At 38.7% G+C, this 42487-nt stretch carries 21 protein-coding genes; 3 read left to right on the forward strand and 18 right to left on the reverse strand.

The genetic code is table 11. The annotated features are described in order from the left end of the window. Positions 1–131: 131 nt before the first annotated feature. From BU038_RS04740 to BU038_RS04765, 6 genes are all read right to left on the reverse strand, one after another. Positions 132–3005, reverse strand: coding sequence for a DUF3427 domain-containing protein (locus BU038_RS04740; RefSeq protein ID WP_199219686.1), 2874 nt, complete (start codon positions 3003–3005; stop codon positions 132–134). A 5-nt stretch (positions 3006–3010) separates the two neighbouring features. Then, entirely contained in the window at positions 3011–3403 is a 393-nt protein-coding gene (locus tag BU038_RS04745) for a (deoxy)nucleoside triphosphate pyrophosphohydrolase (protein WP_107605056.1), read from the reverse strand. Between the two features lie 140 nt (positions 3404–3543). Beyond that, a complete protein-coding gene (locus tag BU038_RS04750; RefSeq protein WP_107605057.1) occupies positions 3544–3798 on the reverse strand; it encodes a hypothetical protein in 255 nt (84 codons plus the stop codon). A 36-nt stretch (positions 3799–3834) separates the two neighbouring features. Beyond that, positions 3835–4407 carry a DUF488 family protein gene (locus BU038_RS04755; protein WP_107605058.1) on the reverse strand — a complete coding sequence of 191 codons (573 nt, stop codon included), beginning with the start codon at positions 4405–4407 and terminating at the stop codon, positions 3835–3837. Between the two features lie 87 nt (positions 4408–4494). Beyond that, entirely contained in the window at positions 4495–6669 is a 2175-nt protein-coding gene (locus BU038_RS04760; protein ID WP_107605059.1) for a bifunctional glycosyltransferase/CDP-glycerol:glycerophosphate glycerophosphotransferase, read from the reverse strand. 165 nt (positions 6670–6834) lie between these two features. Continuing rightward, positions 6835–8334, reverse strand: coding sequence for a glycosyltransferase (locus BU038_RS04765; RefSeq protein WP_241963148.1), 1500 nt, complete (start codon positions 8332–8334; stop codon positions 6835–6837). A 234-nt stretch (positions 8335–8568) separates the two neighbouring features. Between BU038_RS04765 and BU038_RS04770 the strand changes: the two genes are divergently transcribed. Continuing rightward, positions 8569–9141: a TetR/AcrR family transcriptional regulator gene (locus BU038_RS04770; RefSeq protein WP_107605061.1), complete on the forward strand. Its 573-nt coding sequence runs from the start codon at positions 8569–8571 to the stop codon at positions 9139–9141. An 80-nt stretch (positions 9142–9221) separates the two neighbouring features. Here the strand turns inward: BU038_RS04770 and BU038_RS04775 are convergent, their stop codons facing one another. Continuing rightward, positions 9222–10745, reverse strand: coding sequence for a DUF6056 family protein (locus BU038_RS04775; RefSeq protein ID WP_107605062.1), 1524 nt, complete (start codon positions 10743–10745; stop codon positions 9222–9224). A gap of 229 nt (positions 10746–10974) precedes the next feature. On the opposite strand from BU038_RS04775, the gene BU038_RS04780 reads away from it, so the two are divergent. Continuing rightward, positions 10975–11703 carry a hypothetical protein gene (locus BU038_RS04780; protein WP_107605063.1) on the forward strand — a complete coding sequence of 243 codons (729 nt, stop codon included), beginning with the start codon at positions 10975–10977 and terminating at the stop codon, positions 11701–11703. A gap of 80 nt (positions 11704–11783) precedes the next feature. Here BU038_RS04780 and BU038_RS04785 read toward each other — a convergent pair whose 3' ends face one another. From BU038_RS04785 to betB, 10 genes are all read right to left on the reverse strand, one after another. Then, positions 11784–13313: an oligosaccharide flippase family protein gene (locus tag BU038_RS04785; RefSeq protein ID WP_107605064.1), complete on the reverse strand. Its 1530-nt coding sequence runs from the start codon at positions 13311–13313 to the stop codon at positions 11784–11786. Between the two features lie 2 nt (positions 13314–13315). Continuing rightward, positions 13316–14773 carry an O-antigen polysaccharide polymerase Wzy family protein gene (locus tag BU038_RS04790; RefSeq protein WP_107605065.1) on the reverse strand — a complete coding sequence of 486 codons (1458 nt, stop codon included), beginning with the start codon at positions 14771–14773 and terminating at the stop codon, positions 13316–13318. 105 nt (positions 14774–14878) lie between these two features. Next, positions 14879–16135 (reverse strand): glycosyltransferase, encoded by a 1257-nt coding sequence (locus tag BU038_RS04795; RefSeq protein ID WP_107605066.1) that lies wholly within the window; start codon positions 16133–16135, stop codon positions 14879–14881. Positions 16136–16151: 16 nt separating this feature from the next. Next, positions 16152–16742, reverse strand: coding sequence for a sugar transferase (locus BU038_RS04800; protein ID WP_107605067.1), 591 nt, complete (start codon positions 16740–16742; stop codon positions 16152–16154). Further along, a complete protein-coding gene (locus tag BU038_RS04805) occupies positions 16720–17625 on the reverse strand; it encodes an NAD-dependent epimerase/dehydratase family protein (RefSeq protein ID WP_107605068.1) in 906 nt (301 codons plus the stop codon). Before BU038_RS04805 ends, BU038_RS04800 begins: the two co-directional genes overlap by 23 nt. Continuing rightward, positions 17626–18735 carry an ATP-grasp domain-containing protein gene (locus BU038_RS04810; protein WP_107605069.1) on the reverse strand — a complete coding sequence of 370 codons (1110 nt, stop codon included), beginning with the start codon at positions 18733–18735 and terminating at the stop codon, positions 17626–17628. Beyond that, entirely contained in the window at positions 18732–19937 is a 1206-nt protein-coding gene (locus BU038_RS04815; protein ID WP_107605070.1) for a DegT/DnrJ/EryC1/StrS family aminotransferase, read from the reverse strand. Before BU038_RS04815 ends, BU038_RS04810 begins: the two co-directional genes overlap by 4 nt. 427 nt (positions 19938–20364) lie before the next feature. Then, positions 20365–36108 carry a G5 domain-containing protein gene (locus BU038_RS04820; protein ID WP_107605071.1) on the reverse strand — a complete coding sequence of 5248 codons (15744 nt, stop codon included), beginning with the start codon at positions 36106–36108 and terminating at the stop codon, positions 20365–20367. Between the two features lie 336 nt (positions 36109–36444). Continuing rightward, a complete protein-coding gene (gene betA / locus BU038_RS04825) occupies positions 36445–38133 on the reverse strand; it encodes a choline dehydrogenase (protein WP_107605072.1) in 1689 nt (562 codons plus the stop codon). Positions 38134–38252: 119 nt separating this feature from the next. Continuing rightward, positions 38253–39743, reverse strand: a complete 1491-nt coding sequence (gene betB, locus BU038_RS04830; RefSeq protein ID WP_107605073.1) for a betaine-aldehyde dehydrogenase — start codon at positions 39741–39743, stop codon at positions 38253–38255. Between the two features lie 224 nt (positions 39744–39967). On the opposite strand from betB, the gene cudC reads away from it, so the two are divergent. Next, positions 39968–40522, forward strand: coding sequence for a choline uptake/conversion transcriptional regulator CudC (gene cudC / locus BU038_RS04835; RefSeq protein ID WP_107605074.1), 555 nt, complete (start codon positions 39968–39970; stop codon positions 40520–40522). A gap of 122 nt (positions 40523–40644) precedes the next feature. Here cudC and BU038_RS04840 read toward each other — a convergent pair whose 3' ends face one another. Continuing rightward, positions 40645–42261: a BCCT family transporter gene (locus BU038_RS04840; protein ID WP_107605075.1), complete on the reverse strand. Its 1617-nt coding sequence runs from the start codon at positions 42259–42261 to the stop codon at positions 40645–40647. Positions 42262–42487: the final 226 nt, after the last annotated feature.

Genomic DNA, 42487 nt, shown 5'->3' on the forward strand with positions numbered 1-42487 from the left:
CTCTAATTATACGTGAGGGCTTTATTTTTTTGAAATAATATGAGTATTTTATATAAAAAGCCGAGGAAAATCATTAAAGATTCTCCTCGGCTTTTATTTGAGACTGGATTTATGTCCCAGCCCCAATCCATTTACTTTTCAACTAAATAACGATAAATATCATCGCGTACAGGTGTATCTAAAGCGAGATGCATCGTAACCACATCTTTGCCATCTGGCATTTTTGTTTGTGCTTCAGTACCAGGCATAAAACGTGCTTGACCTAAATAATAGAAGTCCGTTCCTTCACCATCTTCTTTCTTCACAAAGAGATACATCGGAGTATCTAATTCTTGATGTCGCATGACTTTTTGAACTTCATCAGAACTTAACTTTCTTGGTGAACGTGTGAACCATTTCAATTCATTTTGATTAATAAATTGATCTTCATACGCTGTATTGTCACTGATATCTTCACTTTTGTGATACGTTATGAAAATTGGCAATGTGTTATGCTTTTGTTTATAGCCATTAATCACTGCGGATTCATCTTTATCCCAATTCATGACTTTCACAAAGTCTTTTCTGGAATAACGTTCATACAGCAAGAAGTCGTTTTGATTACGATAAACATGCTTATGTTTATATTGAGCTAATTCGATTAAATCGTTAATGTGATGACGGAAGACTTCATTGCTTAAATTCGTTTTAAACTGCTCTGTAAGTCCAATAAGATTGTGTTCTTTATCCCATTCAATCATCGGGGTACCATATCTTTTATCTATATTCTTACTGAAGAAAGTTTCGTCTAATATTTTCAGACTGGTATGTACATCCGCGGTTTTGATTTCACTATCTTTTTGTTGAAGTTTTTCAACTAAACTTTTAAAGCTTTCGTCTTGGCTCATCAATAACTCTAATGCTAAATAATCGGTATTCTTCAAACCTTTCGCTAATTCTTGAGAGATGAACGTCAAGTTCTTAGAAGCATTTTCAGAGATTCTTGTAATAATATTTGTTTTCTCAACTAGAAATTGTTCATAATTTCCATACTTTGAAAGAATTACTTCCGGATCAATCGAATGTTGATGAATGAAATCCATTAAAGTCGGTGTACGACCAATGCGTGCTTTGACTTCATTGAATGCTTGTAAAATCATAGCTTTCTTATTTAAAGTCGCAGATTGAATCGAATCAAAGATTCTCTTTTGGGCTACTTCTTCAAAATTAATCGTTGAAACACCTTTTAATGGCGCATAGTCCGAAATAAATTTTCGATAACTGTCTTTATTATGAGAGTGGTCACCTGACAATGCGATTGGAATCATATAGTTATTCTTATAATTCCCAATGAAATCAATGACTGTCACATAATCTTTGTTCGCACTCTTACGTAATCCGCGTCCGAGTTGTTGTACAAAGATAATACTTGATTGCGTACTCCTTAACATTACCACTTGATTGATTTCAGGAATATCAATCCCCTCGTTAAACAAATCTACCGTAATTATATAATTCAAGCTGCCGTCTTTTAATTGTTGTATCACTTCATTACGCTGCTTTTGTGAATCTGCACCTGTTAAAGGTTTTGTCGGAATGCCTTTGTCATTTAATTTTTGCGCTAAAGCTTGTGCCTCTTTTTTACGACTGACAAAAATCAATCCCTTTAATTCATCACCAGAATAACCGTAATAATGCGTCTTCTCTAAAATATATTTCACACGGTCATCAGATGCTAAGAGTTTTAAGTCTTGAGTATTATCATCCACAACTTGTCCTTCTTGAATATAATCTGAGACACCGAAATAATGGAAAGGACATAAAATATCGCTTTCTAACGCTTTTTGAAGGCGAATTTCATAAGCGACATTATGATTAAATTGCGCAAAGACACTTAAATCATCACTTCGTTCAGGTGTTGCGGTCATTCCTAACATGAATTTCGGTTGAAAGTAATGGAAGATATTTTGATAACTTTGTGCCGCTGAACGATGCGCTTCATCAAAGACAATGTAATCAAAAGCTGCTGGGTCAAACTGTTGATAAATGTCAGGCTTCGACATTGTTTGTACAGTCGCGAATAAATACTTCGCATCCAAATTCTTTTCAGTTCCTGTCAATTTCGCAAAGTCCGCTTCATTCTCATCTGCCAATACTTTACGATAAGCTGCCAATGCATCATTTAAGATAGTTTCACTATGCACGACAAATAAGAAACGCTTAGGTTTAAACGCACGGACATCTAACGCGGACATAATCGTTTTACCTGTCCCCGTCGCAGAAATAATCAGTGCCTTTTCTTCTCCTCGAGCACGCATCTTCGCTAAACCTTTCAAGGCTTCTACCTGCATTAAGTTCGGTTCAATTTTAATCGCTTCATGAATTTTATTTTCTAACAACGTTTGTTTCTGACTTTCTTCAAACAACCGTTGTGTCATTTGCGGTTGATACACCTCACGATACGCCTCAATCCAAGCTTCTGTTAAAGGTGTACTGTCTTCCCATAATCCATTGAATTGGTCTTTTACTTTATAAACTAAATCACCATTTCGATGAGAAGATAATAAAATATTATGTTCATAATTAACTTTCAAAGCATTGGAAGTTAAGTTTGAACTCCCAACGACTAACGTAGAATAAGCATCATGATCAAAAATATAACCTTTCGCATGAAAGCCTGAAACATCTGTCACACGTACTTCCACATTGTCTAACTTCATCAACTCTTCATACACTTTTGGTGAATTGAAACCTAAATAATTGGAAGTTAATATTTTACCTTTAACACCACGTTGTGACATATCATATAAATGCGACTTCAGACTTTGGAGGCCGCTCGGTGTAATAAAAGCGACTGATATCATAAATGACTGACACTTTTCTAGTTCATCGATAAGCGTTGCAAGCACATTTTCTTTTTGATTATTCAGCAATAACTTCGGCACATGGTGTCCTTGATGCACAATAGAACGATCGATAAAGCCTTTATGGAGCGACTGGGTTAAATCCTCAATTAAATGTTCCATAAGCATTACCCTTGTTCAACAAGCAAGTCTACTGCCGGAATGTCTGCCGGTGCCCACTCTAATTGGTGTAACGCTTTAGGAGCCAACCATTTAATTTGGCTATGTTCAGTTAATGTCGGCATCGTTTGTTGTAGGGTACAACGATACGTTGTCAGTTCAATAATCGCAAAATCATATTCATGTGTGGTAGTCGTAACTTTCTCGCCAACTGCTAAATCACATTTCATTTCTTCTTGGATTTCACGTTTTAACGCTTCAATATCTGTTTCACCTTGTTCAATTTTACCGCCCGGAAATTCCCATAATAACGGTAGACTCATTTGTTCACTGCGTTGTGCACATAAAATGTTACCTTGGTGTTCAATCACTGCACCTACGACTCTGATTAACTTTTTCATATGTATCCTCCGCTCACTTCAATATTTCATTACTTATAAGCAGGATCTCATTTTTTATAAAAGATTGCCACACAATTGCAGCAATTTTTTATTTTTTTCATAAAAAATAGACAGGCGCGGCCTGTCTGTTCATCATTTGGTTATCTTTCAATCAAACCGTGAATAATATCTCCATGTCGTTCTAATGTTCTGTCTGCTAATGAAATAATCATAGAATCTCTTTTTAATTCGCTGTCATCTTTAACAATTGAATACGTATCATGCATTTTCACAAAATTTAAAGTTGAACCTTCTTCAAGTTTTAAATCATTTAATACTTCTGGCGGAATTTCTACAAAATAACGTGTTCCGTTTCTTCTGACATGTTGTTGATTCAATATGTTGTTCTGATTCATACAGAAACACTCCATTCATTTTTATATATAAAAATGTCAATCTGTTTTTTTCGGATATACTACCTCTCCATCATCTTCAATAATCGGCATCGCACCCCATTGTCCTAACTTATGTGGCTGCGCAATAATATCACCTTTATTATTTTGCATAATATGATACACGTCCCAACCATGCGCAGCTAAATAATTACTGACAATCAGACGATGACAACGTGCTGGATGATGTTCTGAACACATATAAGCTGTCGTTTGGTTTTGTGCTGTTTCTGTTAATCTTTTAATACCTTCTTTGAAATCGTCTGTTAATGTATAGTCGGCATAGTTATGGAAAGATTCATTTTGCCAACCACTATTCAAGCTGCGTCCCACTGTTTCACTGGGTTGTCTGCGTCCACCTAGAAATTGGTCCGTTTGATACTCAATCCCCGCTTCTTTTAACCATGTCTTCATATTGTCATCTTTAAATTGCGGATGCTTACGGCTCTTCGTAAAGGCTCTGATGTCCATTAAGACTTCAACATCATATTGTTTCAACATTTCAAGAAATGTTTCCTTATCATGATCAGAATGACCGATGGTATAAATCACCTTTTCTTTGGTTTGTCCCATATTGTTCACCTCTCTCTTACTATAGCCTGTTAAAAGAAAAACACGCAAAAACAGTCTCTTTAAAGACTACTTTTGCGTGTCGACGTGTTATTCTTTTTCTTCAATACCTTGGTGAATCAATTCACCGATATATTGTGACGCTTTTCCATTTTCGATACTGCAGAAACGATTGTAGAATGCATCAATCTTATCTTGATATTCTGCTTGTACTTTCGGTAAATCTTTTAAACTTTCAGCGAGTTTATGCGCATCTGTGAAAATTGGTCCTGGTAAATCATTATGGTAATCCATATAGAAGCCGCGTAAACCTTTACCGTATTTCTCAATATCATACGCAAAGAAGAACTGTGGACGTTTTAAAATACCATAATCGAACATCACAGATGAATAATCGGTAATCAACGCATCTGAAATCAAGAAGATTTCTGAAACATCGTCATAATCAGATACATCAATCGCAAAGTTCTCATATCCAGATAAGTCTAAGGCGTTCGCAATCAGATAATGCATACGTAATAAGATGACATAGTCATCACCTAATTGTTTATATAAATTATCTAAGTCGATTTTAAGGTTGAATAAGTATTGTCCTTTTTTAATAAACTCATCATCACGCCATGTCGGTGCATAAGTAATAACTTTTTTATCTTTAGGAATATTAAGCTTCTCACGAATATCTTTAAGATACTCCGTATCATGTTGACGATTGACGAGGACATCATTTCTTGGGTAACCAATTTCTAAGACACGGTCTCTATCCATCCAAAAGGCTGATTCAAAAATTTCAGTAGAGTAACGGTTGGGGGATACTAAGTAATCCCAACGTTCTGTTTCTTCTCTGAAATTACGTTTATATGCGGGCGTTGTTGTGCCTGGCATACGAACCACCTTCATATCATTGGCCAAACGTTTCAACGGCGTACCATGCCATGTTTGAATATACGTTTGATTCTCTTTCTTGTTGATATAAAGCGGTGTACGTGCATTCGTAACCCAATAATGTGCTTTTGAATAAGCTTCGTAATAAGCTTTAGAACCTTTTTTCACTTTAGTCGCATTACCTGGGACATAAGTTTTAGCAGGGTTCTTCAATACCCATATATAGTTATAATACGGATAATACTTCTGCATATATTCATAAATGTATTTTGGACTATCACTATAGTTTTTACCGCCAAATGTTTCAAAGACAATTGTTTTGTTAGAAACATTTTCAGGTGCATCTGTTAACTGATACATAGAACGGTTTTTATTTTTATTACGCATCACAATATTCTTCACATGACGTAACATGCCTCTGTATTTGTTGATCGCAATTGCGGCATTAGGTTGGTTAAACATTAACGCCAACATTTCTACTTTAAATAATGAACCGCCATCTGTTTCTTCTAAGAGATGCCACTTCAATTTTTGAGCTAATTGAATAAGTGTGTCTTGATGTTGTGCATAATGATAAGCATTTTGTTTATTCGCCGGGTCGAATCCTCTACGAATCATACTCGCCATTTTATGTGTCATAAATTGACGGACTTTTTTATTTTTTACTTTTTGAATCGTATGCAGATAAGCATCTGCGTAATCTTCAAATAATTGGTCGAACGCTTGTTGTGTCAGTTGTTCTGTTTCAAAAGGGTCATAGACCTCTCCTCTGAAATAGAATGGGAAACCTAAAATACGCACAAAGCGTTCTGCATATGTCAGATAATCCACTACGAAAGAATTGTCGACATACGTCTTCAAGCCTTCATCAAATTGAAGCTGATGTGCTTGTACGATTGCTGTTTTAAATAAAATGTTACAAGCCGTATTTTTTCTTAAGAATGAATTAGGGTTTGTCTCAGCGTTCATATATTCCAATCTGATTTTATTCTGATCGATGTATTGCGGTTGATTGAGTGTAAATTTATTAATCGGTGCGATTAACGCATCTAAACCATTCACTGTTTTTAAATAGAATTGAATCGCATAAGAAGCCAATTCATCATCCGCATCTAAAAACATAAAGTATGGTGTTTCTACATGCGACATTGCGACGTTACGCGCATGTGCATGCCCTTGGTTTTGTTCAAAGTTAATCACTTCAACCTTTTTATCATAGTCTTTCAAGGTGTCTTCTAAAAGTGCTTGAGAACCATCTGTTGATCCATCGTTGACTATAATCACATTAAAATCTTGGTTGCGTTGTTGTTTCAAGCTCTCGATACAAGCTTGAATATAATCTTCTGAGTTGTAGTATGTGATAATTACTGTTAATTCATTCATGATTGTGAACTCCTTACTTTTTATATCTCTGTTTTCCACATTTTCTTATTTTACTGCTATTTTCTCAGCAAACCAAATAAGAAACCGTAACAAGTATATACGAAATTTACTTTTTTATCATCATCTGACTAATTTAAAAAATTAATAAAAGGTACGTCATTCTATTTATATTAACGTTTTAAATAGCTGTTCGAAATGATGTTGTGCTGCTTGTGGTGTCAAAGGTTGGCGCGTTTGTACATGTTGAAGCGGGTGATTGATAATACGCTCCATCGCCTGCGCTAAAGCCTCTATATCACCTGTAGGTATTAAATACCCATTCTCACCCTCTTCAATGATTTCATTTGGGCCATAACGAATGTCATACGCTAATACCGGACAGCCTTCATTAATACTTTCCATCATAGATAATCCGAATCCTTCATATGTACTCGTTAAAATTGAAGCACGCGATTCACGAAACACCTCTTTTGGATGATTAGTAAATGGTTCGATTTCCACCACTTCTGCCAACTTCTCTTTGGATATTAAATTTTTAATTTCTTCTTGTTCTGGTCCAGAGACACCGCCATATAATTTCAATTTCGTATCGTAACTTTTAGCTTTAAATAGCTTAAATGCCTTTACAATATGATCAATGCGTTTCTCTTTTGAAAATCTGCCTAAATACACAAATTGATTTTTTCGTTCTTGTTCAGGTCGTGTACTCGGTTCAATAAAATGCGGAATGACTTGTATTTTGTGTTCAGGAACATCCGATTGTGCTAGGATATCTTGTTTTTGTTGTGTTGTCAGCACGATGTATTTTGCTACATTTTCGTGGTGATCTATTGCGTAACGATAAGAACCTTTAATATTGTCACCGGTTAAATGTGAACTATGAAAGACGAGTACAGGTTTAATCGCGTGTTGATTGTCAATTAACGGTTCATCTAATAAACGCGCATCATTAAACACAATATCTCCATCTTTAAACATCTCGTTATAAAAATACGCAAACAATGCTTTATCGTTTGTAAAACTTCTGATTACACGACCTTCGCGATATATCAAAATAGAAGTCGCTTCTGGTTTACCATGTTTATTCTCATCAAACCACTTCTGACAATACACATTCCCGTCTAAATCATACATCATTTCACTTATTTTCATATTTTTGCGTGCTGCATAGTAAGTCTTCTTATGCAGATAGCCATAGGTATTATATTCATAGCGGATAACTTTATGTTTCACACCAGGTGTCATTACATCTTCAAAATGAACCACTTCTGAATCCTCATAAAACTTACGATATAGTATGTAAGTTTCATCATTTTTATCGTAATAACGTACGATATCCCCTTTTTTATTCGTACGTGTTGTGTAGTTTGAGAGTGCCACAGATTGTGTTTTATATTTCTTTTCTTTCTTAAAAGTAGTTTTAGGAATATTAAATAAATTGTAGCCAGACAGCCAATCATAGAGATTAATGACTTGCGTATCTTTGTTTAAGATACCCTTTTCCCTAAATTCAGCTAATACCTCTGGATACTCAATATTGTAGTTGGTCGTTAAAATGGTTTGTTTAATACCTAATGTGTCGTGAATAAATTGGATTCGCTTCAACAATGCTTTCGTTCTTCCTCCGTGATTCGGAGGTAAAGTTGATGTAACAGTATAAATCAACCCCAAACCCCATTTCATAAAATTTGTTAGAAAAAATTATATCATCTCTATATTTACACTTTAACTAATAAGTAAAACGAAATATTTAAATTTATCCTTTTTCAAGTTAAAATATTTGCCTCTCCATCAAACATACAGTATAGTTTAATCTACACAGTAGCTTATTTATACTGATAGCCTATATTGAAATCGAGTTGTTATCATTTATATTTAACAAAAGGAGAGTTGCCAAACATGAATCCCAATGATTTACGTGTTATTAAAACAAAACGCGCTTTATCAGAGTCCTTATTCAACTTGTTAAGCGAAAAATTATTTTCTACAATTACAGTCAATATGATATGTGATAAAGCATTAGTTCACCGTACGACATTCTATAAACACTTTTACGATAAATATGACTTATTATCTTATTTAATTACGAATCTGACTAAAGATTATTTCGAAAAAGATATTCGAGAGCGTATTGAAGCACCATTTAAATCTTTAAGTTCTTTCTTCGATAAACCGATTGAAAAAATTGATATCAAACAACGCCATGACCAACAATTTATGGAGACTGTGACTGCTATTTTCATTCAAAAGTTGCGTCAAGATATCATAGACAATGCTGATATTATAGAGGTCCCTGGCAATCCTCCGATTAAAGTGGTTGCGCGTGTCTTCGAATCTACGATTACCGCTATCGGTGATTGGACTTATGATGAACACAAACTGTGTTCCGACTATTCAAATGCGATTGATAATCCTGATTCATTGGATAAGATGTTCAATCAATTACTCAACATTAAAGTTAAGTCAGAATAGCCGTAAAAAATACTTTGTTTAAACTAAAAAATCAGAACAGCTTCATGATTAGAAGTTGTTCTGATTTTTTATGATTTTATTTACTTTTTCTTCTGTTCTTTTTGTTGTAAATACTTTTGACCGTAAGGTACAAATTTTAATTGCGCTTCTTGAGGTATGCCAAAGTATTGTTTAAATACTCTTTGTGTTCTGATTGACCATGGTGATGAGTGTTGCGTATACACATCAAACGGCAACATTTCGACAATAATAACATCATCTTTAGACGCATGTGCCGCTTCTTCTTTTAATTTGACGATACGTTGTGTATTCGCATAAGTCATAAATGAAAATGTACTCATAAACACAATTACTGCGACTAAGGCGATACTGCCTGCGATAAGACTGGTACGTCTTTCAGGCAAAGGCAACTGTTTAAGGACGACTAATAAAATAATCAACCATAATACATACATGAAATAGAAGTTTCTTGGTCCAACTGGTGCGACAACTAATAAAGGTGTCGTCGCTATCACAATCGAAGCCAAACTAAAGTAGGTCGTAAATAAAGACTTCTTAGATAAACCAATAAAATAGAGTCCTACTGCGACTGCACAGAAATAGATCAAACACGCTAAGAAATTGAGTCCTGCAATCCATGGAATGTGTTTCATCGCATCTAAATCGAAAGGTTCATAGATAAAGTATTTATAAACTGTAAAGAACGCCAAAGCTGCCGTTATCACCACTTTATACACTAACGCTAAACTTAAAAATTTCGGACTGCGATATAAAACGATGATTAAAATAACAGCTAAAACACTTAAAAATATGGCGCATTGGAAGTAACCATAGTACGGAATGATTTTTAATAACGTTTGAATGACTTTATCATACATCGAGGTATTAGAACCTACTTGTTGATAAGAGCTATTACCCGCTAAAATATTTAAGTAGTTAGGATTGGTAAACATGATAATTGCGCCAACCCATGTTAAACAAAACCCTATCAATAATTTCAAATTGATCTTGCGATAGATTACCAAGTATACAAGTAGTCCTAAACCAGTAATCGCAATATTATAAAGCGTCACATTCTCCATAAACAACTGGCCAGCAGCACATGCGATAAAAAAGCATATCACTTCAATACGGTATGACCACTTTGTTTTTTCTTCTTGATTATGCAAGGTCTTCAAAATAAATCCTAATACGACTAGTGCGCATAAAGCACTTGTGACGTAGTTATTAAACCCTGCATACCATGCATAAGTTTGTTTGAAGATTGAAGCAGGCATCAACAGTAACATTAGAAAAGTAATTAAGATATAAGCTGTACTTTTAGTTTTATCTACAAACTTCAATATCATCCATAGTATTGAGAAAGAAACCAGCGCATATACTACCATGCGCAATAATAGACTTCTCACGACTAAAATTTCTAAAATATTACCGAAATATCGACCATTCAGTTTTTCAAAATGCTCATTGAACCATTGGTTGTATCCATATACATACCAACTCCAATCATCTTGCGCAAGCGGAACAATCGCCGCAAAAACAAAATAAAAAATCACTAATAATCCATATACAAAACAATATGGGTGTTCCTTAATAATCTTCATGATGTTGTTCTCCTTGTTGTGTTAAACATATAATACACTTTAATTATATGATTGTCATCTTAATCTATAATTAGAAATCATGTCTTTTAATCCCTGTTAAACATGCATCATTTAATAAAATTCACACTCACTTCAATTTTTTACTGACAATTTCTATCTTCAATAGTAAAATTATTAATTATCAATACACCGTGATTTATCACCTTTAAGAAGGAGAACACTTATCATCATGATTCAAATCATCTTGTACTTAACAATCGGACTATTGTTTACCATATTAGATTTAATATTCATCCGACGTAATCGCCGTATTCTTGTTTGGCTCAGTACGTTTGTTTTTTATACGTTATTTATCAATGGTCTCATCATTGGCTTATTATTACTATTTCTAGGAAAACCAAACGCTTTAAAAACGAATATGTATCACACATTTTTCGCAGTTGAATATGGTGTGCTCGCATCTATTATAGGAATCGCTTTATTAATCGTTCACGCTATTTTGATGCATCGTTTAACATTTACTGCTGTGCCAGGTCGTCGTGCTTGGCTTACTACTTTGAATGCTTGTGTATTATTATTACTCGTGTTCACCGGCAGCTTTTTAATCAAATTTACAGATTGGTGGTTTGATTTATTCGGAGAAATGAAAGCAAAAGCTTTTATCTCTAAAATTCAAAGTGTTATACATTTATCAGACCGTATGATACTGCCTGGTTTAATTCAAATGGTACTAGTATCCTCTATCTTTTATACGTTGATTGTACTGCTCGTGATTTATTTCAACCGCTTCAACTTTGTTTGGAATACTAAAAACAAATCAATCATCATTATGAAACGTGCATGGATTCAAACTGCACTCTTCGCTGTAACATTGGCTGTCTTTATTTCCGGTCTGATTTACAGTGTGTATCATCTGCATTTAATAGACGTATGCCTCACTTTGCTTCATCATAAGTAAACAAAGACGCTGTTCAGATTATCGTGACTGATCAGCGTCTTTAGTTATATTTATTCTTTTTATTGTTTTCAAAGTTATATTTAAGCACGTTTAAAGCGCTGTATCACCTGCATACCCATTTGTCGTTCGCTCTGATTCATAATAACTGTCCATAACACAACAGAATATAAGATAACGTAAACGATGATATTCAAGCCTAATACTACTAACCCTTTACCTAAGACTTGTGTTATCCACTGATAAATATAATAGTAAATGACTGTAGAGATAATCATCGGCAACCATATTTTACTCATCTCAAGCCAGAAACGATACATATTTAAACCGATTTTACGATGATAGTATACATTCATAATCAGTGTATAGCCGATAAAACTAAACGCTGCGATAGAAAGCGAAACACCATAACCGCTATATTTCGGTGCTAAAATGACCGCACTGATCATGGCTAACACTAAGGTAATCGCTAAAGCGATAAAACGAAACGTTTGTCGGTTATGCGCTTGAATAATACTGACTGCCGGCAATTGTGAAAGTTGGAAAGTAATCGTAAACATTAAAATCACTGTCATAAGATATGCAGGTCTGAAATCTTGCCCTGCCCAAATCACAATAAAGTTCTCACCAAAAATCACAAAACCAGATAAGATAAATGATAATACAATTAATTGAATACGACTGATACGTACCATTTGTTGAAGCAGACGCTCATTACTCGCACCTTCTACCACTAACATCGAAAATCCTGGGAAGGTCACATTATTAATAGAAGTCGCAAACTGTTGGAAAATCTTTACAAACTGTACCGCAATGACATATATCGCAACCGCAACCGTTCCGTTAATCGCACCTAAAATCATTTGACCAGAATTTAACGTCAATTGTTCGATTGCAATAGAAAACAAGACTAAACCTAAATACACGTTCAATTGTTTCTGTTGTTTTAAGTGACTAAAAGATAATGCACCTTTCCAATCAAAGCGTATCGATACATGACGTCGACATAAAATCATACCTAGGAACAAACAGGCAAAATTGACGATCAATGTAATCAAAATAATTGTGACTGCGCCAAATCCCATCAACAAGAAGGGTGTCGCAATAATCGAAGGCATAATCACTCGAATCAGCAACATACTCTTCGCAATCACAAAGTATTCATACGCTTGTAAGATTCCGTTAAAAATGCCCGGGTAAAATGAAATCATGATATTAATAATGATAAAAATCAACATCAGTTTCAGTTCTGATAGTTGTTGAGGTGCTAATGCATTGCCAAACACTGCCTCAGCATTCAAATACAAAACTAAGCCCATCAAACCAACTAGTAACGAACACAAAAAGTAAATATTTAAGATATTACCTAAGATACGTGCCTCTTGTGCTTTTGAACCTTTGACTCTGTTTTGTGATAAGTATTTGGCGATGGTATTACCGAACGCTAAATCCATAATGTTCAAATAAACTAAAAAGGATAAAACCAAATTATACAACCCATATTCAGAAGTGCCGAGCGTTCTGATGAAGAACGGTGTATATAAAACCGCCACTAAAATATTACCGAATATGGATATGTAGGATAAGATGGCGCCAGCTCTTCTTTGATTCATACTCATAACTCCTGTTTATGTTGGTTGCGCTTGCGTGCAAAGTAAGAACGTAAGACACGTTCTAAACCGAAAATCACAAGCACTGTAAAAATATTCGCTGGTGAAAATGTATCAATAATAAACGCAATCGTACTCGCACGTGGAATAAATAACATCATACGTGCCATAATCAACGCTGCCGCAATGACTAGAATATGTTTTGCGGTCAACATTCTCGTAAATAAAGCGATTAATAAACCGATGACAATACTGCCGAACATCATGCCGACATAACCGAAATCATGATACGTTTCTGCGACGAAACTTGAACCATAACCTACACCTTTAAGATACAAATCTTTCATAATGACATAGGACATAGTATGTGAATATTGATAACCTTCTAAAGCACGTTCAACCGATTGGCCAGACCATCCGCCTTGACCTCCAGTTAAATTGCCCCAGATATTGTATACCGCATACTCTGTTAAAGGTCCGATTGAATAGATTTTATCTGGAATCTCTTTCGCTTTCTCGATAGTATAACCAATGACATTGACACTGATACCTTGTGAGAAGAAAAATGATAACAATGCATCAAAGAAACCACCGTCAGTCTTCTCCCCGCCTCGGTTATTACCGACAAAATTCATCAGTGCTAATAAAATCGGTGCTGAAATAATTCCCGCAATGATGGTCTTTTTGCCAAACCATGCCTGTGTCCCAGTCTGTTTCGCTAAAATATTGCGGTAACAGAAGTAAATAAACAAGATGAGCACATCTAACATAAAGTCAGAACGAGATCCTGTTAATACAGAGAGACCATCTACAAATAAATAGGCCAGTATCGGCAGCCACGCTTTCTTTTGTGCAGGCAATGTCGCCAGGTATACAAAGAAAGCTACTGGGAACATTCGACTGACCAACACAAACACGCCTGGTAAACTCGATTTGAAACTAGCGAAATAGGCATAATATCCTTGTGATTGTGACGCTTGAACCGCTTCTGCCAAATACATCAACTTAAACACAATCGCAATCGTAAAGACACCTAAACTGATGATTCGGATATTTTGTTTATACGTTGACTCAACAGGTTGAAACTGTTTAAAACCTTGTTGAACCGTACGGTCTAACATCGCGAAACCTAAAAAGAGACAAAATAAACTTAAACTCAACAAGATTAAGATATTAAATATTGTGGCTTGATCTGTAAAATACGTTCCCAGCAATTTAAAGTCCTTTTCATGATAATGGAACAGTTTGCTGACAACCATTCTGCCCATTAAAAAGACAAAGAACGTCACATTGAACATAAAGAAGATGACCCGCTGGTTGAACGCTTCTAGTCCATATATGAGATTGTTCAGAAAAAATAATAAGAGTGCACTAAATAACAACGTAATATTCGAAAAGATAATGCCGATTGTAAGCAATATTACCGCAAGCATCAGCACACTCCATCTTAATAACTTGGTCAAACTTCCACCTACTTACTCATTCGTTACTTATTTGTCGTTTCTTGCGTTTTAAACGCTTTCGTCTGGTTGTGTCATAGGTGTCTAGCAATATACCGATTTTACATTCTACGGTTGTGCAAGTTCATGCGCAAATTCAGTATAAAGACTTTCAGAATCACAGAGCGTCTGCCAAGTTTGGTAAGCACCTTTCGCATAGCCTTGATAAGCTTCATCTGAAAGATTTATGAAATATTCAATCGCACGTGCTGCTTCTTCTGGCTTAAGTGCATCACTGATTAAAGTACCATTCACATCTGTTTGTACAATTTCAGCTGTCCCTCCGACATCAGAAGCTACGACAGGAATCGCATTCGCCATTGCTTCCATGACAGAGACGGGTACACCTTCTGATTCAGAAGTATTTAAAAATAACGTCGGGTTATGCTCATGATACCATTTTCTGACCTCTTTGTTCGGCAAACGTCCAATCAATTCATATTGAGAAGGTTTCAATTTCTCTTTCGCTAATGCTTCTATCTTTTGCGCATCCGGACCATCACCGATATGTACCCACTTAAAGTCATAACCTTGTTCATTTAATTGTGCCAAGGCATCAATAATGACATCTAAACGCTTTAATTTACGAATCGTTGAACAGCTGACAAATAAAGGCGGCTGACGTAATGACACTTGATAATTGCCTTCTCCGACACCAAGACGTCTAGTTTCAATTTTATCTGCGTACTTCGGAAACTTGTTGCTTAAATAATTCGAACTCGTATCAGAAACCGGATATAACGCATCCACATGTTTCAACATAGCGTGACGCATCGGCAAGAAACTAAACGGTTTAATATAATCATTCACATCATAACCATGCCCTCTAGAAATAAATGGAATAGAGGCATCACCATAATAATCATATTTTAATTTTCTGCCGAGGTTCGCAGTGATATAAAACCAATAACTGTATATATAAAGCTGCGTATACCCATCATTTTCCGGCAATAAATGTGAACGTACTAAGTCTTGATAAATCGCGTCCGTTCTCGCTTCAAAATACAGATTGTACATCCACTTATAAGGATTTAATGACCCCGCATTTTCACCGATACTGCGTACACGCGGTTGGCTGAATAAAATATTTGGTCCTGTCTTTAAGAAGTTGATAGCTTTATCTTTTAACCCTTGCGGGAAAGGCAAATCGATAACAGTTGCTACGTTAGGCACTTCTCTTGTCACCTTCATCTTCTGACTGACCATCGTTGGAATAATCACGATATGATCAAAGGCTTCTGCCAAATATTTGATTTCCTCTTCTAAATATTCCTCTCCTTTGTAGTAAGGAAAGTAATTCGTCAACAAAATCAGTTCTTTCTTCATAAGTGCTATTCCTCTCTTACTTCTGATTAATATTTTTTCGTAATAACACCGTTGAAATCGTCTTATAAATCACAAATGCATCCATTTTAAAGCTGACGTTCGCCGCATAAAAGGCATCTAAGCGCATGCGTTCTTCCATTGAAGCACTGTTACGCAACAAAGCTTGCGTTAAACCCGTAATACCAGGTTTCACATGAAACTTTGTTTTATAGTAATCTGGATAACGATGTGTATTGCCAAGCGGACTTGGACGCGGTCCGACAAAGCTCATGTCACCTTTCAACACATTCAGTAACTGTGGTAACTCATCAATACTTGTTTGACGTAACACTCGACCGATTTTTGTCACACGTGGATCTTGATCACTATTGAACGTACTGCCATCCGCATTACGAATATCTTGCGCATTTTCTTTCATTGTACGAAACTTATGCATTTCAAAAGGCAACATACCGACACCTAAACGTCGGCCGTTATATAAGATACTGCCTTTATCTTCTCGTTTAATCATCACACTGACAGGCAAAGCGACAATTAATAACACCGGCAATAATACCACAAACAACAACACATCTAACCAACGCTTAATATTTTTCCGGTAATTCATCACGCAGCCCCTCCATTTCTTGATAAATTTCTTGTAATGCATCTATAAATTGATAATGAGGGACAAAATCAAGTTCTGTTTGCGCTCGTGTACCATTCATATAAGAAGGCTCAAAATAATCCGGCACATCTTCATCTTGACGTTGAATATCCGTCGGATTGCCGAACACTTGATTGATGTGTTGAGCAACTTCTAAATTCGTCAATGTTTCACTGCCTTTAATATTTTGAATTAATTGGGCGTTTGGATGTTTGGACACTTGCCAAATCGCTGAAGCTGCATCTTTCGCATATAAAAACTCTCGCGACACATCACTCTCACCCATTACCGTTAAAGGTTTGCCTAACAAAGCTAAGCGCATAAAGTAATTAATCATATAGTTATTTTTCTCATGTGCGCCAAATAAATGCGAGAAGCGTAAACATACAATATCCAGTTGAAAATGTTTACGGTAATACGCAGCAAGTTGTTCAATATAACGTTTATTCAAACCATATAAAGACTTCGGAACTTGATTCACGGCGTCTTCTTCTTGCCAAGGTAATGAAGATGTGTCGTCATATACTGAAATAGAAGAAGCTACAATCACTTGTTTACATTTTCGTTCAAGCGCCGCTTCAAATACATGTTGTGCCATCTGTAATTCTTCTGTATAACTGCTGATGTCTTTTCTTGGTCCTCTATTACCTGCCAAATGCACAATTACGTCATCTTCTTGAAAGATCATCTCCAAAGAAGCCTCACTGTAATCGGTTTGGACTTGATGTGCATCTTCTGTATTTTGTCTGCGTGATAGAACAGTATAATCTATCTTTTTATCTTCTAATAAAGCAGTCAGATAGCGGCCAAGCAATCCTGTACCGCCTGTAATTCTAAAGGCCATTTAGTCTTCCTCCTTCATCAGCGGATAAATATAAAAGCCTACTTTGTCATACACGCCGTTGACTGGTCTGATGAATTCTCCTTGTTGATAGTAACGATAACTTTCTAAGGTATGATCTGGGACTTTGAATTGATAATAATCAATCGGTTGTTTCGGTGTCTCGCACATAAATTCTAAGACTACTGGTTGAGTCGTTGTCGCATCTGTAAAAGTAGGTGCTTGTTCTTCTAATAAATGCTTAAATGTTTTTTCTAACAAGTCATCATGATTATAATATTGAATCAGTTTATGCATATGACAACCGTCAAAGCGTGGTGTGATTTCAATAATAAAGGCTTCATGATTCATCACTTTTACTTGCGCATACACAGGGCCATTTTGAATATTTAAAGTCTTTAAGTGTGCTGCAATCGCTGCTTCTATAGACGCCATCGGATAATCATAGTCAGGGTCAATAATATGTTTATGAATTAAACCTGGATGTTCTGGCCACGTTTCACGCATCGACACTAAGGTGAATTGGAGTTTGCCATCTACAACATAGCCATTCACTGAAATTTCATAGCCTTCGATATAACGTTCAATAATTGCTGCACCTTCTCTTGATTGTTCCACCGCATGCGCAATTGCTTTAGGTAAGTCATCAGCTTGTGTTACCAATGTAATGCCACGTTGACCTTGACCATCTGTTGGTTTCACAAAAACTGGATAATCTATTTCTGTTTGATGATGAATATCTTTTGTAATTTCAAAAGGCACAGAACCTGTAATGCCTTTCGTTTGTGCACGCATCACATCTTTGTGGTTACATGCATACGCTGTGTCATAACTGACAAAATGCGGTAAATCTAAAGCTTCAGAGATTTTATTCGCAACTGGCATAGCTAAATCTGAGCCTACTGAATAAACTGCATCAATATGGTGTTGTTTGATATAAGCGATAACCGCTGCTTCATCTATAATGTTAATCTCTTCAAAATAATCTGCGCTATCAGCACCAGGACCGTCTTTCTTCATGGCTAACGCATGTGTTTCGTAACCCATATCTTTTAACTTCTCAATAGCTTCAGCTTGTACAGGTGCGACACCTAGAATTAATACCTTCTTCATACCAGCACCCCGCCGACTGCTTCATTGACTTGTTTGATAATGTATTCTACTTGTTCATCTGTTAACTGCGGATAAAGCGGTAACGTCAATTCATTCACATAATGTGCATGTGCATTCGGGAAATCTTTAATATCAAAACCATAAGCTTGATACGCTGAAAACATCGGTAACGGTTTATAATGTACATTTGTCGCAATACCTTCATCAGCTAAATGTTCAATAATCGCATTACGTTGTTCCTCTGTCGCACCTTTAATCCATGTAATATATAAGTGACAGCTAGACTCTTTTTCATTATCAAAGTGCTTTAATGTCTTGATAACGTCTGAGTTCAAGTTTTCATCATATAAACGCACGACTTCTTTACGGCGGGCTAAGTTCTCATCATAATGATTGAGTTGATCAAGGCCAATGGCCGCATTGATATCAGTCATATTGAATTTATAACCTAACTCTGAGATGTCATATTCCCAGTTACCTTTCTGCATTTTAGATAACGCATCTTTACTTTGACCGTGCAAAATAGAAGTTTTGTATAATTTTTGTAAATCAAAGCCGTGTGCTTCGTAATCTTTCGTCCATGTGACTGCACCACCTTCAGCAGTCGTTAAGTTCTTTACCGCATGGAAAGAGAATGTGGTAAAGTCAGCGAAACTGCCGCTCTTGGCTTCCCCTTTTGTCGCGCCGAATGAATGTGCGCCGTCATTAATAATCGCAATACGATTTAATACAGCATGCACAGGGTTTTCTGTGTGGAAAAGTGCTTGTTTACAACGCGCAATTTCAAATAATTTATCGTAATCGCATAATTGACCAGCGATATCCACTGGAATAATGGCTTTTGTGTTTTCGGTGATTTTATCTTCAAGTTGTGTGTAATCCATTTCTAAGGAGTCTTTTTGTGTGTCTACTAATACAATTTTAGCGCCGACGTGGGCGATGACTGAGGCTGAAGCGGTGTATGTATAAGCAGAAGTGATGACTTCGTCCCCTTCGCCAATACCTAGTAAACGTAATGTCATTTCTAAAGCAGCCGTTGCTGAGTTCATTGCGACTGTACCTTCTGTCCCCATATAGTCAGTTAATGCTTCCTCGAATGCTTTCGTTTTAGGCCCCGTCGTAATCCAACCACATCTCAAAGTTTCCACAACACTCTCAATGGCCTCTTCAGAAATTTTAGGCGGGCTAAATGGTATTTGCATAGCTATCTTCTCCTTTATCTTTAACGATTATCTCTCACTATGATGCTAAGAAATAATACTTTAGAATATCTGCCAAATATCCAAATGTTTCTTCATTTATCGCATCCATCAAAAAAGATTTCTGCCATTTCATCACACATCGCAAATATTCTAATTAGATATTATGTTCCAATTTAGTAACAGTATAATCCACTAAGTAAAAAGTATTCAATCAATATTCGTAATTAAAATTATTATTTAACAATCCTAATTTTAGAATTACATATCATTAATAAACTAATTATAGAATCAACACTCACTTAACATTCTTTACATACAATTAACACAAATCCACCTTCCTCATTTCTCAATAAAAAGCATATAAAAAGACGCCCCTTGAATATTCAAAGGACGTCTCATCTTACTTATCCAGTTTTAAATTTAAACCTTATTTCTCTTCATTATCTTTCTTACGACGTTTACCAAAGAGTAACCAAGCACCTAAACCTGCGAACAATGTACCGAATAATGTTTTCTTCACATCATCTTGACCTGTATCAGGCAAGTCTTTATCTTTAGCAGTTTGTGTCTTATCTGCTTTCGTTGGTTGTTTAGCTTCAGCATCTGACTTAGCTGGTACCTCTTGTTCACTTTCAGTCGTTACTGTTGTTCCATCACTATCTTCATGTACAGATGGTACGTTAGGTTGTGTTACTCCATCTTTATCTTCAGATGGTACTGTAACTTCTGGTTGTGTCGGTTGTGATGGTGTTGTTGGTTGTTCTGGCGTCTCTGGTGTACTTGGCGTTGTTGGTTGTTCTGGTTGAGTTGGTTCGTTTGGCACCTCTGTTCCAGGTACTTCTGGTGTGCCTGGCTGAGTTGGATTCTCAGGCTGCTCTGGTGTTTCAGGTGTCTCTGGAACTTCAGGTGTTGGTTTCTCTGGATTTTCAGGTTCTTGTGGAACTTCTGGGTCCGGTGTGCCTGGGTCTTCAGGTTGTTCTGGTTCCTCTGGTGTTGTACCTGGATCCTCAGGGTCCACTGGTACTGTGCCAGTTCCTCTTTCAACAATTCTATCTACTTTTTCAGTCAGCGTGATTGTTGTTGTATCTGGGTTAATGAGTTCACCTGTTTTCGGATCTACGCCGTAAACTGTTGTCGTTTGTGTTTGACCTGTTTTACCTGGCTGCACTTCGTATTCTGTTCCAGCTGGTAAGTTCGGGTTATCTTGATAGATTGTGTCAAATGGGATATCTGTCGTTGTGACCACTTTTGTGCCGACACTGATAACTCTGTCTTTCGGCAGGTTATTCGGGTCATTCGGATCTCCTGGTGTACCTTCCTCAATCACTTGTGTCTCGCCGACTGGCAAGTCAGGATTTGGACGGTACGTTGTAGATGGTGCGACAGGTCCATATTCAATAATTCGGTCAACTGGCGGCGTTGTGACAGATTCTGTGGTTGTTGGATTCAATAATGCGCCTGTTGTTTTGTCCACTTCGTACGTTGTCGTCGTTGTTGTGATACCGTTTTGACCTTCTTGTGCAACGTGGTTGACTGTACCGATTGGTAAATCAGGATTATATCTGATAATTGTTTCATAAGGTATTGGTGTAGTTGTTTGTTCAACGTTATTCACACCTACCACTTCATTGACCGGTGGTGTTGTAATTTCTGATGTCGCAGGTTGTCCTGGCACTTTCGTTGTTGTTTCAATACCTGGTTGTCCTTCTGTTATCACTGTCTGTGTACCAATAGGTTGTGATGGGTTCGGATTCGCTTCGTATGAAGTTGACGGTGGGATTTCTGTTGTTGTCGTTGCGGTTGTACCGACTCCGATTTCAATTACTCTATTTTGTACTGGTGTCACAGTTGTTGTGATAGTAGATGGATTTTCAAGTGCACCTGTTTCTGGGTTGATAGTATACGTCGTTGTTGTTTCAGTTTGACCCGTGATACCAGCTTGTACTTCATTTTGAGTGCCTTGCGGTAAATTAGGATTTTCTTGATAAATCGTCTCGAATGGTACGTCATTCGTTGTCGTTTGTGTTGTACCTTTTGCGATAATTTGTGGTGTCGGTGCTGTCGTATCAGTTGTCGTTGTCGGATTAATTAATGCACCTGTCGTTGGATCCACTTCGTACGTTGTTGTCGTAGTCGTCGTTCCATTTTGACCCGGTGTTACGACACTTTCATAACCGATAGGCTCATCTGAACTGATATATTGCGTATCATATGGAACTGATGTTGAATCAGTAGCCACATTACCTACATAAACCACTGTGTTTGTCGGTGGATTATCTGAGTCATTCGGGTCGCCCGGCTGACCTTCCACTGTTCTTGTTTCACCTGCTGGTAATGTCGGATCCGGCTGGTAAACCACTTGACCTTCAGCTGGTCCATATTCCACAATGCGTTGAACTGGGTTGGTTGTTTCAGTTGTCGTTGTTGGATTAATCAACGTTCCTGTTTGTGTGTCAACTTCATATGTTGTTGTCGTTGTTGTTGTACCGTTTTGTCCTACTTGTGCAACATGGTCTGTTGTGCCGACTGGCAGATTCGGATTGTATCTGACAATCGTATCATACGGAATCGTTTCTGTTGTTTCTTCTACGTTGTTGACACCGATAACCTCATTCACTGCTGGTGTTGTTACTTCTGTTACCGCTTCTTGCCCCGGCTCTTTCGTTGTTGTAGATTCACCTGGTTGTCCTTCTGTAATCACTGTTTGTGTACCGATTGGTTGTGATACATCTGGATTGGCTTCATACGAAGTTTGCGGCGCAATCGGTGTTGTCGTAGATGTTGTTGTACCACTGCCGACTTCAATAATTCGGTCTTGTTTCGCAATATCAGTAGTTGTCACTTCTGTTGGGTTTTCCAACGCACCTGTTTGTGGGTTCAACGTATACGTCACAGTCGTTGTCGTTTGACCTGTAACACCTGCTTGCAACTCATTTTGTGTACCTTGAGGCAAGTTAGGGTTCTCGATATACACTGTTTCGTATGGTACATCGTTCGTTGATGTTTGTGTTGTACCTTTTTCCACAATTTGTGTAACAGGCGGTGTCTTGATTGATGTCACTTCTGGATTAATCAATGTACCTGTTGATGGGTCTACTTGATAAATCGTTGTTGTTGTCACTATACCGTCTTGACCTGGTGTCGTGATATTTTCATAACCTACCGGTTGAGATGTCGGTACATATTGCGTGTCATACGCAACTGGTGTTGTATCTGTTGTCATGTTACCGACTTTTACAACTGTCTCTGTTGGTGGATTATTTGGATCATTCGGGTCACCCGGTGTACCTGTAACAGTTACTGTTTCACCATATGGCACGCTTGAATCTGGTTGGTAAACCACGCCGCCTTCTACTGGTCCATATTCAACAATACGTTGTACTGGATTTGTCGTTTGTGTTTCAGTCTGAGGATTCATTAACGCACCTGTTTGACTGTCTACCTCATACGTTGTTGTCGTTGTTGTCATACCCTCTTGACCTTCTTGCGCAACATAATCTGTTGTGCCGACTGGTAAATCTGGGTTGTAACGGATAATTGTTTCATACGGAATCGTTTGCGTTGTTGTATCTACATTGTCTACACCAATAACTTCATTAACCGCTGGTGTCGTGATTTCTGTTACCGCTTCTTGTCCAGGCGCTTTCGTTGTCGTTGACTCGCCTGGCACGCCTGGTGTTACCACTTGTGTATCCCCTGTACCTGCATCTGGGTCAGGATTTGCGACGTACGTAGTCTCTGCCGGAATTTCTGTTGTTGTCGTTGATGTTGTGCCAACACCCACTTCAATAATCAAATCTTGTTTCTCTACTAACACTTGATCTGTTGATAATGGATTTTCTAACTCGCCTGTTTGCGGATTAACCGTATACGTTACTGTCGTTTGCGTTTGTCCTGCGATACCTTCTTGAAGTACATTTTCTGTACCTTGAGGTAGATTAGGATTTTCTTGGTAAACCAAATTATAAGGAACATCAGCTGTTGTGACTTGCGTCGTACCTTTTTCAATCACTTCATCAACCGCCGGTGTTGATGTCGTTGTGATTTGCGGATTACTTAAAGCACCTGTTGAAGGATTGACGCTATACGTTGTTGTTGTCGTTTCTGTACCTGTTTGACCCGGTGTTTGTACATTCGTATAAGTCGTTGGTGCATCTACACCTACATATTTCGTTTCATACGGTACTTGCGTTGTTTCAGTTGTTGTATTGCCGACTTTCACAACTGTATCTGTTGGTAGATTATCTGGGTCGTTTGGATCTCCAGGTGTTCCTGGTGTTGTAGATGTTTGACCTGCAGGCAACGTTGTATCTGGTTGGTAAATGATACCGCCTTCCACCGGTCCATATTCTACAATGCGATTCACCGCATCCACCGTTGTCGTTTGTGTTTGTGGATTCGTTAATGCACCTGTTTGATTGTCTACCTCATACGTTGTTGTAGTAGTCGTTGTACCGTTTGTACCTTCTTGAGCAACATAATTTGTAGTACCTACAGGAAGACTTGGGTTATAACGTACGATTGTTTCGTACGGGATTGTTGTTTCTGTACGTTCTACGTTATTGACACCAATAATTTCATTCACTGCAGGAATAGTTGTTTCCGTAACCGCTTCTTGACCTGGCGCTTTCGTTGTCGTTGACTCGCCTGCTTGTCCAGGTACTGTCACAGTTTGTGTTCCGACAGGTTGTGTATAATCTGGATTAGCTTCGTATGACGTTGTCGGCGCAATCGGTGTCGTCGTTGTTGTCGTTACCCCTGTACCAACTTCAATAATACGATTCATTGCTTCTTGTGTTGTCACTGTTGTTGAAACCGGGTTTTCCAAAGCACCTGTTTCAGCATTGAGTGAATAAACTGTCGTTGTTTGTGTTTGACCAACTGAACCTTCTTGTAGCACATTTTGTGCACCTTCAGGTAAATTAGGATTTTCTACATAAACTGTTTCATATGGGACATCGCTTGTTGTGACTTGTGTCGTACCTTTTTCAACAACTTGTGTTACAGCTGGTGTCGTATTCGTCGTCACTGCTGGATTACTTAATGCACCTGTCGTTGGATCGACATCATACACAGTTGTCGTTGTAGATGTACCATCTTGACCTGCGACCTTCACATTTTCATAGCCTACTGGTTCTGTTGTTGGAATGTATTGTGTCTCGTATGGCAATGCATCCGTTGTTGTAACTTGATTACCGACTTTCACTACCGTTTCTGTAGGCAAGTTGTTCATATCATTCGGATCACCTGGTGTACCTGGAATAGTTTCTGTTTCACCATATGGCAGATTCGCATCTGGTTGATACACAATCGTTCCTTCAACTGGACCATATTCTACAATTTTATTGACAGGTGCTGTTGTATTTTCCGTTACTTGTGGATTAGACAATGTACCTGTTGTACTGTCTACATCATATGTCGTTGTCGTGGTTGTCGTACCGTCTTGACCTTCTTGTACCACTTGGTTCACTGTGCCGACTGGCAAATCTGGATTATAGCGGATGATGGTTTCGTACGGAATTGTTTGTGTTGTCGTATCCACATTATCGACACCAATGACTTCATCAACAGCTGGTGTTGTAGTTTCAGTCACAGGATCTTGACCTGGCGCTTTCGTCGTTGTCGATTCTCCTGGCTCGCCTGGTGTGATGACTGTTTGATCACCTGTACCTGGGTCTGCATCTGGATTTGCGACATAATTCGTCTTAGGTTCAATCACATCCGTTGTTGTCACAGTTGTGCCGACACCTACTTCAATAATGCGCGTTTGTGCACCAGACAGAATCGTTGTTTCTGACGTTGGATTTTCTAACGCACCTGTTTGACCGTTCACTTGATATGTCGTTGTTGTTTGTGACGTTCCGATAATACCTGCTTGAATTTCATTTTGTGTACCTTCAGGTAAATCTGGGTTTTCTCTATAAACAGTGTCATAAGGAATATCTGTATTCACAACTTGTACTGTGCCTTTTTCAATTACTTCTGTTGTAGAAGGTGTTGTCGTTGTTGTGGTTACTGGACTTTCAAGTGCACCCGTTTCTGGGTTCACAGTATACGTTGTCGTCGTTGTTTCAGTCCCATTTTGACCTGCTGTTTGAACATTAGTATACGTTGTCGGTTCACTTACACCTACATATTGCGTGTTATAAGGAACTGGGCTTGTTTCTGTTGTCACATTACCTACTTTTACCACAGTATCCGTCGGCAGATTATTTGGATCGTTCGGATCTCCTGTTTGACCTGGTACTGTACTTGTTTGACCAGCTGGCAATGTCGGATCCGCTTGATATGTTGTACCGCCAGCGACTGGTCCATATTCTACAATTTGGTTCACTGGATTAATTGTTGTTGTTTGCGTTGTCGGATTAGACAATGCCCCTGTATTCGGGTCAACTTCATACGTTGTCGTTGAAACAGTTGAACCGTTTTGACCTGTTTGCGCCACATAATCTGTTGTGCCGACTGGCAGATTCGGATTATAACGCATAATCGTTTCATAAGGTATATCCGTTTCTGTTTGTGTCACATTATTTACACCAATGACTTCATTAACAGGTTGCGTTGTTGTTTCAGTAACCGCTGGTTGACCTGGTGCTTTCGTTGTTGTTGATTCACCTGGTACACCTTCAGTAATTACAGTTTGTTCACCGATTGATTGCGCTATATCAGGGTTCGCTGTGTAGCTTGTTGTTGGTGCGATTGGTGTTGTTGTTTGTGTAGTGACACCTGTACCGACTTCAATAATACGGTTTTGTACTTCTTGTGTTGTTACTGTATTTGAAGTTGGATTTTCTAACGCACCTGTTTGCGCATTCACTGTATACGTTGTCGTTGTTTCAGTTTGACCTGCCACGCCTGCTTGAATTTCATTTTGTGTACCTGCAGGTAAGTCTGGATTTTCTCTATAAATCGTTTCGTAATTGACTTCGTTAGTCTCAACTTTTGTTGTACCGATTTCCACGACTTGTGCAGTAGCTGGTGTTGATGTTGTTGTGACTTGTGGATTCGTCAATTCGCCAGTTTCTGGATTCACATCGTACGTTGTTGTCGTTGTTTCGGTACCATTTTGACCTGTTGTTGCGATATTTTCATAACCCACAGGTTGGTTCACACCGACATATTGTGTTTCAAACGGAACATCTGATGTGCTTGTATCTACATTATCGACACCTACGACTTGGTCTACTGCTGGAATGGTTTCTGTCACAGGTGTTTGACCTGGTTCAGTTGTTGTCGTTGTTGAGCCTGCTTGTCCTGGCGTAAGAACAGTCGTACCGCCGACACCTGCATCATTATCTGAATCTGCAACATAGATTGTTTTCGGTGGCAATTCTGTCACTTCAGTTGTTGTGACACCTGTACCACGTTCGATAATACGATCTTGTTTTTCGACTTGTGTTGTTGTTACAGACACTGGATTTTCAAGTGCGCCTGTTGTCGAATTTACAGTATACGTTGTTGTGATTTCTTCTTGTCCCACAATACCTGGTTGGACTTCGTTTTCAGTTCCTACTGGCAAGTTCGGATTATCAACATATGTTGTGTTGAATGGAATATCATTCGTTGTTACTTGTTTCGTACCGATTTCAATCACTTGAGCCACTGGTTGTTCTGTTGTTGTAGAAGTTTCTGGATAAATCAATGCGCCTGTATTCGGATCGACTTGATACGTTGTTGTTGTCGTCGTTGTGCCATTTTGACCTGATGTCGCCACATTTTCATAGCCGATTGGTTGATCTACAGCTACATATTGCGTATCAAATGGAATAGTTTCTGTCGTTGTGTCTACATTATCGACACCGATTACTTCATTAACAGGCGGCGTTGTTGTTTCAGTGACCGCTGGTTGACCTGGTGCTTTCGTTGTTGTCGATTCACCTGGTACCCCTTCAGTAATCACCGTCGTGTTACCCACACCTGCATCAGGATTTGGCGCTGCTTCATACGTTGTTGTCGGCGGAATGACTGTGGTATCTGTTACCGTCACGCCTGTGCCGACTTCTACAATACGATCTTGTTTGTCAGTTAACGTTACTGTATTCGCAACTGGATTGTACAGCTCTCCTGTTTCTGGATTCACACTATAAGTTGTCGTCGTTTGAGTCTGTCCGATGACACCTGCTTGAAGTTCATTTTGTGTGCCTTCCGCAAGGTCTGGATTCTCTCTGTAAATTGTTGTATAAGGAACTTCAGCCGTAGTCACTTGTTGTGTTCCGATTTCCACAACTTCTGTCACAGATTCTGTCGTTTGATTAACTGATGTCGGGTTACTTAAGACGCCCGTATTCGGGTCGACTTGATACGTTGTTGTTGTAGTTGTTGAGCCATCGACACCTGTTGTTGCGACATTTTTATAATCTGTCGGTTGTGCTACTGCCACATAAGTTACATCGTGCGGCAAGATAGTTGTTGCGGTATCGACATTCCCTACTTTAACAACAGTATCTGTCGGTAAGTTATTCGGATCGTTCGGGTCACCTGGAACACCTTCAGTAGTTGTTTGTTGACCTACAGGCAAGCTAGGGTCTGGTTGATAAATTACTTCTCCTGCCACCGGACCATATTCAATAATACGATCAACTGGCGCAGTTTCTGTGGTATTTATCGCAGGATTTAATAATGCGCCTGTGTCTGGATCAACTTCATACGTTGTCGTTGTTGTTGTAAGACCGTTTTGACCTTCTTGCGCTACTGAATTCGTTGTACCTACTGGCAAGTTTGGATTATAACGTTCAACCGTGTTATACGGAATATCTTGTTGTACGACATCCACATTATCTACGCCGATGACTTGAGTCACAGGTTCTGTTGTCGTCGTAGTGACCGCTTCTTGTCCAGGTTCTTTCACTGTCGTTGATACACCAGATTGACCTTGTGTAATAATCGTTTGATCGCCGACACCCGGGTCATTGTCTGGATTTGCTTGATACGTTGTATCAGGTGGAATCGGTGTTGTCGTAGACGTTGTCACACCAGTACCCACTTCAATAATACGGTCTTGTTTCTCAACTAATGTCGTTGTATTTTCGACTGGACTTTCTAGCGCACCTGTTTGTGCATTCACTGTGTATGTCGTTGTTGTTTGTGTTTGACCTGTAATACCTGTTTGAATTTCATTTTGTGTGCCTTGTGACAAGTCTGCATTCTCAACATAAATTGTATTATAGGCAACATCTTCAGTTGTAGTTTGAACTGTTCCTTTTTCAACCACTTGTGTGACTGGCGCAATTGTTTGAACCGCAGTCACTGGGTTCGATAACGTACCTGTATTTGGATCCACTTGATATGTTGTTGTCGTAATTGTTGTACCATCTTGACCTTGTGTTTGAACGTTTGTGTAATCCGTCGACTGACTGACACCTACATACGTTGTTTCATAAGGTTGTGTTGTCACATCCGTTTGAACATTACCCACTTTGACAATTGTATCTGTCGGTAAGTTATTCGGATCATTTGGATCTCCTGGAGTACCTTCAATGGTATTAGTTTGATTGTAAGGTACATTACTGTCTGGTTGATACACAACATTGCCTGCGACAGGACCATATTCCACAATCTGACTCACCGGTTCTGTTGTATTTGTTTCTACTTGTGGATTCAATAATTGACCTGTTGTCGGGTCTACTTCGTAAGTCGTTGTCGTTGTTGTGACACCATCTTGACCTTGTTGAACGACTACGTTTGTGCTGCCTGTCGGCAAGTTCGGATTATAGCGTGTAATCGTGTCATAAGCTGTCGTGCTCGTTGTCGTATCTACGTTATCTACGCCAATCACTTCATTCACCGGCTCTGTAGTTGTTGTCGTTACTGCTTCTTGACCTGGTTCTTTGACCGTTGTCGCAACACCTTCTTGACCAGGCACTAAGATAACTTGGTCTCCTGTGCCAGGGTCTGCATCAGGATTTGCTTGATATGTTGTTGTCGGTAAAATCGGTGATGTTGTAGACGTCGTTACACCTGTACCTACTTCAATGATTTGATCTTGTTTATAAATCGTAGTCATTGTGTCAGATGTCGGACTTTCTAATGCGCCTGTTTCTGGATTCACTGTATACGTTGTTGTTGTTTGCGTTTGACCTACCACACCTTGTTGTACAACATTTTGCGTACCTTGCGGTAAATCTGGATTTTCTCTGTAAATTGTCTCATACGGTACATCCGCTGTTGTTGTTTGAATCGTACCTTTTTCAACGACTTGTGTAATCGGTCCAACTGTTTGAACTGAAGTAACTGGATTTGATAGTGCACCTGTATAAGGGTCCACTGTATACGTCGTTGTCGTCGCTGTTGAACCTTCTTGTCCTTCTGTTCTGACATTTGTATAATCTGTCGGTTGACTCACACCTACATATTGCGTGTCATAAGGTAATGCAGCTAACTCATGTGTTGTATTACCTACATTGATAATCGTGTTTGTAGGTAGATTATTCGGGTCATTCGGATCGCCTGGTGTACCTTCAATCGTCGTTGTTTCATTATATGGCAGGTTCGGGTCTGCTTGATAAATCGTTTCTCCAGCAACCGGACCATATTCAATAATTTGTGTCACAGGTTGTGTTGTCGTTGTTGATACTTGTGGGTTAGACAATTGTCCAGTTGTTGTATTAACATCATACGTTGTCGTTGTTGTCGTCACACCGTCTTGACCTTGTTGTGCCACCACATCTGTACTGCCTACTGGCAAGTTCGGGTTATAACGCGTTTCAGTTTGATAAGGAATTGGTGTCGTTGTTGTATCCACGTTATCCACACCGATGACTTCATTGACAGGTTGTGTTGTGATTTCAGTCACAGGATCTTGACCTGGTTCTTTTGTAGTTGTCGTTTCACCTGCTTGTCCAGGCGTTATGACTGTGTAATCACCTGTTCCTGCATCCGGATTAGGATTCGCTTCGTAAACTGTTGTCGGCGCAATCGAATCTGTTGTCACAACAGTTGTGCCTGTACCGACTTCAATAATACGGTCTTGTTTTTGAATCGTTGTCGCATCCATTGATGTCGGATTCTCTAATGCGCCTGTTTCAGGATTCACTGTATACGTTGTTGTCGTTGTTGTTTCGCCAATCACACCTGGTTGAATTTCATTTTGAACGCCTACAGGTAAATTCGCATTTTCTTGATAAATCGTGTCATATTGTACTGGTGTTGTCGCAACTTGAACTGTTCCTTTTTCTACTATTTCTGTCACAGGCTGAGTTGTTTGTGTAGAAATAGATGGATTAATCAATGTGCCCGTATTTGGATCCACTTCATAAGTTGTCGTCGTTGTTGTGAGACCTGTTTGTCCTGCTGTTTGTACATTTGTATAATCTACAGGCTGATTCACACCGACATATTGCGTGTCATACGGCAATGTTTCATTTGTAGTATTGATGTTTCCTACATACACAATTGTATCTGTCGGCAAATTATTTGGATCATTCGGGTCTCCAGGTGTACCTGGTACTGTATTGGTTTGATTGTATGGCAAGTTCGGGTCTACTTGATAAATCGTATTACCTGCGACTGGTCCATATTCTACAATACGCGGTGTTGCTGGAGATACTTCTTCGGTTGTTACTGGATTAGATAACGCACCTGTTGTTGGGTCAACTTCATATGTTTTGATTGTAGCTGCGGTACCATCTTGACCTTCTTGAACGACAACGTTTTGTGAACCTACAGGTAATGTTGGGTTATAACGTGTAATCGTTTCATATGGAATCGGTGCTGTCGCTGAATCAACGTTATCTACGCCGATGACTTCATTAACAGCTGGTGTTGTTGTCGTTGTGACCGCTTCTTGACCTGGCTCTTTCACTGTTGTTGCGACACCATCTTGTCCTTCAACTACCACAATTTGATCACCTGTACCTGAATCTTTATCAGGGTTCGCTTGGTAAACCGTTGTCGCTGGAATTGGTGTCGTTGTAACTGAAGTCGTACCAGTTCCTACTTCAATAATACGGTCTTGTTCTTGTACCAATGTGTCTGTATTTGAAACTGGGCTTTCTAACTCCCCTGTTGAACTGTTGATTGTATACGTTGTTGTCGTTTGTGTTTGACCTACGATACCTTCTTGCAGCACATTTTCTGTACCTTGAGGTAAATCAGGATTTTCTCTATAAACTGTTTCATAAGGCACTTCAGCTGTTGTCACTTGAACTGTACCTTTTTCAATCATACGATTTTCTGCAGGTACTGTTTCAGTATTAGTTTGCGGATTAATTAATTCGCCTGTCTCAGGATTAACCTCATACGTTGTTGTCGTTGTTGTTGAACCATCGCTGCCTTCAGCCACAACATTTCTATACGTCGTCGGTTCATTTACACCAATGTATTCCGTACTATGAATAATCGGTGTTGTAGCTGTGCTGACATTACCCACATACACAATTGTATCCGTCGGCAAATTATTCGGATCGTTCGGATCTCCAGGTGTTCCCGGTACTGTAGTTGTTTGACCTGCAGGTTGATTTGGATCAGCTTGATAAACTGTATCGCCTGCGACTGGTCCGTATTCATAGACTTGATCGACTGGATTAATTGTATTTGTCACTGTTTGCGGATTAGATAACGCACCTGTTGTCGCATCTACATCGTATGTCGTTGTTGTCGTTGTCGAACCATTTTGACCATCTTGAACTAACGTATTCGGTGTGCCCACTGCTAAATCTGGGTTATAGCGATAAACCGTGTTATACGCGATCGGTGTTACATTAGTATCTACATTATCTACGCTGATGACTTCATCAACAGGTTGTGTTGTCGTTGTTGTAACCGCTTCTTGGCCCGGTTCTTTTACTGTTGTTGCAACACCGTCTTGGCCTTGTGTCACAACCGTTTGGTCTCCAACTCTTGCATCAGAATCTGGATTAGCGACATAAGTCGTACCTGATGGAATCGGTGAAGTTGTTGACGTTGTCACACCAGAGCCCACTTCAATAATTTGATCTTGTTTTTGCGTTAATGTCGTTGTTGATGTTGTTGGACTTTCCAGTGCACCTGTTGTCTGGTTCACTGTATAAGTCGTAGTTGTTTGCGTTTGACCTGTTACCCCTTGTTGTACAACGTTTTGCGTATCTTGAGGTAAATCAGGATTTTCTACATAAACTGTGTTATATGCGATATCTTCTGTCGTAACTTGTACAGTTCCTTTTTCAATGACTTGTGTTACAGGTTGAACCGTCGATGTCGTAGTTACTGGATTAGATAATTGACCTGTTGCTGGGTCGACTGTATAAGTTGTTGTCGTTGTTGTTGAACCTGCTTGGCCTTGTGTACGTACATTTGTGTAATCTGTTGGTTGATTTACACCGACATATTGTGTGCTGTAAGGAATAGTTGTTGTTGTCGCTTGTACATTATTCACACCTACAACTTCATTTGTTGGTTGTTGTGTAACGTTCACAATAGTATCTTTACCTGGTTCAGTCGTTACAGTTTGAGAACCTGGCACACCTTCCACCACAATCGTTTCATTACCAAGTGGTTGTGTCGGGTCTGAAACAGCTTGATAACTTGTGCTTGGTTCAATTGTTTCTACTGTTGTTTGTGCTGGTACTGCTTCAGGGTTGACTGAGTTATTACTGATTAATACAATTCTTTGAATCGTATTTAAGTTTAAAGTACTTAAGTCTTTACTACTTGTGCCTGATGGTGTTGAACTGGCACTTGTAGATTCTGCTGTATTATAAGTAGGTGTCCCCGTGGAGAAACCTTTTTGTGCAGCTTGTAAATCCACAACGTCTGACCAAACTGTATCTGCATCTGCGCTTTGGTTTGGATCACTGAAGTGTGTCGCATTCCAAGTTTTAACAATATATGACCCATTCCACTGCATATAGCCTGGTGAGTTCGGATCCATATAAATTAAATTCGGTTTACTGCCGTTTGTACTTTGACCACTTGTGACGATACTGTTCTTTTGGAAGTTAATATAGTTCGCATTATCAAAGATAAATTGACGGTTTTGGCTCGTACCGCCTAAAGGAATAGATAAAACTTCCGCATAATAATCTCGGTTATCTGTACGTAAATCTAATGTCGCATTATCTTTCACCCATAATAATGCGCTTTGTGTACCTGTCGCATTAATATTGACTAAGTCATTATAAGCGCCGACTTGCGTCTTAGTATCTGGGTTCCATTGATGGTTTTTCGCGTCTAAGAATAATGTCGCATACTCATCAATTAAAATTTGAGAGTTGCCATCTAATCCAATAATATTGTTGTTTGAGTAATCACCAACACGGTGACCGTCAGAATACGCGATGAATTTAGAGTATTGGCCGACTTCGAAAGTACTGCCTGTACCCATATCTACAATGTTACCGTTACCTTTTTGACTGATATTGATTGTAGAATTCGCACCTGTATACAATGTGCCGTCATTCGCAAAGTCAAAGATATTTTGTCCGGTAATATTTAACGTCGAACCATCACCGATTAATACCGAACCACCGTTCCCTACTTGGAACGCAGTTGTGCCATTCGTTGTGCCCCATGGGTTCGTCGGCGAAACGTTCATTGTAATATTTGAATTCGTACCTGTCGTAATTACACCGCCGTCAACGACTTGTAATGCATTACCTAAACCAGTGCGTGTAATATTAACTGTCGCATCTGGCGCAATATTGATATTCTTCGCACCGATGTTAGAACGGTTTATAGCACTGTCATTACTGATTGAACTGAAGTTGCCGCTAATATTAACAGTCACGTTTTGGTTTGTCAGTGTACTACTTACTAAGTTGCTGCCAGTATGTTTGACGTTATTGAACGAGATGGTGTTGTTAGTTGTCGTACTTGCGCCGAAGTTTACTAAACCACCCGTATTGCCTGTTGTAATATTCATGTTTTGATACGTCATATTCCAACTGCCGGATGTTGCTGGGGCGTTAATTATATTCGTACCTGTATTTAATGTATATCCGCCACCATCAATCGTCACAGAACGTCCTGTAGATGTTTGAAGTGTAGGTGTACTAGTGCCGGTAATATTACCAGTCAATTGAATATTAGAAACGGTTTTATCGTTTAATGCCGCTATAAATTGGTCCCACGTACTAACTTGTGTCGCAGGTGCTGGTGCTGCATATGCTGAGAATGCCATCATACGGAACATTGGTGAAATACTTGTTGAACTTGATGTTGTTGATGATTGTGTAGATGTCGTTAATGGTAATTCTCCGACTGGATCACTGCCAGGCGCACTAGATGTATTTAATAAATAAGAAGTTAATAAAGCATCTGCGATTTCTTCATCTGTCGCAGTATTCGCATCTACTGCCATCCCATCTACCACTTGTTGTGCTGCTTCAGGTGATAAATTTTCTTCAGTCGCTAAATAATCTGTTAAAGCGCTTTCCTTATCAGCACTACTATCTAATGTTTGTGATAAATCTTGAGATAATGTCGGTGTTGGTGATTCAATTGATGAAATTGTTGTGTCATTTGTTGAATTTGGCGTAGAAGTATCATTAGCTGTATTGTTTGTAGTATTACTGTCAGTTGTTGATGGTGCATCTGTTGTACCTGATGAAGTATCTGGTGCTGCTGCATCTGAATTAGATGTATCATTTGACGGTGTCGTTTGAGTTTCTGATGAAGTATCTTTTGATGGTGCAGGTGCGTCTGTTGAAGGTGTTGTCTCGGTATCAGGGGTACTTTCTGTTTGAGGTGATTCACTTGATGATGGTTGTGAAGGCGCAGGTGTTTCTGAAGGTGTTTGTGTTGAAGATTCTTGATTAGCAGGTGCTGGTTCTTGTTCTGTAGTTGTATCTGGTGCTGGCGCAGTATCGGTTGTTGGCGCAGACGTCTCACCAGATGGCGTGGATGTCGCAGGTGTTTCTGTTGTTTCAGTCGTATTTTGAGTTGGTTCTTGTGGTGTAGCGGTATCAACTTGTGGTGTTGTTTCTGTGGTATTCGTTGTTGTTTCTGTCGTATTTGTTTGTGTTTCTTGTGTCGGTGTAGTCTCTGTAGTTGAATCAGTTGTTGAAGTGTCGCCACTTCCTGACGAGCTGCTTGAGCTGCTGCCTGATGAATCAGATGTGCTGTTTTCAGCTGCTCTCGCTTCATCATTTACTCCTAAAATCAACATTGTTCCTAATAGAATCGAAGCAGTTCCAACGGTAAATTTGCGTATGGAATACTTATTACGTCTATTCGGAAGAAAATCTAATTTTTTCATAGAAAAAATTCCTCCTCGTTTTCTCCAAACCTTTGTTTCACTTGTTCAACATTTAGTTTCGTTTAAAAATTGTTAATTGAGTTAATTATACTGAAATTTCAAGAAGTGTCTATAACTATTTTCAAATATGTCGAAAGTTTCACACTTTTTTATATTGGAAAATATTTTTAACATGAAATTTAATTTTGTACACTTCCCCATTACACTTCACTTATCCCTATATATCAAAACTTAAACATCTATAATGTTGTATCATCATATGGCGACAAACTGACTTTCTAAAAGTATATAAAAAAGAAGCCTTCCACTATTTGAAGACTCCTTTTAAAAAGTAAATTATTGAACTGTTCCTGCATCTTTATCATGTTTACCATGTACATAATAATCCATATATTCTGGTTTCATTGGATCATTACCTAAAATAATATCTGCCGCTTTTTCAGCAATCATTAAGACAGGGGCATGAATGTTTCCGTTTGTAGTTGTAGGCATAACTGAAGCGTCTACAACACGTAAGTTTTCCATGCCATGTACTTTCATCGTTAATGGATCTACTACTGCCATTGGATCTGAAGCAGGCCCCATTTTCGCACTACATGATGGATGCAATGCTGTTTCAGCGTCACGACGTACCCAATCTAAAATTTCTTCGTCTGTTTGAACTTCTGGTCCTGGAGAGATTTCTCCATCGTTATATGGCGCAAGTGCAGGTTGAGATAAGATGTTACGCGCAACACGAATAGCTTCTACCCATTCACGTTTATCTTCTTCTGTTGAAAGATAGTTGAACACAAAGTCAGGATGTTCAAATGGATCTTTCGATTTAATCTTCAAGCTGCCGCGAGAGTTAGAATACATTGGTCCAACGTGTACTTGGAAACCATGTTTTGTTTCTGCTTTCTCTCCGTCATAACGTACCGCTAATGGTAAGAAGTGGAACATCAAGTTTGGATATTTCACTTCATCGTTTGAACTTACGAATCCGCCACCTTCAAAGTGGTTCGTTGCGGCTGGGCCTGTACGACTGAAAATCCATTGTAAACCGATAAACGGCATTTTCAATGGGTTTAAACTTGGTTGTTCTGAGACAGGTTGAGATGCTGCGTGTTGAATGTATACTTCTAAATGGTCTTCAAAGTTTTCACCGACACCAGGTAAATGGATGCGTGGTTCAATACCTAATGATTTCAAGTGTTCAGAATCACCGATACCTGATAATTGAAGTAATTGCGGTGTATTGAATGCCCCGCCTGATAAGATAACTTCTTTTGCGGTAACCGTATGCAATTTGCCGTTACGTTTAAATGTCACACCTGTGACTTTATTACCTTCGAAGTTTAACTTTGTCACAAAGGCACGTGTTTTCACATGTAAGTTTTTACGTTTCATTACTGGATGTAAGTAAGCACGTGAAGCTGACACACGACGACCATTATGAACTTGGCTATCGAATGGTCCGAAACCTTCTTGTCGGAAACCGTTCACGTCAGGTGTTTTATTGTAGCCTGCTTGTACACCTGCATCAAAGAACGCTTGGAACAATGGGTTCTTCGCTGGTCCACGCTTTAATTTAATCGGACCATGGTGACCACGGTATTCATCATCTTGTTCTGCACCGAATGTTGTTTCTAAACGTTTGAAGTAAGGTAAGCAATGTGCATAATCCCATGTTTCCATACCTTTAGGTGAACCCCATTTTTCATAGTCCATTGGGTTACCACGTTGATAAATCATACCGTTGATTGAACTTGAACCGCCAAGTACTTTACCACGAGCATGTGCAACTTGACGTCCACCCATATGTGGTTCGTTGTTTGTTGCGTAAATCCAATCGTAGAAACGATTACCTGATGGATACATTAACGCTGCTGGCATTTGAATAAATAAATCCCAGAAATAGTCACTGCGTCCTGCCTCTAATACCAATACTTCATTATTCTTGTCTACACTTAAACGATTACCTAAAACTGAACCGGCACTGCCCCCGCCGATAATAATATAATCATAATCATAAGATTTACTCATTTATGTCTTCCTCCTATAGATAATGGTTATTCCTTATTTATCTCGATTTGTCCAAAAAGAGAGCGAGAACAGAGAGGCGAAAGTAATTTCACCTGTATTCTCGCTTTATTTAAAATGCATTAGCCTTTAAACCAATTTACTGGTTCTGGATGATAGTTCGTTAAAATGTGTTTAGAAACTAAGTACTCTTCTAAACCTTCTTTACCTAATTCACGACCGATACCTGATTGTTTATATCCGCCCCAAGGTGCTTGTGCAAAGTATGGGTGGAAGTCATTGATCCATACTGTACCCATACGTAATCGGCTAGCGACACGTTGTGCTTTACCAATGTCTTTAGAGAACACTGCACCTGCTAAACCATAAATCGAATCGTTCGCTAAACGAATCGCATCTGCTTCATCTTCAAACCCTTCAACTGTCACAACAGGTCCGAATACTTCTTCTTGTACGATACGCATTGACGTATCACAATCCGTAATCACTGTCGGTTCAAAGAAGAAACCGTCTTTCAAGTCGTCACGTTCAGGACGTTTACCGCCTGTCGCAATCGTTGCGCCTTCTTCTTTCGCAACATCCATATAACCTTCAACTTTAGCTAAATGTTCCTCTGAAATTAATGGACCGACTTCTGTATCATCATCAAAGCCATTACCTAGACGAATGTTTTTCACGCGTTTAATTAACGCTTCTTCAAACTTATCTTTAATAGAGTTTTGAACAATGATACGTGAACCTGCTGAACATACTTGACCGGCATGGAAATAACCGCCATTTAACGCTTGATCCACTGCTAAATCAAAATCAGCATCTTCAAAAATGACATTAGGATTTTTACCGCCAAGTTCTAATGCGACGTTTGTCACATGGTTAGCTGCTTGTTTCATAATGTGTTTACCAGTTTGAATACCACCTGTAAATGACACTAAGTCTACTTCTGGTGAACCTGATAACACATCACCCACAACTGAACCGGCACCTAATACTAAGTTAATAACACCTTTAGGGAAACCGACTTCTTCCATTAATTCGAATACACGAATAGTTGTCAGTGGTGTGATTTCACTAGGTTTCATCACTAATGAACAACCTGTAGCTAAGGCTGGCGCAATTTTCCATGATGCTTGAAGTAAAGGATAGTTCCAAGGTGTGATTTGTGTCACTACACCGACAGGCTCTTTCACAACTTTACTTTCTGTTCCTGGAATTGGTGAATTAATCATTTCACCGCCGTCTTTATCAGCTAACCCCGCAAAATACATAAAGACGTTATGGATATCATCCATATCTGCAAGTGATTCTTCATACGTTTTACCAGTATCTAACGTTTCTAATTTCGCAAGTTCTTCGCGATTTTCTTTAATTCTATCAGCAATCGCTCTGACTTTTTGTCCTTTGACTTCACTTGTTTCATTCGCATAGTCACCTTGATCAAAAGCACGTCTTGCTGCTTTCACTGCACGTTCTGCATCTTCAGCTGCCGCTTCTGATACTTCGAATATAACTTCTTGATTATAAGGATTAATTATTTCACGTGTGGCTTGGTTCGCACTGTCTATCCACTCACCATCAATATATTGTTGATGAGATAAACGCTTTACAAGTTCCATCATTTAGACCCCCGTTAACTTTGTTAAATTTTTATTTAACGAATTTTACAAAGTTTATGTTAGCATGAATAAAGAGAAAGTGTCAAACTCACTTTTTATATAACACGCTGCATAGCAAGTTAAAGATAATCCTGTACTTTGATATACTATTCATGATTCAACATTGGACGAATACGGGAAATAACTCTAAAATGAATATAAATGTAGTGGACGGAGGTTTAAGTATGACAAGTTCAAATCAACATGAACAAGCCATCGAAGAAGCTAAGGATTTAGTGATCAACGCGATTGGCGAAACAATGGATTTGTACGGCATTAATCGTAGTGTCGGCAACCTTTACGGGACTATGGTATTTGAAGATAATATGACCTTGGATCAAATGCGCGAGAAGCTGCAGATGAGTAAGCCAAGCATGAGTACAGGTGTGAAACGTCTCCAAGAATATGATTTAGTCAAACAACAATTTACACGTGGCAGCCGCAAACAACACTTTGTTGCTGAGAAAGACTTCTTCGTGTTCTTCAGACATTTCTTCGATGTAAAATTCAGTCGTGAAATCAACGTCAATATGGACTCTCTTGATGAGGCAGAACAAATTATTCAACAGGTTCTAGAATCAGATGATGTTGACGAAGCAATTTATGAATACGCACAACGCGTCAATGCACAACTCGAACATTCTCGTGTCTATTACGAATGGCTCTCTCAAATCAACGAAGCTATCCGTACTGGCGAAATCTTTAAATATTTCCCTATTCCTGACCCGAAAGATGTCTAACACACTTTCCATACCTTATTTCGGTATAAAAATGGCACGCACTCCAAATTTGGAATGCGTGCCATTTTTTGTTTTTACTTCATTCATTTTCTATTTTTAATATTAATGCTACTTATACATCATTAAGATCTTTGTGCGTGTTGTTCCTCTTCTCGTTCCTCTGCAATTTGATTGATTTTCAAGGAACGGTGTTCAGCTTCTCGTAATCGTGCTGCACGTAATTGTAATTTAACACGGTCTCTAGATAAAGTGATAATAAACGATATCATCATAAAGACGAATATCACAATAAGCGGCACACTGGCGAGAATTGAAGCTGTCTTCAGAACATCTAGCGCACGTTGACCACCGACTAACATTAATGAGAATGGTAATAAACATAACGCAAATGCCCAGAATAAACGATTCGCACGTAATGGTTCACCAATTACTTTCTTTTGAGATGCTGAAGCAAGAATATATGAACCTGAGTCGAACGTTGTTGCTAGGAATAAGAATGCTGAAATCAAGAACAGCACCACAATAATGTTATGGAATGGTAATTGATGAATGACTTCAATAATAGCCGCTTCCGTACCATGTGCATTCAAGAATGATACAACATCGAATTGATGTGTAATTTGAAGATACACTGCATAGTTACCGAAGATACCAAAGAATAAGACGCAACCCAATGTACCGTAAATAATCGTACCTAAGATGACTTCTTTTAATGTACGACCTTTAGAAATACGCGCGATAAAGAGTCCGATAAATGGCGCATAAACAATCCACCATGACCAATAGAAAATTGTCCATTGTTGTGGGAAGTTTGTTTCTTTACGTCCATCAATACCACCAAACGGTTCTAACCATGTAGCCATTTGGAAGAAATTCTTTAACATATTTCCAAAACCAGTGACTGTTGTTTCCATGATGAATACTGTGGGTCCAACGATAAAGACAAATCCTAATAGAATAAATGACAACCACACGTTGACGTCACTTAAACGTTGGATCCCTTTTTTCAAGCCTGTATAAGAGCTGACTGCGAAGATAACCGTAATCGTAATTAAAATCGCTGAACGTAACACCATACTATGTCCGTCAATGCCTGTTAAACGTTCAATCCCAGCTGAAATCATTGGTACACCTAAACCAAGTGAAGTCGCTGCACCGCCAAGTAAACCGAAGATAAATAAGATATCGACAATTTTACCTGGTAATTTTTCAGTTTGTCCTTTTAAAATCGGTCGACAAGCCTGACTGATTTTATAAACGGGTTTCTTCTTCACGAAAACTAAGTAGCCGATTGGTAAAGCTGGCAAGACATAAATTGCCCAAGCAATTGGACCCCAGTGGAACATGCCATACATTGTGGCATATTCTAAGGCAGCATCTGTCATACCTTTCTCACCATGCGGCGGTACTTGGAAATAGAAAGCCCATTCAATAACGCCCCAGTATAAAATATCTGAACCGATACCGGCACAGAAGAGCATCGCTGCCCAAGTAAAGTTACCGAATTCCGGTTTATCACTTGCTCTCCCCAGAGTTACGTTTCCGTATTTGCCGAATGCTATGTACAGTACGAAACCTAACACAATTAAGCCCAGTGATAAATAAACTGCACCTAGTGAATTGGATACTGCTTCGTTAATGTCAGTGATTACTGTTTGACTCGCCTTAGGAAATGCCATCATCGGAATGACAGCAATTAATAAAATAGCGACAGTACCATAAAACGTTGTCCAGTCCATAATTTGGGACTTTTTAGCTTTGTTTTGCTTTTTAGCTTTTTGCAATGTTTTTGTACTCCCTATATTGATTAATTGTCGTTGAAAGCATAAAAATCGAAAGCTACTTCTCTTTTTATTTTTCCAACTCCCCATTTCTTATGTTACATAAAGACATTAACGAATTATTTATAATAATGCAAATTCATACAGAAAAATATGTTGGTAAAAATGAATAAATATATATTTC

The sequence above is a fragment of the Staphylococcus simulans genome (assembly GCF_003043455.1).
GTDB lineage: Bacteria > Bacillota > Bacilli > Staphylococcales > Staphylococcaceae > Staphylococcus > Staphylococcus simulans_A.

What these genes read in the sequence shown, in the direction of transcription:
- betA (WP_107605072.1), bottom strand. Translation starts at nt 38,133, where the DNA reads ATGAGTAAATCTTATGATTATGATTATATTATTATCGGCGGGGGCAGT.
- BU038_RS04760 (WP_107605059.1), bottom strand. Translation starts at nt 6,669, where the DNA reads ATGAATGAATTAACAGTAATTATCACATACTACAACTCAGAAGATTAT.
- BU038_RS04740 (WP_199219686.1), bottom strand. Translation starts at nt 3,005, where the DNA reads ATGGAACATTTAATTGAGGATTTAACCCAGTCGCTCCATAAAGGCTTT.
- BU038_RS04745 (WP_107605056.1), bottom strand. Translation starts at nt 3,403, where the DNA reads ATGAAAAAGTTAATCAGAGTCGTAGGTGCAGTGATTGAACACCAAGGT.
- cudC (WP_107605074.1), top strand. Translation starts at nt 39,968, where the DNA reads ATGACAAGTTCAAATCAACATGAACAAGCCATCGAAGAAGCTAAGGAT.
- BU038_RS04770 (WP_107605061.1), top strand. Translation starts at nt 8,569, where the DNA reads ATGAATCCCAATGATTTACGTGTTATTAAAACAAAACGCGCTTTATCA.
- BU038_RS04750 (WP_107605057.1), bottom strand. Translation starts at nt 3,798, where the DNA reads ATGAATCAGAACAACATATTGAATCAACAACATGTCAGAAGAAACGGA.
- BU038_RS04805 (WP_107605068.1), bottom strand. Translation starts at nt 17,625, where the DNA reads ATGGCCTTTAGAATTACAGGCGGTACAGGATTGCTTGGCCGCTATCTG.
- BU038_RS04820 (WP_107605071.1), bottom strand. Translation starts at nt 36,108, where the DNA reads ATGAAAAAATTAGATTTTCTTCCGAATAGACGTAATAAGTATTCCATA.
- BU038_RS04755 (WP_107605058.1), bottom strand. Translation starts at nt 4,407, where the DNA reads ATGGGACAAACCAAAGAAAAGGTGATTTATACCATCGGTCATTCTGAT.
- BU038_RS04780 (WP_107605063.1), top strand. Translation starts at nt 10,975, where the DNA reads ATGATTCAAATCATCTTGTACTTAACAATCGGACTATTGTTTACCATA.
- BU038_RS04840 (WP_107605075.1), bottom strand. Translation starts at nt 42,261, where the DNA reads ATGGACTGGACAACGTTTTATGGTACTGTCGCTATTTTATTAATTGCT.
- BU038_RS04800 (WP_107605067.1), bottom strand. Translation starts at nt 16,742, where the DNA reads ATGAATTACCGGAAAAATATTAAGCGTTGGTTAGATGTGTTGTTGTTT.
- betB (WP_107605073.1), bottom strand. Translation starts at nt 39,743, where the DNA reads ATGGAACTTGTAAAGCGTTTATCTCATCAACAATATATTGATGGTGAG.
- BU038_RS04795 (WP_107605066.1), bottom strand. Translation starts at nt 16,135, where the DNA reads ATGAAGAAAGAACTGATTTTGTTGACGAATTACTTTCCTTACTACAAA.
- BU038_RS04815 (WP_107605070.1), bottom strand. Translation starts at nt 19,937, where the DNA reads ATGCAAATACCATTTAGCCCGCCTAAAATTTCTGAAGAGGCCATTGAG.
- BU038_RS04785 (WP_107605064.1), bottom strand. Translation starts at nt 13,313, where the DNA reads ATGAATCAAAGAAGAGCTGGCGCCATCTTATCCTACATATCCATATTC.
- BU038_RS04810 (WP_107605069.1), bottom strand. Translation starts at nt 18,735, where the DNA reads ATGAAGAAGGTATTAATTCTAGGTGTCGCACCTGTACAAGCTGAAGCT.
- BU038_RS04775 (WP_107605062.1), bottom strand. Translation starts at nt 10,745, where the DNA reads ATGAAGATTATTAAGGAACACCCATATTGTTTTGTATATGGATTATTA.